The sequence below is a fragment of the Leeuwenhoekiella blandensis MED217 genome, assembly GCF_000152985.1.
In the GTDB taxonomy this organism is placed as follows: Bacteria; Bacteroidota; Bacteroidia; order Flavobacteriales; family Flavobacteriaceae; genus Leeuwenhoekiella; species Leeuwenhoekiella blandensis.
Window position 1 is genome coordinate 769,778 of sequence record NZ_CH672395.1, and the last position, 57,671, is coordinate 827,448.

At 39.7% G+C, this 57,671-nt stretch carries 48 protein-coding genes and 1 tRNA gene (2 of these 49 running past the window's edge); 22 read left to right on the plus strand and 27 right to left on the minus strand.

Annotation, left to right across the window (positions count from 1 at the left end):
• The 5 genes from MED217_RS03290 to MED217_RS03310 all read right to left on the minus strand — a co-directional run.
• Positions 1 to 2,539: the 5' portion of a DNA polymerase III subunit alpha gene (locus tag MED217_RS03290; protein WP_009779056.1), read on the minus strand. Its footprint begins 470 nt before the window's first position; 2,539 of the gene's 3,009 nt are visible here — the first part of the coding sequence; it begins with the start codon at positions 2,537 to 2,539; the stop codon falls past the left edge of the window.
• A 24-nt stretch (positions 2,540 to 2,563) separates the two neighbouring features.
• Positions 2,564 to 3,784 (minus strand): DNA polymerase IV, encoded by a 1,221-nt coding sequence (dinB, locus tag MED217_RS03295; protein ID WP_009779057.1) that lies wholly within the window; start codon positions 3,782 to 3,784, stop codon positions 2,564 to 2,566.
• A gap of 196 nt (positions 3,785 to 3,980) precedes the next feature.
• Positions 3,981 to 4,817, minus strand: coding sequence for an EcsC family protein (locus tag MED217_RS03300; protein WP_009779058.1), 837 nt, complete (start codon positions 4,815 to 4,817; stop codon positions 3,981 to 3,983).
• A 400-nt stretch (positions 4,818 to 5,217) separates the two neighbouring features.
• Positions 5,218 to 5,364, minus strand: a complete 147-nt coding sequence (locus tag MED217_RS19355) for a GIY-YIG nuclease family protein (protein ID WP_273006568.1) — start codon at positions 5,362 to 5,364, stop codon at positions 5,218 to 5,220.
• A gap of 49 nt (positions 5,365 to 5,413) precedes the next feature.
• A tRNA-Phe gene (locus MED217_RS03310) sits at positions 5,414 to 5,486 on the minus strand.
• Between the two features lie 144 nt (positions 5,487 to 5,630).
• Between MED217_RS03310 and MED217_RS03315 the strand changes: the two genes are divergently transcribed.
• The 6 genes from MED217_RS03315 to MED217_RS03345 all read left to right on the plus strand — a co-directional run bounded on the left by MED217_RS03315 (position 5,631) and on the right by MED217_RS03345 (position 13,332).
• Positions 5,631 to 6,362 (plus strand): type III pantothenate kinase, encoded by a 732-nt coding sequence (locus MED217_RS03315; protein ID WP_009779059.1) that lies wholly within the window; start codon positions 5,631 to 5,633, stop codon positions 6,360 to 6,362.
• The gene (locus tag MED217_RS03320) at positions 6,362 to 7,618 is read left to right on the plus strand and encodes a BamG family beta-barrel-assembly machinery protein (RefSeq protein WP_009779060.1); all 1,257 of its coding nucleotides are present in this window, start codon (positions 6,362 to 6,364) and stop codon (positions 7,616 to 7,618) included. The genes MED217_RS03315 and MED217_RS03320 overlap by 1 nt, the downstream gene beginning before the upstream one ends.
• A gap of 34 nt (positions 7,619 to 7,652) precedes the next feature.
• Positions 7,653 to 9,026 (plus strand): tetratricopeptide repeat protein, encoded by a 1,374-nt coding sequence (locus MED217_RS03325; protein WP_009779061.1) that lies wholly within the window; start codon positions 7,653 to 7,655, stop codon positions 9,024 to 9,026.
• Positions 9,026 to 9,616 (plus strand): LPS export ABC transporter periplasmic protein LptC, encoded by a 591-nt coding sequence (lptC, locus tag MED217_RS03330; RefSeq protein ID WP_040532557.1) that lies wholly within the window; start codon positions 9,026 to 9,028, stop codon positions 9,614 to 9,616. The genes MED217_RS03325 and lptC overlap by 1 nt, the downstream gene beginning before the upstream one ends.
• Before the next feature lie 197 nt (positions 9,617 to 9,813).
• Positions 9,814 to 11,100 (plus strand): hemolysin family protein, encoded by a 1,287-nt coding sequence (locus MED217_RS03340; RefSeq protein WP_009779064.1) that lies wholly within the window; start codon positions 9,814 to 9,816, stop codon positions 11,098 to 11,100.
• Positions 11,101 to 11,208: 108 nt separating this feature from the next.
• Complete coding sequence (locus MED217_RS03345) at positions 11,209 to 13,332, plus strand: peptidylprolyl isomerase (protein ID WP_009779065.1); 2,124 nt, start codon at positions 11,209 to 11,211, stop codon at positions 13,330 to 13,332.
• 174 nt (positions 13,333 to 13,506) lie between these two features.
• Here MED217_RS03345 and MED217_RS03350 read toward each other — a convergent pair whose 3' ends face one another.
• Genes MED217_RS03350 through MED217_RS03360 form a run of 3 tightly spaced genes read right to left on the minus strand, consistent with a single transcriptional unit; the run spans position 13,507 to position 16,842 of the window.
• Positions 13,507 to 14,427: a GYDIA family GHMP kinase gene (locus MED217_RS03350; protein ID WP_009779066.1), complete on the minus strand. Its 921-nt coding sequence runs from the start codon at positions 14,425 to 14,427 to the stop codon at positions 13,507 to 13,509.
• 1 nt (position 14,428) lies between these two features.
• Entirely contained in the window at positions 14,429 to 15,517 is a 1,089-nt protein-coding gene (locus tag MED217_RS03355; RefSeq protein WP_009779067.1) for a serine hydrolase domain-containing protein, read from the minus strand.
• The gene (locus tag MED217_RS03360; RefSeq protein WP_009779068.1) at positions 15,514 to 16,842 is read right to left on the minus strand and encodes a hydroxymethylglutaryl-CoA reductase, degradative; all 1,329 of its coding nucleotides are present in this window, start codon (positions 16,840 to 16,842) and stop codon (positions 15,514 to 15,516) included. The genes MED217_RS03355 and MED217_RS03360 overlap by 4 nt, the downstream gene beginning before the upstream one ends.
• A 410-nt stretch (positions 16,843 to 17,252) precedes the next feature.
• Here MED217_RS03360 and MED217_RS03365 point away from each other — a divergent pair, with 410 nt between their 5' ends.
• The 4 genes from MED217_RS03365 to MED217_RS03380 are packed head-to-tail and all read left to right on the plus strand — an operon-like array spanning position 17,253 to position 23,193.
• Positions 17,253 to 19,424: a S9 family peptidase gene (locus MED217_RS03365; RefSeq protein WP_009779069.1), complete on the plus strand. Its 2,172-nt coding sequence runs from the start codon at positions 17,253 to 17,255 to the stop codon at positions 19,422 to 19,424.
• A 6-nt stretch (positions 19,425 to 19,430) separates the two neighbouring features.
• Positions 19,431 to 20,843 carry a peptide MFS transporter gene (locus tag MED217_RS03370; protein WP_009779070.1) on the plus strand — a complete coding sequence of 471 codons (1,413 nt, stop codon included), beginning with the start codon at positions 19,431 to 19,433 and terminating at the stop codon, positions 20,841 to 20,843.
• A gap of 15 nt (positions 20,844 to 20,858) precedes the next feature.
• Positions 20,859 to 22,601 (plus strand): peptide MFS transporter, encoded by a 1,743-nt coding sequence (locus MED217_RS03375; RefSeq protein WP_009779071.1) that lies wholly within the window; start codon positions 20,859 to 20,861, stop codon positions 22,599 to 22,601.
• A gap of 40 nt (positions 22,602 to 22,641) precedes the next feature.
• Complete coding sequence (locus tag MED217_RS03380; RefSeq protein WP_009779072.1) at positions 22,642 to 23,193, plus strand: thioredoxin family protein; 552 nt, start codon at positions 22,642 to 22,644, stop codon at positions 23,191 to 23,193.
• Between the two features lie 7 nt (positions 23,194 to 23,200).
• Here MED217_RS03380 and MED217_RS03385 read toward each other — a convergent pair whose 3' ends face one another.
• From MED217_RS03385 to surE, 4 genes are read right to left on the minus strand one after another with little or no spacing between them, the layout of a single operon-like run.
• The gene (locus tag MED217_RS03385) at positions 23,201 to 25,237 is read right to left on the minus strand and encodes a ComEC/Rec2 family competence protein (protein WP_009779073.1); all 2,037 of its coding nucleotides are present in this window, start codon (positions 25,235 to 25,237) and stop codon (positions 23,201 to 23,203) included.
• 59 nt (positions 25,238 to 25,296) lie between these two features.
• Entirely contained in the window at positions 25,297 to 25,875 is a 579-nt protein-coding gene (locus tag MED217_RS03390; RefSeq protein WP_009779074.1) for a C40 family peptidase, read from the minus strand.
• A 6-nt stretch (positions 25,876 to 25,881) separates the two neighbouring features.
• Positions 25,882 to 27,012, minus strand: a complete 1,131-nt coding sequence (lpxB, locus tag MED217_RS03395) for a lipid-A-disaccharide synthase (protein ID WP_009779076.1) — start codon at positions 27,010 to 27,012, stop codon at positions 25,882 to 25,884.
• A gap of 33 nt (positions 27,013 to 27,045) precedes the next feature.
• Positions 27,046 to 27,828: a 5'/3'-nucleotidase SurE gene (surE, locus tag MED217_RS03400; protein WP_009779077.1), complete on the minus strand. Its 783-nt coding sequence runs from the start codon at positions 27,826 to 27,828 to the stop codon at positions 27,046 to 27,048.
• 142 nt (positions 27,829 to 27,970) lie between these two features.
• Between surE and MED217_RS03405 the strand changes: the two genes are divergently transcribed.
• The 3 genes from MED217_RS03405 to MED217_RS03415 are packed head-to-tail and all read left to right on the plus strand — an operon-like array spanning position 27,971 to position 32,038.
• The gene (locus tag MED217_RS03405) at positions 27,971 to 30,100 is read left to right on the plus strand and encodes a carboxy terminal-processing peptidase (RefSeq protein ID WP_040533197.1); all 2,130 of its coding nucleotides are present in this window, start codon (positions 27,971 to 27,973) and stop codon (positions 30,098 to 30,100) included.
• A 3-nt stretch (positions 30,101 to 30,103) separates the two neighbouring features.
• Positions 30,104 to 31,225 (plus strand): ABC transporter permease, encoded by a 1,122-nt coding sequence (locus tag MED217_RS03410; protein WP_009779079.1) that lies wholly within the window; start codon positions 30,104 to 30,106, stop codon positions 31,223 to 31,225.
• Positions 31,226 to 31,228: 3 nt separating this feature from the next.
• Positions 31,229 to 32,038 (plus strand): DNA/RNA non-specific endonuclease, encoded by an 810-nt coding sequence (locus MED217_RS03415; RefSeq protein WP_009779080.1) that lies wholly within the window; start codon positions 31,229 to 31,231, stop codon positions 32,036 to 32,038.
• On the opposite strand, the gene rodA is transcribed toward MED217_RS03415, so the two are convergent.
• The 6 genes from rodA to purH form a co-directional block, all read right to left on the minus strand.
• The gene (rodA, locus tag MED217_RS03420; RefSeq protein WP_009779081.1) at positions 32,039 to 33,304 is read right to left on the minus strand and encodes a rod shape-determining protein RodA; all 1,266 of its coding nucleotides are present in this window, start codon (positions 33,302 to 33,304) and stop codon (positions 32,039 to 32,041) included.
• On the minus strand, positions 33,304 to 35,220 hold the full coding sequence (gene mrdA / locus MED217_RS03425) for a penicillin-binding protein 2 (protein ID WP_009779082.1): 1,917 nt from the start codon (positions 35,218 to 35,220) through the stop codon (positions 33,304 to 33,306). Before mrdA ends, rodA begins: the two co-directional genes overlap by 1 nt.
• Positions 35,217 to 35,723: a hypothetical protein gene (locus MED217_RS03430; RefSeq protein WP_009779083.1), complete on the minus strand. Its 507-nt coding sequence runs from the start codon at positions 35,721 to 35,723 to the stop codon at positions 35,217 to 35,219. The genes mrdA and MED217_RS03430 overlap by 4 nt, the downstream gene beginning before the upstream one ends.
• Positions 35,713 to 36,537 (minus strand): rod shape-determining protein MreC, encoded by an 825-nt coding sequence (gene mreC / locus MED217_RS03435; RefSeq protein ID WP_009779084.1) that lies wholly within the window; start codon positions 36,535 to 36,537, stop codon positions 35,713 to 35,715. Before mreC ends, MED217_RS03430 begins: the two co-directional genes overlap by 11 nt.
• A gap of 14 nt (positions 36,538 to 36,551) precedes the next feature.
• A complete protein-coding gene (locus MED217_RS03440) occupies positions 36,552 to 37,580 on the minus strand; it encodes a rod shape-determining protein (protein ID WP_009779085.1) in 1,029 nt (342 codons plus the stop codon).
• 71 nt (positions 37,581 to 37,651) lie between these two features.
• Positions 37,652 to 39,178, minus strand: coding sequence for a bifunctional phosphoribosylaminoimidazolecarboxamide formyltransferase/IMP cyclohydrolase (gene purH / locus MED217_RS03445; protein WP_009779086.1), 1,527 nt, complete (start codon positions 39,176 to 39,178; stop codon positions 37,652 to 37,654).
• Between the two features lie 138 nt (positions 39,179 to 39,316).
• Between purH and MED217_RS03450 the strand changes: the two genes are divergently transcribed.
• Positions 39,317 to 40,570 (plus strand): ABC transporter permease, encoded by a 1,254-nt coding sequence (locus MED217_RS03450; RefSeq protein ID WP_009779087.1) that lies wholly within the window; start codon positions 39,317 to 39,319, stop codon positions 40,568 to 40,570.
• 3 nt (positions 40,571 to 40,573) lie between these two features.
• Here MED217_RS03450 and MED217_RS03455 read toward each other — a convergent pair whose 3' ends face one another.
• Positions 40,574 to 41,038, minus strand: a complete 465-nt coding sequence (locus tag MED217_RS03455) for a hypothetical protein (RefSeq protein ID WP_009779088.1) — start codon at positions 41,036 to 41,038, stop codon at positions 40,574 to 40,576.
• A 145-nt stretch (positions 41,039 to 41,183) separates the two neighbouring features.
• Positions 41,184 to 41,642: a GAF domain-containing protein gene (locus MED217_RS03460; protein ID WP_009779089.1), complete on the minus strand. Its 459-nt coding sequence runs from the start codon at positions 41,640 to 41,642 to the stop codon at positions 41,184 to 41,186.
• Between the two features lie 38 nt (positions 41,643 to 41,680).
• Between MED217_RS03460 and xrtF the strand changes: the two genes are divergently transcribed.
• From xrtF to MED217_RS03475, 3 genes are read left to right on the plus strand one after another with little or no spacing between them, the layout of a single operon-like run.
• Complete coding sequence (gene xrtF / locus MED217_RS03465; RefSeq protein WP_009779090.1) at positions 41,681 to 42,223, plus strand: exosortase family protein XrtF; 543 nt, start codon at positions 41,681 to 41,683, stop codon at positions 42,221 to 42,223.
• Positions 42,220 to 42,657, plus strand: a complete 438-nt coding sequence (locus tag MED217_RS03470) for an exosortase F system-associated membrane protein (protein WP_009779091.1) — start codon at positions 42,220 to 42,222, stop codon at positions 42,655 to 42,657. The genes xrtF and MED217_RS03470 overlap by 4 nt, the downstream gene beginning before the upstream one ends.
• Positions 42,658 to 42,696: 39 nt before the next feature.
• Positions 42,697 to 43,236, plus strand: a complete 540-nt coding sequence (locus tag MED217_RS03475; protein ID WP_009779092.1) for a DUF3347 domain-containing protein — start codon at positions 42,697 to 42,699, stop codon at positions 43,234 to 43,236.
• An 84-nt stretch (positions 43,237 to 43,320) separates the two neighbouring features.
• Here the strand turns inward: MED217_RS03475 and groL are convergent, their stop codons facing one another.
• The 7 genes from groL to miaB all read right to left on the minus strand — a co-directional run bounded on the left by groL (position 43,321) and on the right by miaB (position 50,118).
• Complete coding sequence (groL, locus tag MED217_RS03480; RefSeq protein WP_009779093.1) at positions 43,321 to 44,964, minus strand: chaperonin GroEL; 1,644 nt, start codon at positions 44,962 to 44,964, stop codon at positions 43,321 to 43,323.
• A 67-nt stretch (positions 44,965 to 45,031) separates the two neighbouring features.
• Complete coding sequence (locus MED217_RS03485) at positions 45,032 to 45,307, minus strand: co-chaperone GroES (protein WP_009779094.1); 276 nt, start codon at positions 45,305 to 45,307, stop codon at positions 45,032 to 45,034.
• Positions 45,308 to 45,453: 146 nt separating this feature from the next.
• Positions 45,454 to 45,801, minus strand: a complete 348-nt coding sequence (gene secG / locus MED217_RS03490) for a preprotein translocase subunit SecG (RefSeq protein WP_009779095.1) — start codon at positions 45,799 to 45,801, stop codon at positions 45,454 to 45,456.
• A gap of 54 nt (positions 45,802 to 45,855) precedes the next feature.
• Positions 45,856 to 46,800, minus strand: coding sequence for a hypothetical protein (locus MED217_RS03495; protein ID WP_009779096.1), 945 nt, complete (start codon positions 46,798 to 46,800; stop codon positions 45,856 to 45,858).
• Between the two features lie 36 nt (positions 46,801 to 46,836).
• On the minus strand, positions 46,837 to 47,355 hold the full coding sequence (gene lptE, locus MED217_RS03500; RefSeq protein WP_009779097.1) for an LPS assembly lipoprotein LptE: 519 nt from the start codon (positions 47,353 to 47,355) through the stop codon (positions 46,837 to 46,839).
• A 50-nt stretch (positions 47,356 to 47,405) separates the two neighbouring features.
• Positions 47,406 to 48,662 (minus strand): sigma-54 interaction domain-containing protein, encoded by a 1,257-nt coding sequence (locus tag MED217_RS03505; protein ID WP_009779098.1) that lies wholly within the window; start codon positions 48,660 to 48,662, stop codon positions 47,406 to 47,408.
• 10 nt (positions 48,663 to 48,672) lie between these two features.
• A complete protein-coding gene (gene miaB, locus MED217_RS03510; protein ID WP_009779099.1) occupies positions 48,673 to 50,118 on the minus strand; it encodes a tRNA (N6-isopentenyl adenosine(37)-C2)-methylthiotransferase MiaB in 1,446 nt (481 codons plus the stop codon).
• Between the two features lie 265 nt (positions 50,119 to 50,383).
• Between miaB and topA the strand changes: the two genes are divergently transcribed.
• The 5 genes from topA to porM form a co-directional block, all read left to right on the plus strand.
• Entirely contained in the window at positions 50,384 to 52,894 is a 2,511-nt protein-coding gene (topA, locus tag MED217_RS03515; protein WP_009779100.1) for a type I DNA topoisomerase, read from the plus strand.
• A 3-nt stretch (positions 52,895 to 52,897) separates the two neighbouring features.
• Positions 52,898 to 54,064, plus strand: coding sequence for a formimidoylglutamase (locus tag MED217_RS03520; protein WP_009779101.1), 1,167 nt, complete (start codon positions 52,898 to 52,900; stop codon positions 54,062 to 54,064).
• Between the two features lie 107 nt (positions 54,065 to 54,171).
• Positions 54,172 to 55,545: a T9SS ring complex lipoprotein PorK/GldK gene (gene porK / locus MED217_RS03525; RefSeq protein WP_009779102.1), complete on the plus strand. Its 1,374-nt coding sequence runs from the start codon at positions 54,172 to 54,174 to the stop codon at positions 55,543 to 55,545.
• Positions 55,546 to 55,608: 63 nt separating this feature from the next.
• Positions 55,609 to 56,247: a type IX secretion system motor protein PorL/GldL gene (gene porL, locus MED217_RS03530; protein WP_009779103.1), complete on the plus strand. Its 639-nt coding sequence runs from the start codon at positions 55,609 to 55,611 to the stop codon at positions 56,245 to 56,247.
• A 50-nt stretch (positions 56,248 to 56,297) separates the two neighbouring features.
• Positions 56,298 to 57,671, plus strand: partial view of a type IX secretion system motor protein PorM/GldM gene (gene porM, locus MED217_RS03535; protein WP_009779104.1) — the 5' portion only. The gene runs 159 nt beyond the window's last position; 1,374 of the gene's 1,533 nt are visible here — the first part of the coding sequence; the start codon lies at positions 56,298 to 56,300; its stop codon lies beyond the right edge, outside the window.

The window sequence follows — 57,671 nt, forward strand, 5'->3', positions numbered from 1 at the left end:
ATGAAATTTTGAAAAAGCTTTGTTGGGATTCATTTTCAGGGATTGTGTTCTCTTTATAATGAGCTTCCCAAAGCAAACTATGTTTGTCTTTTCCTAGGCTTCTAAGCGCACCTATTCTAATCAAAATTTCTTGTTGCTCTAGGCTTATCGGAACACGCTGGATAAAGTCGTCATACGATGTGTATTTAGAGTGCACTCGATTATTTATAATGCCTAGCATAGTTTTCTTTTCTAAGCCCTCTAAGTGCTGAAGTCCTAGATAAATGGTGTTGCCATAAATACTTGTTTGAATCTCACTTTTATTAATACACGGTGCTTCAATACTGGCACCATGCATTTTTGCCTCATGTATGTAAAATTCAGCTTTATAAAAGCCTCCACCGTTATTTAAAGTAGCAACCATATATTCTAAAGGGAAATAACATTTAAGATAAAGACTCTGATAGCTTTCGACAGCATAGGACGCCGAGTGTCCTTTGGCAAAGGCATAACCTGCAAAACTTTCTATCTGGCGCCAAATTTCATCTACAACATCTTCGGGTTCGCCATTTGCTATGCAGTTGCTTCTAAACTTATCTTTTACATATTGAAACTCTTCTCTAGATCTAAATTTACCGCTCATTCCGCGCCTAAGAACATCTGCCTCGTCTAACGTGAGTTTTGCATAATGATGTGCTACTTTAATTACATCTTCCTGATACACCATTATTCCGTAGGTGTCGGGCATAATTTTCCAAAGTACGGGGTGTGCTTCTTTACGGCGTTCAGAATTTCTATGCCGTAAAATATATTCGCGCATCATTCCGCTTTTAGCAACACCGGGTCTTATTATTGAACTCGCGGCTACTAACGTTTGATAATCATTTACTGCTAATTTTTTCAGGAGCATGCGCATCGCAGGCGATTCAACATAAAAACAGCCTATACATTCTGCACGAGCTATCATCGCATTGATGTTAGGATCTGTAAAAAAAGGTTTTGGGTTGCGTATGTCTAGCAGTTGGGCTTCGGGTTGATTCTGTTTGATAATGCTAACGGCATCTTTGATTTTGCCTAAACCGCGCTGCCCTAAAATATCAAACTTGCATAAGCCTACATCTTCAGCGACGTGCATATCAAACTGAACTGTTGGAAAATTTTTAGGCGGCAAGTGCGTTGCAGAAAAGTAATGAATGGGTTTGTCTGAAATTAAAATTCCGCCGGCATGAATGCTGAGATAATTTGGTTTTTTATGAAAATAAGCAGCATACTTTAAAATAAGCTGTGAAATAGTGTCTAGTTCTGAAGCTTTAAATTTACCGCTACTCAGTTTATCTATTTCGGTTTTAGGAAGACCAAAAACTTTACCTAATTCTCGTACGGCGCCACTGTGTTTAAAAGTAACGTAAGAACCTAGTAGGGCGACTTGGTTGTTTTTTCCGAATTCTTCAAAAATGTAAGCCGTGACATCTTCACGGTCCCAAGTTGAAAAGTCGATATCAAAATCTGGCGGACTGCTTCTGTATTCATTCATAAACCGCTCAAAATAAAGGTCGAGTTCTATAGGGTCAACATCGGTAATGCGCAATAGGTACGCCACAATACTATTGGCACCACTGCCGCGGCCTACATAAAAATAATCTTTGCTGCGAGCGTACTCAATGATTTTCCAATTGATCAAAAAGAATGAAACAAAGTCTTTCTTTTTAATGAGCTTGAGCTCTTTTTCTAACCGGTCTGTGATTTCTGTAGTAATCTCCTCATAACGCTCTTTTAAGCCTTTTTTACATAGCGCTAAAAGTTTATTATAATCGTTTTGCTCACTCCCAAATACGGTTTTTAGGTTTTGATTTTGGCGCTCTTTGGCAAATTTGAAGTTTAAATTGCAACTTTTTAGCACTTCTTGACTGTTTGATACAATCTGCGGGTAATCTTTAAAAAGATTTTCGATTTTTTTTGGCGCAAACATTATCTCATCAGGTAAAGCTTGCTCTTCTTTAGGTAGCTTGCTTAATAAGCAGTTTAAATCAATTGCGCGCAACAACCGATGCGCATTAAAATCTTTTTTAGAATTGAAACTCACCGGAAGCAATAAAACCAGTTTGTCATGATACGTACTGTATTGTGAGAAACGAAGTTTATTCAAATCGTGAATGCCAATACCTATAAACTCATTTTCGGTAAAATGCGTTTTGTCTAATTCAAGTGCACGTTCAAAAGCATAAATGGTAAATGCATTTTCAAAAGCCGGAGCTATCTCAGGAAAATCAATTTTCTTATGTAGATGTTGTGCCAGAAAATTATTCAGTTCAAGATAGCCTTCGTTGTTTTTAGCAAGCGTAACATAACACTGCTCGATTCCGTTTCTAAAATCGATACCCAGAACCGGTTTTATATTTTTTTCTTTCGCTTTGCGTACAAAATTGAGTCCTGCTGAAGTGTTATTAATGTCAGTAAGCGCGATACAATCAAGGTCATAGTGTTCAGCAAGCGCAAGCAACTCTTCTTCAGAAAGAGTGCCATAACGTAAGCTGAAAGTGGAATGGCAATTTAAATACATAAGATGTTTAGGTTTCTATACATGCTACTGGTGTCTGTGCGCTAAAACGATAGGAGGTTGCCCGTTAAACGGATTGCCTTGTCCGCCTATGGTACGCGAGCCTTCGCCCAACGTTGCAGCACGCATAATGCTGCGATCACCATAACGCAGGCGTATCGCATCCATCGCTTTGTAGAGATTAACGGTGCGGTTAGTATTCTCAAAAAGATCTATTTGATAGTGGCCTTCGGTCAAACCACTATAGCGCACGCCAACTAAGCGTATGAGCAGTCTGCGCTGATATAATTTTTCAAAAAGCTCTAAAACCTGTGGAATCAAATTATGATCTGCTGCCGTATATGGGATTTTAAGCTGTTTTGAATAGGTCTGAAAATCTGAATACCTAACTTTTACCGTGATGCAAGAGGTTAGTTTATTACCTGCTCGTAATTGAAAAGCCAGATTTTCTGCCATTGCGCGCAGCGTAGTTTTGAGTTTGACCAAGTCTGTAGTGTCTCTCCCATACGTGCGCTCACTGGAGATCGATTTGCGCTCGTGATATTGTATGATGGGTGTGCGATCTATGCCGTTAGCACGTTCCCAAATTGTTCTGCCGTTTTTACCAAATGCCGAAACCATCATCTCTACAGGCATCTGCTGCACGAGGCCTATTTTTTTTACGCCGAGGTGGCAAAACCTACGAAAGGTTTTTTCTCCCACCATAGGGATTTTTTTTATGGAAAGCGGCTCGAGGAAAATTTTTTCAAAACCGGCGTCTACTTTGAGTTGGCTGTCTGGTTTAGCCTCATTAGTAGCAACTTTTGAAACCGTTTTATTTACTGAAAGTCCAAAAGAAATAGGTAATCCTGTTTCTTTGATAATTTTAGTTCTAAGCTCTTTAGCAAACCTGTAGCAACCAAAAAACCGATCCATCCCGGTGAGATCTGCATAAAACTCATCTACACTTGATTTTTCTAAAACCGGGACCTGTTCTTGTAAAATTTCGGTTACCATTTTAGAGAATTTGGTGTAAACACTCGCGTTACCACGTATGTATGTAGCTTGTGGGCAAAGCTGTCTTGCCATTCTCATCGCCATTCCTGAGTGCACACCAAAAGCACGACACTCGTAGCTTGCGGCGCTTACAACGCCACGATCTCCTGTGCCACCTACAATGACAGGTTTGCCTATAAGGCTGCTGTTTAATCTTCGTTCACAGGAAACGAAAAACGTATCTAGATCAAGGTGTAAAATATTTCGATTCATAATAATTTGGAATTAATACAAAATTATGGAAATATTCCTAATTTTAGCGAATCGAAAAAAATCGGTGTGTTAAAATTTTGAAGAACGTGATTGCTCTTCTATTGGCACCGGCAAAGATTTTAGTATTCTAAAGCTTCTGCGAAATTGAAAATTTGGTTCTAAAAAATGCGTTTTGAGCTTGTCTCGAGGAAGTTTACTATTGCTGTAGTTGCAAGTGCTCGTAGGTTTCTTGAATCAAGTCTTTAGAATATTTGCGCTCTAAACGTATCAACGTAAAATGTGCCGTTGCCATTTTCTGAAAATGCGAGATGAATAATACATTTATCGAAGCGCCTCCCACAGCGCCAATTACAGGAATGGCTTGAGCAGCAAATTTTTCTCCTACTTGTACACTAAAACGAGCAGCCACTTGATTGATGAGACGTGCAATTGGGGCAGCAGTTTGAGAAGTGATAGTTTCTATTATTTTCTTTGTGCCATTTTCGGCGATATAGGCGCTGGCTTGATTCATTGTGGTGTGTAAAGCAGCACGCGTAGCATAATAGCTGGTGTCTAGTTCGTCATCGTATTCAGAAGTTCCGCCAAGGGCAAAAACTTGTAAGCACGCCAATTGGGTTTCAATATTATGAATGTCTTCTCCTTGGCTTCGAGCTATATCCATTATAGAACGCATCATAAACTTAGTAGAAAACAGCAAATCTGCTGTAAAACCTGCTACTCCAAAAAAGCCACTTGTAGCTCCTGAAATTCCGGTAGCCAATTTATAGGTTAAGTTTGAAGAAGGTAAACTTCGTTTTTCTGGTCTTAATGTTTTTAAGTTGGCTTTTACTGCTAGCTGTAGTGCTTTTTGAATAGTGTCGCTTACTTTGTGTTGGATGTTTTCTGGCAAGAGTTCTAGGCCCTGATCAATAGGAGTTCCTATGGTATTTAGTGCACGCATTAAGAACGAAACTTCATCTAGATTTTTACGTGATATTTTGATAAGCGCTAAATCTTCAAGCGAAATTTTATCTGTTTTTACGAGTTGCGTCATAAATCGTGTTCTTAATTGATACTTCTAATTAAAGCCAGAAGGACTATTTCCAAAATTACAAATTAATATAAGTAACCACGTTTGAATAGTGGCGGTTTTGATGGTATAACGCTTTGTGTGTATTTAGTCTTAGCGCTTATGTAATTGAAAGCAATCTTAGGGAGTAAGATTTTAGAAAGGTATTAAAAACAAAAAACCCCGAAACAAAAGTTTCAGGGTTTGTAAGTGGTACCTCCAGCCCCGAGGCTTCGGGGGAACCAGGGTTATCTTTTGTTCAGAATGTTAAACAATAAATTGGGGTTGTCTATTATTTTTTGAATGAATTTCTTACTCTTCATGCGTTTTATAAAGCGTTCGAGAAATAAGGCTTCGGTTCTATCCTTACAGGGAAAAGATAGCATCAGTTTCCAGTCATTTCGGCTTTTGTGTAAGCATTTTTAATTGCGTGGGCGTTGTGTAAAGTAATACGCTCTTCAATATTTGATGTTTCACCTGTATAGAATTTATCTAGACTCTTTGAATATATGATGTATAGATAGTGCTTCATTTTGGTCTAAAACAAAAAACCCCGAAACAAAAGTTTCAGGGTTTGTAAGTGGTACCTCCAGGAATCGAACCAGGGACACACGGATTTTCAGTCCGTTGCTCTACCAACTGAGCTAAGGTACCTCGCTAAAGCGGCTGCAAATATAAAATCAATTTTTAGATTGCACAACAGTTAGATGAAAAAATCTTCTAATAATTTTTAGACCTTTTTGTAATTGTATGATTGCGAGGTCTTAGGTATTTGTATTTTTGCAAAAAAAATAGCTAATGGTAAATCTTGCTGTCGATTTTGGAAATACCCGAGTGAAATATGGAGTATTTCAGGATTCTAAATTGATAGAAACCTGGAGTGGCGATGTAGCAGCAGCAAAAGCACAAATATCAAAACTGCAACAAACCTATGTCATAGACCAGGTGATGATCTGTTCTACGGGCAATTCAAAAGATTTTGTCACGTTTGCAGAAAAAGCAGGTCTTTCAATTGAGGTTTTATCATCAAAAACAAAATTACCGTTCAGCAATGCTTATGAAACTCCAGAAACATTAGGCGTAGACAGGATGGCTTTAGTGGCAGGTGCTCAAAAAATGTACCCCGGGAAGCATGTTTTGGTCATCGATGCCGGTACTTGTGTGACGTATGACTTTAAAGACACTGCAGATGTTTATCAAGGTGGAGCAATATCGCCTGGTTTGGGTATGCGTTTTAGAGCGATGCACGAATTTACAGCCGGATTACCGTTGGTAGACTATCCTGAAATGCCTGAAAATGTTATAGGTAAGAATACAAAAAGTGCCATGCGATCAGGAGCAATCCACGGTATTTTGGCCGAAATAGAAGGGGTAATTAGTTGGTATAAATCAAATTATGAGCCGTTAACGATTATTTTAACAGGAGGAGATGGGCAATTTTTGTCTAGTAGGCTAAAAAATGGCATCTTTGCGAATTCTAATTTTCTCCTGGAAGGACTGAATTATATAATAGAATTTAATAGAGATTAATGATAAAAAGGATATTAGTAGTTGTTTTAATCACCATTACAACTTCTGCATTTGCTCAGGAAGGAAATTCATCACCATACTCATTTTATGGTTTAGGGCTCTCTAACTTTAAAGGGTCTATAGAGAATCAAGCGATGGGAGGTATAAGTATCTTAGGTGATAGTATACATACCAATTTTCAAAACCCGGCAGGTTTTGGAGCATTAAAGCTTACCAATTTTACCATCGCCGGAAGTCATCGCGAGACGAACCTAGAGGCGAGCGGAGAGACCGGTTCTACGACTTCAACCACTATAGATTATTTGTCGCTTTCATTTCCCGTTTCAAAACGTTTGGGTTTTGGCTTTGGATTAATTCCAGAAACCTCTGTTGATTATGAGATTTTTGATGGTGATGATGAGTCGCTGTCGCAATATTCAGGAAGAGGTGGTGTGAACCGTGCTTTTCTAGCAGCCGGTATTGAACTGTTTAAAGGCTTTAGAATAGGGGCTGAAGGAAGCTATAACTTCGGAAATATCAGAAATGAAAACATTCAGGCAGATGCAAATCAGCAGTATAGTGTACGCGAGATCGAACAATCTGATGTAAGCGGATTTACGTATAATCTTGGTGCGCAGTACGAATTGACATTTGCAAAAAAGTATAAAATTTATTCTTCAGCAAGTTTTCAGCCTGAAACCAGCCTTACTTTAGAAAATGAGCGTTCGCTGCAATCTGTGATTTATTCTAGATTGGATAACGCCGTCGTAGGAGTGGTAGATTCTCAGGATTTTCCAGTAGGTGATACGGAGTCAATTATTCCAAATAAATATAGTTTTGGATTAGGAGCCGGGCAAGTAAACAAGTGGTTTGCCGGTGGTCAGGTTGAGTTTGCAGAAACCAGTAACACCTCAAACAGAGGTTTTAATATTGCTAATGCAAGCTATGAAGATTCGTTTAAGTATCGTTTAGGAGGTTATTTTGTTCCTGATTATAATTCGATAACAAGTTACTGGGGTAGAGTTACTTATAGGTTAGGTGCTCGTTACGAAGAATCAGGTTTATTGATAGAAAATCAGTCGATTGATGAGTTTGGCATATCTTTTGGACTTGGATTACCGTTAGGAAGAGGATTCAGTAATGCCAACTTAACTTTTGAGTACGGGCAGCGTGGTACAACCACCGCCGGACTGGTAAAAGAAGATTTTTTCAAAGTTGGTCTTAGTTTATCGCTTAACCCGCTTAGACCGTGGTTTGTTCCTAACAAATACAACTAAAATTCTTAATATTGCTTTTTTAAACCTTACAATGATGAAAACTAAACTGACATTACTTTTTATAGCCCTTGTGGGAGCTGTAAACTTCGTAAGCGCTCAAGCGACTGAAGAATGCATCACCACAATGTCTATATTTTCAGAACACGCAAAAGTTAAAAACTACGATGCGGCTTATGAACCATTTATGAAACTGCGTAAAGACTGTCCTACCACGTCTTACGCTCTTTACCAATATGGAGAGCGCATTCTTCACTATAAAATTGAAAACTCGTCTGGTGCAGAGCAAAAAGCATTTCTTGATGATTTAAAGAAATTATATAAAGAGAAAAAAACACACTTCGCAAGTAAAGCCAAAGAAGGTGATGATATCGCTGATGTTGCGCTTGTGATGAACGAAAATAAAATTGGTACTGCTCAAGAGCAATATGCAATGTTTAATGAAGCTTGGGAGACTGATAAGGAAACTTTCAATAATGCAAAGGGTCTTTATGTATATTTCAACTTGGCTGTAGAATTGCAGGAAGCAGGTGCGATCGAATTGCAAGAAGTATTTGATCTTTATGATGCATTGCAAACAAAAATAACTGATGTTCAAAACAATTATGCAGAGCGTCTTCAGAAGATTTTGGAGAAAAAAGAAGCAGGTACAGCTTTAACTTCTCAGGAAAAACGCGTAGAGCAGGTTTCTGAAGTTAACCTTTCTAACTATTCAAAAATTTCTGCAGGTATCAATCAGAAATTAGGAGCTCTTGCAGATTGTGATCGTTTGATTCCTTTCTATGAGGCAGATTATGAAGCTAAGAAAAATGATGTTGCTTGGGTAAGAGGTGCAGCTGGTCGTCTTGTTGCTAAAGAGTGTACAGATAGTGAATTGTTTGTGACACTTGTAGAGCAGTTAAACACTTTAGAGCCTTCAGCAAAAACTTCTTTCTACTTAGGTCGTCTTGCTGAGCAAAGAGGTGAGGATGCTAAAGCTATCGAGTATTATGAAGAGTCTGCAGAGCGTCAAACAGAGCCTGCTGAAAAAGCTAAAGTATACTATAGACTTGGGGAAAACTTTAGAGAAAAAGGAAGCTACGGTAGAGCTCGTGGTTACTACCAGAAAGCGGTGGCAGCACAGCCTTCTATGGGTATTGTTTACTTGAGAATTGCAGATATGTATGCTAAAAGCGCTAACAGCTGTGGAGACTCTGTTTTCAACAAAAGAGCGATCTACTGGTTAGCAGCAGATATGGCTGAGCGTGCAGGTCGTATAGACCCTTCGCTATCTAGTACAGCACAAAAAACTGCAGCAGCATATAGAGGTCTTGCTCCTGATAGAACAATGATTTTTAATGCAGGTAATGCAGGTCAACGTATTACTTTTAACTGTTGGGTAGGCGGTAGTGTAACCGTACCGAATCTATAGTGCGTATAAAATCAAGACATATAATCTTAAACTTAGTCACAGCATTTGCTGTGACTTTGTTTTTTAGCTGCGGGAATGACACCGGCGAGATTCAAAAGTTCAATCAGCGCTCAGAAGGTCCTTCGGCAGAAGGAGAAGGTGTGCTTTTAAAGTATACCGATTCAGGTAAGGTTGTGGCGACATTAAAAACTCCACTCATTATCGAGTATGGCTTGGTAGATTTTCCTTATGAAGAGTTTCCTCAAGGTGTATCGGTGACGTTTATAGATGATAATCAAAAGGAGAATTATGTCACTTCTGACTATGCGATACGTTATAAACGTACTAATTTGATTGATCTGCGCAAAAATGTGGTGTTGATCACCAGCGACTCTACGCGGCTTGATGCTTCACAATTGTATTGGGATCAAAAAAACAAATGGGTTTTTACAGATAAACCCTATACCATAAAGTTTCCTGACGATTCTTATAATAATGGAGACTTGTTTGACAGCAGTGAAGACTTCAAAAATTTTATATCTTTAGATAATCAAGCCCGTATGTATGTGAGTGAAACTGCTACAGCGGCACCTAATGATAGTATACAATAATGTCAAAATATTTTAAATACTTCGAGTACGCTTACTTATTTTTTGCAGCCCTATTTTTATTTGAGGCTTTCAGAATTTGGGGGACAGAGCGTAATAAAGCCTATGTGTTTCTGTTTTTTGTGGCAGTAGCAATAGGAATGTATTTTTTCAAACGCAGGTTTAGGAAAAAATACGAGCAACGCAACCAGAATTAATTTATGGAGACCGAGATTCTCATAATCATTGTTTCTTTAATTCTTTCGGCGTTCTTTTCTGGGATGGAGATCGCCTATGTTTCTTCAAATAAAATTCATATTGAAATAGAGAAGAAACAAAATGATCTTATAGCAAAAGTACTTACCAAGCTTACTGAAAAGCCTTCCAAATTCATCGCTACCATGCTGGTGGGGAATAATCTGGCGCTTGTGGTTTATGCCTATTATATGGGCGGTTTATTGCAAACCTGGGTTGAAGGCGCAGATTTTGGTTACCCATGGCTGACTAATTTTTTTGTGGAATTCAGCCTGCTTACGCAAACCTTGATTTCTACACTTGTGGTGCTGATTACTGCAGAATTTCTCCCTAAAGTGTTTTTTCAGATTTATGCAAATTCGTTGCTAAAGGTCTTTGCCGTGCCGGCTTATCTTTTTTATGTAGCCTTCAGTTTGATCTCTTCTTTTATTATCTGGATTTCAGATAAAGTGCTGAAGAAATTCTTTAAGACCGAAGGAGACGAGGTGCAATTGGCATTTACCAAAGTTGAACTAGGAAATTATATAACCGAACAAATAGAGTCGGTTGAAACCAATGAAGAGCTGGATTCTGAGATTCAGATCTTTCAAAATGCATTGGAATTTTCAGAAGTAAAATCCAGAGAAGTGATGATTCCGCGCACCGAGATCGTGGCGGTGGAGAAGGAGGAATCATTAGATGCGCTTAATGCGATGTTTACCGAAACCGGTCTTTCAAAAATTTTGATCTTTCAGGATTCTATTGATGATATTGTAGGATATGTGCACTCGTTTGAGCTGTTTAAAAAACCACAGAGTATCACCGATGTTTTGCGACCTGTGATTTTTGTGCCCGAAACTATGCTCGTTAAAGATGTGCTGAACGTCTTGATCAAAAAACGTAAAAGTATTGCCGTAGTTATAGATGAATATGGCGGTACTAGCGGGATGATGACGGTTGAAGATATTGTAGAAGAATTATTTGGGGAGATTGAAGACGAGCATGATAGTGTTGTCTTGATCGAAGAAGAAGTTGCAGAAGGCGTTTATAAATTTTCGGCACGTCTTGAAGTCGATTACATCAATGAAACGTATAAGTTAGAACTTCCTGAAGATGAGAACTATGAAACCTTGGGCGGACTCATTGTTAATCATACCGAAGGTATTCCTGAAGAGAACGACGTCGTCGATATAGAAGGCTATCAATTTCATATTATTCAAACTTCAAATACCAAGATAGAATTGGTGCAGGTGCGCGTTGTAGAAAACGACTAAAATGCGGTACTAATTTCCTTTAACATTACTTTTTATTTTGGCGATTTTAGATTTTATTTTTTCATTTAAAATGGTATTTTCGCCCACTATTTGACAAACACATAAAAAATGGCAGTTTTAAACAAAATTAGACAGCGCTCTGTATTTTTAATTGCGATCATCGCTTTGGCATTATTTGCCTTCGTATTGGCTGATGTATTTAAAAACGGAGGTTTTTCTACAGAAAAGTCTCAGAGAGTTCTAGGATCTGTAAACGATACAGATATTGAGCAACAAGAATTTGCACAATTAGTAGACCAGCAGACAGCGCGTTACGGTAATAATATTACAAATACACAAGCGGTTAATGCAGCTTGGGAGCAAGAAGTGAGTCGTATCATTCTTGACGAGCAGTATGAAGAGTTAGGAATTAGTATCGAGCAAGACCGTATTAATGATTTGCTTAAAGAAGCACTACAAACCGATCCTAATTTTCAGAATGAAAACGGAGTTTTTAGTGAGCAAAAATTAAAAGAATACATCGCGACATTGAAGTCTACAAATCCGCAGATGTATCAGCAGTGGGTTGCTTACGAGCAGCAGCTGGCAAAAAATGAGCAACGTCAAATCTATTTCAGCTTGATTAAAGCAGGTTTAAACACAAGCTTTAAAGAAGGTCAAATGGCTTTTGAAATGGAAAATAACCTGCGTGATCTAGAATACGTGCAAGTGCCTTACACTTCTATTCCTGATGAAGAGGTTTCTGTGTCAAAAGAAGAAATTACTGCATACATCAAAGAACATTCAAATGAATTTCAAACTGAAGCTGCCCGTAACATTCGTTATGTGAAATTCAATGAAGATCCTACTTTAAAAGATGAAGAAGCGGTAAAAGAAAGTCTGACGCAATTACTTGAAAAACGAGTTGAATATACTGCGGCTACAAAAACTAACGATACGGTTGCAGGATTAGCAACAACTACAAATCCTGAAGATTTTGTAAACGAATATTCAGATGAGCGTTATACTGATGCATATTTATTCAAGAACGAATTGCCTTCTGCAGCTGCAGATGAACTTTGGGCTCTTGATGAAGGAGCGGTTTACGGTCCTTACAAAGACGGCGAAACCTTTAAAATTTCAAAAGTTGTTGCGGTAACTCAAATTCCTGATTCCGTTCAATCATCGCACATTTTATTAACCTATCAAGGTCTTGCTAATGCAGGAGCGCAAACACGTACTAAGGCAGAAGCAAAAGCACTTGCTGATAGTCTTGCAGGTGTGATCAAAGCTGCTCCATCTAAATTAGCAGACTTAGCTCCTGAGTTTTCAGCTGATGGAAGCAAAGAAAAAGGTGGTGATTTAGGTTACGCGACAAAAGGTCGTTTTGTAAAACCTTTCAACGATTTCATTTTTGACGGAAAAACCGGAGATGTAGGTGTTGTTGAATCGCGTTTTGGATATCACGTGATCCGCATTACAGATCAAAAGAATGTACAACGTGCGATCAAATTGGCTACGGTAACTAAAGCTGTGGAGCCTTCTCAGGAAACCATCAATAATGTTTTTAATGAGACTACCAAATTTCAAATGGCAGTTACTGAAGATAAAAACGGTTTTGATGATATCGCAAAAGAAGGCGGTTACAATGTACGCCCGGTAAACAACATCAATGCTTTAGATGAAACCTTACCTGGACAAGGAAGCCAGCGTGAAATCATCAGATGGGCATTTGATGAAGAGCGCAAGACTGGAGATGTAGAGCGTTTTAATGTTGAAGGTGGTTATTTAGTAGTACAAGTTACCAAGAAGACCGAAAAAGGTCTGCTTCCTGCAGATGAAGCTTCACCACGTGTGACGCCTGTTTTACGCAATCAAAAGAAAGCAGAACAAATCAAGAAGAACATCAGTGGTTCTGATCTAAGTGCTATTGCAAGTGCAAACAATACTACTGTTCAAACCTCTCCTGGTGTTAACCTTAAAAATCCAACTCTTGCAGGTTCTGGAACCGAGCCTAAAGTTGTAGGTAAGGCTTTTGGTCTTGAAGAAGGAGAAGTTTCTGAGCCTATTGAAGGAAATCGCGGAGTATATGTTGTGAAAGTAACTAAGATCACTCCGGCACGTGAACTAGATAACTACGCTAGTTTTGCTGTGCAGAAACAAAATGCTGACCGTGCTACTGTTAATATGAGAATAATACAAGCGCTTAAGGATGCAGCAGAAATTGAAGATAGAAGATCTAACTTTTACTAGGAGATACCTATTCTTAATAGTATAAAAAAGCGCCGCACATTTGTGCGGCGCTTTTTTTATTGGCATCACCAAAGGGTTAAGTAACCCGAGGCTTGCCTAGAAATTGAAAACTCGTTTCCTAGCAATGCCTCCTGGGCCTGCCCCGAGGTAGTTTACGGGAATATGTTCTAAAGCTTAGCCTTTAAAAATCATTTCTTCAAAAGAAAGAATCGTGGTGTAGCCTTTAGCGCTAAAATATTCTTGAGCATCTGCGCCTCCGGTTGCTAAAATAAAGTCGCCGCCCCATGCGCCAAGGCTCTTGATGCTTCCTTTAAAATCAGGAAATAATTGTTGCTTGACTGTCGGGATATTTAAAACGGAAGCAATAATGCGTTCGTGAGTGTCTATAAGCGCGTTGAAACTAAAAATGCTATCTGTAGTCAATAAAGTTTCTGTAATGCCTGAAATCTTCTGTATAGCCTCTTTTTTACGTTCCTCAGGTTGTTTACGGTAATTGGCGATAGCTTCTCTGCTGTTTTGCTTTTTGTTGAGATACACAAAGAAAAGTTGATCGCTAAACTCCGGATAGAAATTCGTCTGAAAAACTTTAGGAACACCATCTGTGATTTGATACAAGATAGGGCTGTCATTTCCTGCGCAAGCGATATCATAGCCGCTTCCGCCAAAGGTGAGTTCGAGTAACCTATACGGGTCGACTTCCGCCCACTGCGCAAGCATAAAGATTAAGGTCGAAGAGCTGCCCAATCCCCATTTCTGATTAAATTCTAATTGCGTAGTCACCTTTAAATTGGGTTGGTCTTTTAAAAAATCAGGATTGAGTTTTTGAGCGGCCAGTAGTATTTGAAGAAGGCGAACTTCCGGATTTTCTGAATTTGCTGCCTGTGTTTGTTCAAACATCTTATAATTCAGATGAAAAGTGAACCAAACCTCTCCAGATTCTTTGAGGCCTTCCCAGGTGATCCCTGGGGTTGTAGTTTCTGATACTGTGAGCTTTTGTCCTTTTTGGGTTGGAATGGCTAGTGCTAAAGCGCCATCCAGAACGAGATACTCTCCGGTGATTAAAAGTTTTCCGTGGCCATAAAAATGCTGTGGCATATTACTTTATTACAGTTTTGGGATTGTCTGATATGGTTTTTTGAAGCTCATAAAGCGCCTTTACGGCTTCTTGTGAAGCGGTGTTTGCCATAAGTACAACAGCTATTTTTTTCTCAGGAAAGACAACAGTATGGCAATAATAGGTACCTGTGCTGCCGTCGTGATAACTTAATTGTGCGCCGTCTTTAACGATGTTCCCCCAGCCATAAGCATAAGAGGCTTTGCCAAAGTGTAGCGTTTTATAGTCTTCTGATGTTAAGTAGTTGTCAGTGCCCAGAAGTCCGTTTAAATTCAATTGAATAAACTTGGCATAATCTGCACTGTTCATAGAAAGGTCTCCGGCGCTTGACATATAACTGGGTAATTTGTAGGGATGGTTGGGATCGAGCGCAATAAAACTTCCATTTTCTTCAATATGTCCCCAAGGAAACATTTCATTTTCTTTGTTGGGAAAACCTATAAAATAGTCTAGGTCGAGCTCGTTCATAGTCTCATCAAGAAGTTGTTTGAAGGTCTTTCCGGAAGCTTTCTCTAGCATCAACGCAGCAAGTACATAACCTGCATTTGAATACGTTCCGGTTTTTGCCGGTGTTTCAGCTAACACAGCTTTGGAGAATGCATAACGTTTTTCTGAAGTAGTGCCTGCAAGGCTGTTGAATTTCGCCAAAGCGGTACCTGTTGTATACGGTTTGATCCTGGCGTTATGTGAGAGCAAATCACTTAAAGTAATCGCCTCATAAGCTTTGTCGCTTGAAGCTTTGAGTTCCGGGAAAAGTTCAAAAAAGGAAGTATCCCAAGTGATGCTATTATTTTCAGAAAGATGCATTGCGATAAAAGAGGTGATAGCTTTCGAATTTGAACCTAAGTGAAATTTAGCCTCTGGCGTAATACGTTCTTTTTTGGTTGTGCGTACTTTTCCGTTTACGAAAGTGTAGATAGTATCTGGAGTAATCAGATTAACCGAAATTGCAGGGATCTGATGTTCTTGTTGCGCTTTCTTTATTTGTTCTTGAAAAGCCGTTGAGAATTCCTGACCAAAACAAATCAAGCCGTTTGTAAAAAGAAGTAAAATGCCTAGCGCCTTTTTCATGCGTTTTCAGATTTGCGCAAGTCTGCCAAAAAATGATTTACAGCACTGTGACTTACTTTGTGTGTCTTAAAGTAATGAATTGCCATCTTTTTTTCTTCTTCTGAAGCGTCAAATTGATTCAGGATATTCATCAAATGCATTTTCATATGCCCTTTTTGAATTCCGGTCGTCGTCAAAGACTTTACAGCACCAAAGTTTTGTGCAAGGCCAGCCACTGCGATGATTTCCATCAATTGCGGAGCACTCGGATTACCCAGCATTTCAAGATTCAGTTTTACTAAAGGATGCAATTTTGTGAGTCCGCCCACGGTTCCCAATGCCAATGGAATCTCGATCCAAAATTTAAAAATCCCATCTTCAATACTTGCGTGCGTTAAGCTCGAGTAGCTTCCACCTTTGGCCGCATAGGCGTGAGCAGCTGCTTCAATCGCTCTAAAATCGTTGCCGGTAGCGAGGACTACAGCATCAATGCCATTCATAATCCCTTTGTTGTGCGTGACTGCGCGATAGGGTTCAACTTCTGCAATGCGCACGGCTTGCACAAATTTGTTTGCAAATACCTCCGGGTCAATTCCGTCTGCTTCAGAAAGTTCAGAAACCGGGCAGCTTACTTCAGCGCGTACCACGCAACCGGGAACATAATTGCTTAGAATACTCATAACCACGACCATTTCAGCATTTGTGGTTTTAAAAGAATCTTCGGCATTATAAAGGCGTTGCCAGCTTTCAGCGATCTGCTCAAGACAAGTGTTTATAAAATTGGCACCCATTGCATCAAGCGTTTCAAATGTGGCGTGCAGTTGATAGTAATGTTCAAGTGAATCGGTCTTATCTACCAGAATAAGATCGGTCAATCCGCCGCCGCGACTTTTCATCGATTGTGTGTGCGGCTCCAGATCTTCTAGGATTTCATCTTTTACCCGATTAAAAAAGGATAGCAACGCTTTGGTATCTCCGGTATAGGTAAAATGAACCTGGCCTATTTTTTCAGTACCTAAAATCCTTGCTTTAAATCCGCCGCGAGACATCCAGAATTTGGCTGCTTTACTCGCTGCTGCGACTACTGAGCTTTCTTCGATCGCCATAGGGATCGCAAAACTCTTATTGTTGATCACAAAATTGGGCGCGATCCCTAGCGGAAGATAATAGTTGGAGATGGTGTTTTCTATAAACTCATCGTGTAACTGCTGCAATTTTTTATCATCATTCCAATACTGCTTTAATATAGTCGAAGCATTGGGGTTGTCTGCTAAGAAGTTTTCAGTCAACCAATTGATCTTTTCTTCCTTTGTTAAACGAGAAAAACCTTGAACGGTACGAGACATAGTCTTAAAAATATTGATAACGCAAGTCTATATTAGGATCTTGTGTGTTTTATTGGCGCCGCCAAAGGGTGTAATTCCCAGAAGCTTAGCTCGAAATTAAAAATTTGTTTTCAACCACTACCTCGTGAGCGTGCCCCGAGGTAATTTAAAGAAGCAATTTAACCGAAATCTTCATTTTTAATAGGGGATTCTTGAGATTAAAATAAGTTCAGCATTTTTAATCAGATGGTTTTTGTGTAAACGCACTTAAAAAATCATAGTTCAAATCGAAGCCTGTCGTCAAATGGATTGAAGAATTGTAAACGTTAGGGTTCTTTTGCGCAAAACACTGCGTATTTAACAACGAAATTGACGCTTCTTTAGTTAATTTTTAGTAAAATTGGCGGTCTATTTTTTACGAAATAATAACTATGAATATTAGAAAAACTGCCCTTTTGCTATTATTGCTGGTAGCGGGAGTGGTCACTGCACAGCAAAAGAATATCACCCTTGAAGAAATTTACGACGGCACCTTTAGAATGCAATATCTTGACCGACTGCATTCTATGAATAATGGGAAAGAATATGCCGTTCTCAATACAGACCGAAATACAGGAACAAAAACACTTGATGTTTATAGCTATAAAACGGGAGAAAAGGTCAATACCTTGATCAACTCAAGCGAAATTGATGGGCTTGATTATTTTATAGGTTATACCCTAAGTGCAGATGAAAGCAAGGCTTTGTTAAGCACAAAAATGCGTTCGATCTATCGTCGCTCGTCTTTAGGTGTTTATTATGTTTACGATTTGGAGACCAAAGAATTGGTTCAAGTTGCCGAAGAAGCCATTCAAGAGCCAACCTTCTCACCAGATGCTTCAAAAGTGGCTTACGGTCTTGATAATAATATTTACATTAAAGATTTAGCTAGTGGAACAACCACTCAGGTTACTACAGACGGAGCTAAGAATAAAGTGATCAACGGAATCACAGACTGGGTTTATGAAGAAGAATTTGCCTTTGTAAGAGCCTTTGACTGGAATGCAGACGGAGATAAAATCGCGTACATCCGTTTTGATGAAAGCGAAGTTCCTGAATTTTCAATGGATGTCTTCGGAAATGAATTATACCCTTCAAAAGATACATTCAAGTATCCAAAAGCCGGAGAAACCAATGCAACCGTAAGCCTTCATATTTACGATGTGACTTCTGCTGATACAAAAGCGGTAGACTTAAGTGGTTTTCAAAACTATTATATCCCACGTCTGGAGTGGACACCTGAGGCAAATGTGCTTGCAGTGCAAACCACAAACAGAAAACAAAACGACGTCAACTTATTATTTGTTGACGGTACTTCTGGCGAAGCAAAACTCATTCTTTCAGACAAAGATGATGCTTATGTAGACATCACCAATAACCTGACGTTTTTAGAGGATAATGACTTTATCTGGACCAGCGAAAAGGACGGCTGGAATCATATTTATCTTTATGACAAAGACGGGAAGTTAAAGAATCAGGTTACCCAAGGTCCTTGGGAAGTGACCAGTTATTACGGCTATGATCCTAAAAGCAAACGTGTTTTTTACCAGAGTTCAGAAAACGGTTCAATAAATCGCGGTGTGTATTCGGTTAAAGTAAACGGAAAAAGCAAAAAAGCCCTTGCCACTGAAGCCGGAACCAACTCGGCTAATTTCAGTACAGATTTCACGTATTTCATAAAGAGTTTTTCTGATGCTGAAACTCCGTATGTGTTTACCTTGAATGCTGCCGATGATGGTGATTTAGTGCGAAAGATCAAAGACAATCAGGCGCTAAAAGATCAATTTGCCGATTATGTGATTTCAGAAAAAGAATTCTTTACGCTTCCTATAAACGGCGAAGAGCTTAACGCATATATGATCAAACCGAAGGATTTTGATCCTAATAAAAAATATCCGGTGTTTATGACCCAATATTCCGGGCCGGGATCGCAAAGTGTGGCAAACAGCTGGAGTGGTGGAAACGGATATTGGTTTCAAATGCTTGCTCAGGAAGGCTATATCATTGTTTGTGTAGACCCACGCGGAACCGGATTAAAAGGCCGTGACTTTAAGAAAATGACCCAGAAAGAATTGGGTAAATATGAGGTTGAAGATCAAATCGCTGCAGCACAAGCACTAGGACAGCGCGATTATGTAGATGCAGACCGTATTGGGATTTGGGGATGGAGCTACGGAGGTTTTATGGCTTCTAACTGTATTTTTCAAGGCGCAGACACCTTTAAAATGGCGATCGCTGTTGCTCCGGTAACCAGCTGGAGGTTTTATGATTCGATTTATACTGAGCGTTATATGACGACGCCACAGGAAAATGCTTCGGGCTATGATAACAATTCGCCACTTTCTCATGTAGATAAATTAGAAGGAAAGTTTTTATTGGTACACGGTAGCGCAGATGATAACGTGCACGTTCAAAACAGTATGCGTTTGATCGAGGCTTTGGTACAGGCCAATAAACAATTTGACTGGGCGATATATCCTGATAAAAATCACAGTATTTACGGGGGTAACACACGCTTACACTTGTATACTAAAATGACGAATTTTATTAAAGAAAATCTATAAGCACTTATGGCACAATCAGCACAACTTCCTAAACAAAAAGAATTGTTTGGGCATCCGGTAGGACTGTATATTTTATTCTTCACAGAAATGTGGGAGCGTTTTTCCTATTACGGGATGCGCGCGATTTTAGTATTGTATTTGGTTGCAGAAACTGCATCTGGAAACCCTGGTTTGGGATGGACAAATGCCGAAGCACTTTCGCTTTATGGTACCTACACGATGCTTGTTTATGTTTCTTCCATTCCGGGAGGATGGATCGCTGATAAATATTTAGGTCAGAAAAAATCGGTTCTTTACGGTGGAATTCTTCTTGTTGCCGGTCACGGTATCTTAGCAGTTGAACAAATGTGGGCGTTTTACACGGGTCTTGGTTTGATTATCGCCGGAGTTGGGATGTTGAAGCCAAATATCTCTACAATGGTTGGAGGTCTGTATAAGCAAGGAGACATTCGTCGTGATAAAGGATTTACCATTTTTTACATCGGAATCAACCTGGGAGCCTTCATTTCAAGTTTAGTGGTTGGTACTGTTGGTGAAGTTTACGGCTGGCATTATGGTTTTGGTCTCGCAGGAATTGGTATGGCTTTAGGATTATTACAATATATGTTAGGTCAAAAATACCTGAAGCGTGTAGGTAACTTTTTGGGTTCGTCTACAGATCCTGAAGAACTTGCAGCAAGTAAGCGCCCACTAAGTAAAATTGAAAAAGACCGCGTGATTGTTTTATTGGTTTCCTTCTTAATGGTAATCGTTTTTTGGGGAGCTTTTGAGCAAGCGGGTGGTTTGATGAATATCTATGCTTCAGAAAAGACAGATAGAACCCTTTCTTTTGCACTACCATTTATAGGCAATGAGGTGCCGGCATCTTGGTTTCAATCACTAAATGCGATGTTTATTATTTTGCTAGGGACAACGGTAGCAGGTTTTTGGGCAAAGCGTAAACTGAAAGGAAAGACTGCAACGTCATTATTCAAAATGATTATGGGACTCATTATTATGGGATCAGGATTCTTTTTTATGACTGCGGCTTCTGCACAGTTTCAAGCAAACGGAGCGTCAGCAATGTACTGGTTGGTTTTGGCTTATTTATTCCATACGGTAGGAGAACTTTGCTTATCGCCGGTTGCGCTTTCATATATTACTAAACTTGCTCCATTGAAATATGCTTCTATAATGATGGGAGTTTATTTTGCGATGACTGGTTTTGGTAATAAAGTAGCCGGACTTTTAGGAGAGTCTGCTTCAGAGTTAGGAGAGTATACCATTTTTACCGGAATTGCAGTTTTCTGTATTGCTTTTGCTTTGCTGGTTTTACTTTTCAGAAAGAAATTAGAAAAGCTCACTCACGGTGCCGAAGATAACGAGCGCGAGATGTTGGAGCAAGAGGAGTACGAACTAGCAGATCCTGATATCAACTAATAGCAACTAGTTTTTATGGCTACTTCTTCTACAGAACAATTTTTCAAAAATCCGGTGTTGGGTCATCCCGCCGGATTATTTGTTTTATTTTTTACCGAAATGTGGGAGCGCTTTTCGTATTACGGGATGCGCGCACTGCTGGTTTTATTTTTAACGGCATCGCTGTTTGAAGAAGGCTGGGCGTGGCCAAGAGAACACGCGTTGTCGCTCTACGGGACCTATACTTCTATGGTGTATCTAACACCTATTTTGGGCGGTTATATTGCCGACAGAATCATAGGGTATCGAATGGCTGTGGTTGTAGGGGCTTTGTTGATGACTTTGGGGCACGCTTCAATGGCGGTTGACAGTGAGTTTGCATTGTACTTAGGTTTATTTCTTCTCTGTGCAGGGAATGGTTTTTTTAAGCCTACAATGACCTCGATCATTTCTGAAATGTACGCCAATCACGAGCACAAAAAAGATGGCGCATACACCATTTATTATATGGGTGTTAATGCCGGCGCTTTTTTAGGGATTTTATTGTGTGGATATCTCGGTGAGCAATGGGGTTGGCATTGGGGCTTTGGTTTGGCTGGAGTTTTTATGTTTGCCGGAATGCTTCAGTTTTATTTTGCTCAAGGAATATTTGGCGAAGTAGGCAAGAAGCCGGTTAAGATTGAAAGTGGCAAAATTGCCGAAGATCCTTCGGTTAAAAGAAATCCGTTTACGGCAATTGATAAAATTTTTATTGCAGCGAGTGCTTTGATCGGTTTGGTGTGGATTATCAATGACCCCATGTCAAAAATTGCAGGAACCGATGTTTTTGCGTTTGAAGTGGGCAGCCTTTCCGGAAGCAATTTTATGATCCTTCTTGCGCTGTTGGTGTTTCTGGTTTTAGTGATCTCTAGGATTGTACGCTATACCGCTATCGTAAGAGATAGAATGGTCGCGGTATCTATTTTTGCATTTTTCACCATCTTTTTCTGGGCGGCTTTTGAACAAGCCGGTGGCTCGATGACCATTTTTGCAAATGATTATACAGACCGCGTATTAGAAGGAAGCGCTGGAACGATCTTTAGAATCGCAAATACGTTGATTACTATCATTCCGCTGGGCGTGATCACTTGGGTGTTGTACTTATTATTCAAGCAAACGTTCAAGAATTATAAGTGGGCAAATATCATTTTAGGAGCAAGCTTTTTAATAATCTGGGGGCTTGTAATCACTATGCTTTACGAGCAGTACACTGCAGAATCTCCAGAAGTTCCTGCTTCTTGGTTTAGTGTTTTGAACTCCTTGTTCATTATTATTTTTGCGCCGCTCTTTTCTAAGATTTGGGAATCCAAATACAATCCGAGTGTGGCGGTAAAATATGGAATCGGACTCATACTTTTAGGAACTGGTTTTGCAGCCTTGGCATACGGTGCCAGCGATATTCCTCAGGGAGCACAGACCGCCGCTGTAAGTATAATTTGGTTGATTCTTGCCTACTACTTTCATACGATGGGAGAACTTTGTTTGTCGCCGGTGGGGCTTTCTTACGTAAGTAAACTGGTGCCCGGTAGGATGATCGCGATGATGTATGGGGTGTGGTATCTTGCTATCGCTATAGGAAATAAACTCGCTGGTAGTACTGGAGGAATGATCGATCAAGTCACCCAAGAATACAGTTTGTCTACCTTCTTTTTATTGTTCTTTTTAATTCCCGGAGGAGCCGGAGTTTTAATAATTTTGCTTCATCCATTGCTTAAAAAACTAATGCACGGCATTCATTAACTGTGGCCTGCTTTTTGCCCTAAATTATTTAAAAGTAAACATGAAAAAACTAGTTACCCTTATATTTTTTGTATTTGTTGGTTTTGGAGGAAGCCTTCTCGCTCAAGATAAAATCAACTGGATGAGCTTTAATGAAGCTTTAGAAGCACAAGAAAAAGAACCTCGTAAAATCTTTATGGATGTCTATACTGATTGGTGTGGGCCTTGTAAATTACTAGATAAAAACACCTTTCAAAATGCAGATGTTGCAAAGTATGTAAATGAAAACTACTACGCGGTTAAGTTTAATGCTGAAGGGACGGAGTCTATAGATTATCAGGATTTTGTGTATACCAATCCCAATTACGATCCTAACAGAGAAGGTAGAAATAGCCAACATTTATTTGCACACGCGATGAAGATCAACGCGTACCCCAGTGTTGTCTTTTTTGATGAGGAAGGCAATCTTATTCAACCTTTGCCGGGCTACAAAACCCCACAACAATTAGAGATTTTTCTAAAAATGATAGAAAGTGATGACTATTTAGAAATCACGACCGCTGAAGCCTGGCAAGAATATCAATCTAATTTTGAAAGTACGTTTAAGAGTTAAAATGCAATTACTCTATCTTATAAAATCCCTTTTCATACGTGTTGTGAAAAGGGATTTTCTTTTTGAGACAAGTCGATTCCCAGCGATCAACATAACTTTTATAATTGCTCCCGTCTGCGATGATCCTAGTATTTGGGAACCGCTTGAGCACGCGCTCCAAATTGATCTTAGGAGATTGACTGAGTACAATATAATCGGGTTTAAAAGCTTTCAGATCATAAACGCCTAAGCTGTCAATTCTTAAAATATAGCTTTCGTTTACTTTAAAAATCGGTTTTAGTTCTTCGTGATACATTTCCGCTATGCGTTGTTCAGATTTAAAATTTGCGATGAGGTTTTCTGGTACTTGCTGATTTTTCTCGGTGTAGAATGTATAATCGAGATCAGCACTACGATACGTAAATAAACTGGTTTTATATAAATGATGGATGTAAAGTGCGGGTGTTGCTTGATTGTATTCGATAAGCGCCAAGCTTAAAGGAAATGCTATAAGAACTGTTAGCGAACCCACTAGGTTTATGAAGTTTTTCTTTTGAGCAAGTTGAACCATAAAGAATAACAGCAAGTAACTCAAAATCACCAACGGAATAGAAAAATAGATATTTTTAAAAAGTAATGCGTCAAATTGAGCAAGCGTACTTACAAATTGGTTTAGGGTATTGAGCAAGGTATTGTAAAAGCTTGCGATAAATTCTGGGAGTATTCCGGCTGCTGCAAGCATGAGAAGGATCAAACCATAAATAAGTAAAAAGCCTAAGGCCGGAAGGACTACAATGTTGGCTATAAGAAATAAGCCGGGGAATTGATGAAAATAATACAAACTTAAGGGAAGCACGCCCAGCTGTGCTGATATACTTACTGCAATGAGTTGCCAGTAATATCTAAGAATTTTGTTCTTGGGATTCCAAAGCGGTTCTAATTTGGGGTATAGCCACATTATGGCAAATACAGCCGCATAACTCAGTTGAAACCCCACTTCATATATCAAACTTGGATTGATTACCAATAAGATCACTGCGGAAGTAAGAAGTGCATTAAATCCGGCCTGCCGCTGATGAAGTAAAGTCCCTAATTGTATGAATGTAAACATCGTAGCTGCACGCAAAACCGAAGGAGAAAGTCCGGTGATAAACGCAAAAATCCAAATGACAGCAATGATGAGCAATGTGCGCAACAGGCGCGCATATCGATAATTTCCAATGGGTTTGAGTAAGAACTGCAGCACAAGCATCAAAATACCCACGTGTAATCCAGAAACTGCTAGAATATGCATAACTCCGGCATTTGCATAATCATCGCGAAGTGTGGTGGAAAGCTCCTGACGTTGCCCAAGCAACAAAGCGTTGAGAACTGCCTTAGCATCTTTGCTAAAGGCAAATTCGTTTAAATCGGTATTGAGTTTAGTCCGTAATGCATCTGCATAACCGCTTAAGCTGTTTGGACCGCGCTTTATTAGGTAAACTTCTGGGGTTGATGTGGTGATCTGGTGATAGATGCCTGCTTTTCTCAAATATTCTTGATAATCAAATTGGAAAGGATTTCGCGGAGGGATAATTTCAGCTAAAGCAGTTTTTACAAGAATTTGATCGTCTACATGCAAACTTAAAAGCGGGGAGGCGCTATCTTTTTCAATATTCAAAATAAGCTTTCCCGAAGTCGTTTTTGTGTCAATTTGTGTGACCGTAACCACAAATCGAGCAGCATAGAAGGCGGGCCGGAGTTTTTCTTCAATTCGTAGGTAGAAATTGTTTTCAGGTTTTTGATTCTGTATCCTATGGGTATAATGGCTTTTCTGATTCTTGGGATCGCTAAGGCTGAATAAAAGATTTCCGAGGGAAACAAAAAGAAAAAATACCGCTAGTGCGCTGATTGTACTTTGCGTCTGTTTGAGTTTCAGTATAAAATGAAGAGTTGTAGCAAATAAAAATAATGCACAGAATACGTATACACTCTCAGAAAGTGTGATATGGAATAGTGGCGTAATCACAATTCCCAGAATTAAAGCGGGAAGTGCGATCAAAAAAGTTGGGTTGATGCCTTTCATAGGTTTCGGCAGCAAGAAACAGGTTAGTATTTTGCAATACTAGTCAAAAAATCAATGAGTTACATAATTCTTCGAGCTTCTTTAAACGCGTTGTTCCAATAACCTTCATTGAGCGAAGAAACGATTACCCCTTGAGAGGTAGAAGAGTGAATGAAAAGAATTTGACCGGGTAGCACATCGACAACGATCCCAACATGATTGATTTGTTTACTGCGTCTTCCGGTAATGAAGAACAATAAATCGCCGGGAATCACATCGTTGGTTTTTATGCGTTTACCTTCTTCAGCAATATGGCGGCTTACGCGCGGAATGCTAATGCCTTCTTCAAGAAACGCGGTGTAGACAAGTCCGCTGCAATCCATTCCCTTCGGTGTGGTTCCGCCATATTTATACGGAGTGCCTTCGTATTGACGCGCATTTTTAATGATGTTAAACCGAATTTGATTTTCTTCACTAGGTTTGATTTCAGACAAATACATAAGCTCTCGCGTAGAAGGGCTGGACGTAGCGATAGGTTTTTTTTCTGGAGCTGTGTATCGTGTGCTTTCGGTAGAGGCTTTAGCGCGTGCAGCTTTTTTACTGCCGCCACAACTTATTAAAACGAAACTTGCCACAATGCAGAAAATTATTCTTGTCATAAAAATTTAAACCGGTGTTGAGGTTGATTGTATAGCGTTAACAATAAGTTTTGCTGTGTTGGCACTTGCTCCTACACCGCCTAACTTTTGCTCTAATTTATAATATTCATCAAAAAGCGCCTTTCTTTTTTCTTCTTCTAAAATTTCGGTTAATGCTTTTTTTAGCGTTTTGGTATTGAATTCGGTTTGAATAAGTTCCTTTACCACCTCTTTATCCATTATAAGATTTACGAGTGAAATGTAATCTAGATTGATAACGCGTTTAGCAATCTCATAAGAGATTCTTCCGCCTTTGTAACAAACCACTTCCGGAACTTTAAACAGCGCCGTTTCCAACGTAGCTGTTCCCGAAGTGACCAAGGCTGCGTGTGCTACATCAAGCAAGTTGTACGTTTGATTCATAACGATATGAATCCTGTTCTTTTTTAGGAATGGCTCGTAAAACTCCAAATCCTGACTTGGTGCACCCGCTATTACAAATTGATGATCTGGAAAGTCTGAGGTAATGCTCAACATAATTTCAAGCATTTTTTGAATTTCCTGCTTTCGGCTACCAGGCAATAAGGCGATTATAGGGCGGTCATCAAGTTGGTGTTCTTTTCTAAAATTTTCTGGAACAACCGGAGTGCGCGCGCTGATCTCATCAATTAACGGATGCCCAACAAAATGAACCGGGAAGTTATGTTTCTCCTCATAAAATGCTTTCTCAAACGGAAGAATCACATACATCTCGTCAACATCTTTTTTGATGGCCTTGATACGGCCTTCTTTCCAGGCCCAGATCTGAGGTGAGATGTAATAATGATTTTTATAGCCCTCTTGGCGTGCCCATTTAGCGATGCGCATATTAAAGCCGGGATAATCTATATAGATGATCACATCAGGAGCAAAGCGAGCAATATCTTTCTTGCAAAAAGCGAGGTTTTTTGTGATGGTGCGCAGATTCATTAGAACTTCGAGAAAGCCCATAAATGCCAGGTCACGGTAGTGTTTTACCAGTGTGCCACCAACTTTTTTCATGAGATCGCCGCCCCAAAATCTAAAATCTGCTTGAGGATCTTCAGCTACGATCGCCTTCATCAAATTTGCAGCGTGTAAATCGCCGCTGGCTTCTCCTGCTATGATGTAATACTTCACAACTTACTTGGTTTGTTTTCGTAGAACGAAAAGTTAAGCATTAAATTTCCAGCCATTGAGTTTTTCTATAAAATGATGTGCAGTAAGGTCAAACTGAACCGGAACTACCGAAACATAACCGTTGGCCAACGCCCACTCATCGGTATCTTCCCCTTTATCTTCATTAACAAATTCACCACTTAACCAGTAGTAATCTCTACCCATAGGATTGGTGCGCTTGTCAAAATCCTCTACCCACTGTGCATTGGCTTGACGTCCCACTTTAATGCCACGTATTTCGCTGGCCTTAAGTTTTGGGATGTTCACATTGAGTACCACGCCTTTCGGAAGTCCGTTTTGCAATACTTCTTGGGTGATCTTTTTTACATAGGTCTCGCAATGCGAAAAATCAGCATCTATAGAATAATCGAGAAGAGAGAACCCAATAGCGGGAATTCCTTCTACACCAGCTTCAACAGCTGCGCTCATGGTTCCACTATAAATCACATTTATTGAAGAGTTAGAACCGTGATTGATGCCGCTTACACAAATGTCGGGTTTACGCTGCATGATTTCCTGAACTGCAATTTTTACGCAGTCTGCCGGTGTTCCTGAGCAGCGATACTCTTTATGGGCATCCGCTTGAAATTCTTTTATAGGGTCGCAATAAATCGTGTCATTAACGGTTATAGCATGGCCCATGCCGCTCTGCGGACTGTCTGGCGCTACAACGACCACGTCTCCAAGCTCTTGCATTATGCTTATTAACGTGCGTATGCCGGGAGCGGTGATGCCATCGTCATTCGTGACGAGTATTAGCGGTTTTTGTTTCTCCATTTGGTTTTGCTTTCTGGCGCTAAAATACTAAATTACCAAGCCATTGCTGGGCTTAACGTTTAACAAATTGTTAGCTGAAAAAATGAGCCGTGGCACGGTTTTTAATGTAGATTGCTAGTAAAAGATGAAAATGCAACGTATTATGATAAAAAATGTAAAGGTTCTAGTTTTGGCCTTACTTTTAGCTGCAGCCTCTTGCAGTTTTACCACAAGTGATGAAGATCCCGGAAAAGATAAAGTCCTAGTAAGCTTGATCTCTTATGTTCTTGAAAAAGGACATTATGATGCAAAAGAATTCAATGATGCTTTTTCTGAAGAAGTATTTGATGATTTTGTGACTTCATTAGATCCGCTTAAACGCTATTTTTTAAAGAGTGATATCAAAGAGTTTGAAGCATACAAGACACAGATTGATGATCAAATTCGCAATGAAGATATTAGCTTTTTCGATTTAGCATACACGCGTTTACGAGAGCGTATGGAAGAGTCAAAGGCAATTTATGCAGAGGTTTTAGAAACGCCATTTGACTATTCAAAACAGGAGAGTATAGATACCGATTATGAAAATTTGGATTATGCTAAAAATCAGAAGGAATTAAAAGAGCGTTGGGCAAACCAAATGAAATTCAACACGATCGGGACGTACTACGATCGTCTTGAAGAAGAAGCTAAAAAGGTTGAAGATTCAGTAGGATACACAGCGCTTTCTAATGCAGAGATCGAAGAAGAAACCAGAGCTACTACAAAGCAATCCCTTAAAGAATATTTTGAATTTGCAGAGGAATTAGATCGCGAAGATTACTTTTCAGTTTATATCAATGCTATTGTAGAAGAGTTTGATCCGCACACGACTTATTTTGCCCCGGTTGATAAAGATCGTTTTGATATGCAAATGAGCGGACAGTTTCAAGGAATTGGTGCTCGTCTTCAAAAGAAAAGTAATGAGATCAGTATTACAGAAATCATTTCTGGCGGACCTGCCTGGAGAGGTGAAGAGCTAGAGGAAGGAGATGTCATTCTAAAAGTAAAACAAGCAGATGAAGATGTTGCTACAAGCGTTGTAGGAATGCGTTTAGATGATGCTGTTGAATTGATCAAAGGCCCTAAAGGAACTGTTGTTACTTTAAACGTGAAAAAGAAAGACGGTTCTATTAAAAACGTGGCGATCACTCGTGACGTTGTAGAACTTGAAGAGACGTATGCAAAAACCACGACGGTTGATAAAGATGATAGAACATATGGGGTAATTAACTTGCCTAAGTTTTATTTTGATATGCAAAATGCAGAGCAACGCAACGCAGCTACCGATGTTAAAAAAGAAATCATTCGTCTTAAAGAACAAGATGTAGATGGTCTTGTAATTGATTTGCGTAACAATGGAGGAGGTTCACTTTCTACGGTTGTTGATATCGCAGGTTTATTCATTAAAGAAGGCCCTATCGTACAGGTGAAGTCCAATGGTGCTGACAGCGAAATCTTGAAAGATAAAGATCCTGATATTTTATGGGATAAGCCGCTTGTGATTATGGTGAATGAAATTTCAGCATCTGCGAGTGAGATTCTTGCAGCTGCAATGCAAGATTATAAGAGAGCAGTGATCATAGGTAGTAAACAAACTTATGGTAAGGGAACAGTGCAGAATGTATATGATTTAAATCGCTGGTTGCGTCAAAATGATCTTGGAGATATGGGAGCTTTAAAAATCACCACCCAAAAGTTCTACAGAATTAATGGTGGTTCAACACAATTGGAAGGTGTAAAAAGTGATGTGGTGGTTCCAGACCGTTTCAGCTATATTGATATTGGTGAGAAAGATCTAGATAACCCGTTGCCTTGGGATAAAATTGCTGCTGCAGATTATGAAGTTTGGGACGGTTATATTGACTATGATCAAACCATTAGCAATAGTAACGAGCGTATGGCAAAGAATAAGCAACTACAGCTTATTGAAGAAAACGCAAAATGGATCAAAAGTAAGCAAGATGATTCTGTTTGGCCATTAAATATTGATGCTTACGCAGCCAAGATGGAACAAAATGAAGCCGAAGCAAAACGCTTTGACGACCTGCGTAATTATGAGTCTGGCCTTACTTTTAAGTCCTTGCCTTATGAAATTAAGAAATTTGAAAACGACACTGTTTTAAAGCAAAAACGTGAGCGTTGGCACGAAGATCTGGCTAAAGATGTTTATATGGATGAGGCCATAAACGTGTTAGAAGATCTTAAAGTAAATAATATTAGAAGAGGTAAATTGGCTGACGTTAGGGATTAACCTATGGCAGAACATTCAAGCTCATTAACTCATTTAGCGCTCCAGAAATTCAAACGAAATTTCTGGGGCGTTTTGAGTTTTATATATATTGTACTCTGTGGTCTCGTAGCGCTCTTTGCGTACCTCATCGCCCCGGATGATTCTCGTAATGCCAATCAAATGCATTTGGCAATTCATTCTAAAAAACCGGGATTTACCGTAAAAATGCTTACAGTTCCCGGTCCGGAACAAAGTGATCAAAGTACCTGGAGTTCATTTTTTACGGGAACAGTTAACACCGATACCGAAATCCCCATTTTAGATTTTAAATTACTCAAGGAGGAGATTGAGTATACGCCCTATTCTGAAGATGAAGAACTTCAGCTTACTAAAGCCATTTCGATCAAGGAGTTTCCTAAGTTGTCTAATCCTTCTAAAAGTACCTTTGAAGAACTCTATGTAAACGAAAGAACGTTCCTGCTAGGAACCGACAAATACGGAAGAGACTTGCTGAGCAGAATGCTTATAGGTACGCGTATTTCGTTTAGTATAGGTTTTGTAGCGGTATTGATCTCTTTATTGATTGGCGTGTTTTTGGGTGCTGTTGCCGGATATTACGGCGGTAAAGTAGATACGTTTATTATGTGGGTGATCAATGTGACGTGGTCGATCCCAACACTGTTGCTGGTGATTGCAATTACTTTGGCTTTAGGAAAAGGGTTCTGGCAGGTTTTTATTGCCGTCGGACTCACAATGTGGGTTGAGGTTGCGCGTGTCGTGAGAGGGCAGGTTTTGAGCGTTAAAGAGGCGCAGTATGTGACTGCAGCAAGAGCTTTAGGTTACGGGAATATGCGTATTCTTTTTCGACATATTATTCCAAATATATTGGCACCTGTGATTGTGATTAGCGCTGCCAATTTTGCCAGTGCAATTCTAATCGAAAGCGGGCTGAGCTTTTTAGGAATAGGTGCACAACCACCTATTCCTAGCTGGGGAGCGATGATCAAAGATCATTATTCTTATATCATTTTAGGAAAAGCCTACCTGGCGATAATTCCCGGGTTAGCGATTATGAGTCTGGTGATGGCGTTTATGCTTATGGGAAATGCATTACGTGATGCGCTGGATGTAAAAGGAGTACAATAAACTATGCGAAGAAAATATACCTATCCACTTTTGATGATGGTGGCTATCACGTTGATTTATTTAACGAATGATTATTTAGATCAAAAGGAAAAGGAAGCTCAGGTTTCAGCAGGAGCTGAAGTTAAGTCCACTTCATTGAGTTTTCTACTTCCTGAAGCATCACCGGAGACGCTCGTGCATCATCAATATTTCAGTCTTGCCTATAACGAAGAAGCAGAGCAGGCGTCGTGGGTCGCTTATACGTTAGACTATTCACAGTTAACCAGTAGTAAAGCCTTGAGTCGGCCTTATTTTATGGTAGACGATGCAGTAAAAACGGGAGCAGCAGATTGGCGAAATTATAAGAATAGTGGCTATGATCGCGGACATTTGTGTCCGGCCGCAGATCGAAGCTTCAGTACGCAGGCGTACAATGAAACTTTTTTAACGAGTAATATTAGTCCGCAGTTGAATGCGTTCAATGCTGGTGTGTGGAACCGTCTAGAGCATCAGGTACGAGAATGGGCCTCGATCTATACTAAAGTTACTGTGGTAACAGGAGGCGTTTTTGAAAACAACTTAGGGAAAATAGGAGAGGAAGAGGTAGTCGTGCCCGGAGCATTTTATAAATTAATCCTTCGGAAAAATGAACTGGGGTATTCCTGCTTGGCATTTTTGATTCCGCATAGCGAAAGTGATGCACCGCTTCAGCAATTTGTAGTAGCTGTTGATCAGGTAGAGCAAGTTACCGGTATTGATTTCTTTCCGCAGTTAGAAGATTCCATAGAGCAGAAAATTGAAGCTGAAAAACCGCTAGCTAATTGGGTGTTTTAATTACCACTCATTTACACGATTGCTATCGAGCTTAATAAAAATAAACAGCAAAATCGTAAAGCCCCAAAGTCCCGAGCCACCATAACTGAAGAAGGGAAGTGGAATACCTACCGTGGGAAAAACTCCGGTAACCATACCGATGTTAACCAAAAAGTGGATGAATAAAATACCCGCAATGCTGTAACCGTAAATACGACTGAATTGATTCTTTTGCCGCTCAGAAAGAATAATAATGCGGAGCATAAGTGCTACAAATAAAAAGATGACAAGCGTACTTCCTAAAAAGCCCCATTCTTCTCCTACGGTGCTAAAAATATAGTCTGTGTGTTGCTCGGGTACAAAGTTTCCTTTGGTCTGAGTTCCTTTTAAAAAACCTTTCCCTGTGAGTCCGCCATTACCAATTGCGATTTCTGATTGATAGGTATTGTAGCCAATACTTTTCATATCAACATCTTTACCCAAAACAACATTAAATCGATCACGATGGCGCTGCTCAAAGACATTTTGAAAGATATAGTTGACTGAAAAAACAAACAGAATCGCGACAACCGGAAGCATATAAAAGTAGCGTTTCCCGAATCGCTTTTTGCGATTTTTAATAAGCAGAATAAGTGCGATCAATACGATCGCTGCAATAATATATAACGGTCCAAATGCGAGGGTTAAGACAAAAAGTGCAATGGTGATCGAGCCGATGATTAAATAAATACCGGAAAGTCCTTCGCGATATAGCGGAAAGAAAAAAGCCGCATAAACAAGGGCGCTTCCTGGGTCAGGCTGTGGAACAATACAAATTGCCGGAAGTGCAATGATTATAAAAGCTCTAAACTGATGGGTGAACGATTTTACATCGGTTTGTATGTCGCTGAGGTATTTGGCTAAAGCAAGTGCTGTAGCGGCTTTTGCAAACTCACTAGGCTGTAAGCCGAAGCTTCCAAAAGAATACCAACTTGTTGCGCCGCTTATGTTTTTTCCGAAGACAAAAAGCCCCAAAAGTGATAAAATGGAAACCACATAAATGAGGCTGGCAAAGCGCTCAAAGAATTTAGCCTCCAGCGATAGTATGAAAATGATGAGCAGCAAACTCAAGCCGATGAAAAGCAATTGCTTGGTGTATAAATTGCTCAAATCAAAAAAATCTGCAACACCGGAAGGATCTATAGATGCAGAATAAATATTCACCCACCCAATGCCTACAAGCGCCATATAGATCAAGATCAACAGCCAGTCAAAATTACCGCGTGCATTGCGTGAGGTGCTTCGCATTAGCTTTTAAGCTTTTCTTCGATTTGACCACTTATTTTTTTACCATCATTAATTGGGAATGGCTTGCCACTTAATGGTTTTGCATATTCCTCTTCGAGGCTATGTGAAAGAATCCAGTCTTCAAGATCTGTACGGGTAATTTCGCCTTTAATGTGTTTTTCAATCATTAAGCTGGCAATTTTACCTCCGTATCTTCCGCCCCAATAACCGTTTTCGACAAAGACTGCAATGGCGATCTTGGGATTGTCTTTTGGAGCAAAAGCCACAAAAATAGAGTGATCTGTTAATTGTTGACGTTTACCGTCTATTTTGGTGTAGTTTTCAGCAGTTCCTGTTTTTCCGCAGATCTCAATTCCCGGTATTTGAACGCCGGCAGCGGTACCGTAATTATAAGCGCCAAACATTCCTTCAACCACCGGTTCAAAGTTAGCCGGGTCTATAGTCGTCTTGTTTTTAGTTCGATATTTCTCCGGAATCGCATCTGTTTCTCCTTCAATACCCTTCACGATATGCGGTGTGTAAAACCAGCCTCTATTCGCGATGGTAGCCGTAACATTGGCTAATTGAATCGGAGTCAAGATGATTTCGCCTTGTCCTATCGAGTTGGAAATGGTTGCAGTACTAAACCATTTGTATTTTGGGTACTGATAAGCTCTATTGTAATAGTCGCTATCAGGTATATGGCCAGGTTTGCCGGTAGGCAAGTCGGTGCCCATATATTGTCCAAGTCCAAAACTAGCCAGGTGATCGTGCCAAGTATCCATTCCTTCTTGAGGAGTGTCATATTTTTCAATGACGCGGCGATAAACGTTAGCAAAATAAGCATTGCAAGAGTTTGCAATCCCGGGAACCATACTCAACGGACTGGGGTGACTATGGCAACCCAGCTTACGTCCTCTAGAGCCGTAGTAATAGCCCATATGACATGAAAAACTTTCTTCCTCATCAACAACACCTTCTTGTAAAGCGATAAGAGCATTAAGAGTTTTGAACGGTGATCCCGGTGGATATTGTGCTTGCAAACCACGATCAAAAAGTGGCTTTGAAATCGAATCGTAATAGAGCTCGGTAAAGTTGCGTGAACGCTCACGACCAACTAAGAGCGAAGGGTCAAAATTCGGCGCGCTTACTAAAGCGAGAATTTCTCCGGTGGAAGGTTCGAGAGCGACAATTCCACCGCGTTTATTAACCATGAGTTCTTCCCCGTATTTCTGAAGTTCTGCATCAATGGTAAGCGTAAGATCTTTTCCCGGTGTGGGAAGCGTATCTAAAGTTCCATTTTTGTAGGCGCCAATATCACGGTTAAAACGATCTTTTTGAATGTATTTTACACCTTTGACTCCACGTAAAACTTCTTCATACTGTCGTTCTACACCGGTACGTCCCTTTAAATCTCCAGATTGATAATAAGGATTATCTTCAATGTCAGCACGGTTAACTTCAGCGATATATCCCAAAAAGTTAGCGCCATAATCTACCTGATAGTCACGTAGCGAACGTTTTTGAATATAAAAGCCTTCGTATTTACGCATTTTTTCCTGTAAGTATGCATATTCAGATTTTGTAAGCTGCGGGATAACAATCGAAGGCAATCGTGGAGAATATACTCTTGCCTTATTCAGTCTTTTGACCAGGGCCTCTTTAGTCATCTTTAGCAGACTGCAAAATTCTGTGGTGTCAAAGGGCTTGACCTCGCGCGGAATGACCATTACGTCATACGACGGTTGGTTGCTTACCAGAAGTTCGCCATTGCGATCATAAATATGACCGCGCTGTGGGTAATCGTAAATCCTCTTAATGGCGTTGTTTGCAGACAAGCCTGCGTAGGAAGTATCTAGAATTTGGAGATAGAACAGGCGTCCCGTAAATAAAATACCGGAAATTAAAACAATAGAAAAAAGCAAAATTTTTCTCATCTACGTTTTACGCTAAAAAGGGTTATAAAAATTAAACAGAGAAGCACAGTAAAGGCTCCACTAAACAACGTCTTTTTAAGTATATAGATTATGTCTGAAAAGTTAAAACTTTCGAGTAAAAATAATAGTAAATGATGCGTGAAAACCAGAATGGTGATAAAAAGCAAACGCTGCCCAAAACCAGCTTTAACTACCTTCACAGCATTATATTCATAAGCCAGGCCAAAAATCGACTGCAGAATCCAAGGGCGTATGTAGGCGATGGTAACGCAGCTTGCGGCGTGCATCCCACCGCTGTTGCAAAACATATCTACTGTAAGACCAAGCAAAAAACTGGTAAAGAGAAGTAGAGCTCTGTTGTCACCAATAGGAAACAATACGATAAACAACACGTAGGGGTATGGGTTGATGTATCCCAGAAAGTTGATGTTGTTGAAAATGGCAATTTGAATAAGTACTAAAAAAACAAATCGCAGGATGTTATGTGTGATGCTATTGTTCATCTGCTGTTTGTTGCTCTAGCGTTTGTATTTCTTCTCGGTCAAGGTTTTCAATAACATACACATAACCAATATTTGTCATATCATTAAAAAGCTCTACTTTGATGCTGTAAAAATTTTCACTGGGATCAAGCTCAAAAGACTTGATCGTGCCAATGCCAATACCTTCTGGGAAAATGGTAGACTTTCCGCCGGTGACTATGGTATCGCCCTTTTGTACAGGTGCTTTTGATTGTACATCAATAAGGTCTACTATGTTCGGGTCACCACCACGCCATACTAAAATCCCAAAATGATTACTTTTTTTAAGTTTTGCGTTTATTTGAGAATTGCTGTTAAGAATACTTATAACCGTAGCATAGTTTGTGGAAGTACGGTCTACAATCCCCACGATTCCTTTGCTGGTTATAACCCCAAGATCTTGCTTTAGACCGTCTTTGCTTCCGGCGCGTAAGGTGAGAAAGTTGTCTTTAAAGGTGTAATTGTTGTTGATGGTTTTTGCAGTGATAAACCGAAAGCGTTTATGAAACGTAGCCGTATCAATTTTCTGCGAAATGCTATCGCGAGTGTTTAATAGTTTGGTGCGTAACCTGTTGTTTTCTTCAACCAGCTGCGCATTGTGTACTTTTAAATCGAAATATGCTGTGATGTTATCTAGACCACTATAAATTCCTCCGCTTAAAAAGTTAGCGGAATTGACAAACTTACTGCGATGATACGAGTGCGACTGAATCGTAAAAACCAGTGAAATAAACAGCAAAAGCACATAGAGCAGAAAGTTTCTGTACTTTATGAAAAAATTGACGATTTGCTGCATGAATCACGATGCTATTATTTGATGAGTACGCTTTTGAACTTATTAAGGTTTTTAAGCGTGATCCCTGTACCACGCACTACAGCGCGCAATGGATCTTCAGCAATATACACCGGCAAGTCAGTTTTTTGAGATAAACGCTTGTCCAGACCACGTAGCATACTACCACCACCGGCAAGATAAATCCCGGTATTGTAAATATCGGCAGCAAGTTCTGGTGGCGTTTGAGAAAGCGTTTCCATCACTGCATCTTCAATACGTAAAATGGACTTATCTAAAGCTTTAGCGATCTCTCTGAAAGAGATTTGAACCTGTTTCGGTTTACCGGTAAGCAAATCACGTCCTTGAACGCTCATATCCTCTGGTGGAACCTCTAAATCTTCGGTAGCGGCTCCTATTTGAATCTTTATCTTTTCCGCACTGCGCTCTCCAACATACAAGTTGTGTTGCGTGCGCATATAATAAATGATATCATTGGTAAAGACATCACCTGCGATTTTAACCGATTTATCACATACAATTCCTCCTAAAGCGATTACAGCGATTTCTGTGGTACCACCACCTATGTCGACGATCATATTTCCTTTAGGCTGCATGATGTCTACTCCGATACCAATTGCAGCGGCCATGGGTTCGTGAATAAGGTAAACCTCTTTACCGTTAACACGCTCGGCACTTTCTTTTACCGCACGCATTTCTACCTCTGTAATTCCTGACGGAATACACACCACCATTCTTAGCGCGGGAGCAAACATACGTTTCTTAAGCGCCGGGATTTCTTTGATGAACATACTCATCATTTGTTCACTAGCGTCAAAATCTGCAATTACCCCATCTTTAAGCGGACGTATGGTTTTGATGTTTTCGTGTGTTTTTCCCTGCATCATTGCAGCATCTTTACCGGCAGCAATGATTTTATTGCTCATACGGTCACGGGCAACAATAGACGGACTGTCAACCACAACTTTGTCATTGTGAATAATAAGTGTGTTTGCGGTACCAAGATCTATCGCTATTTCTTCGGTAAGAAAATCAAAAAAGCCCATATGCGCTGCTGGAGATTAGGGTGAGTATGCTAAAAGGTTAAATATTAAATCTAGTTAAAAAATATGACTTTTTAATGTTTAAAATGTCTGGTACCGGTCATTACCATTGCCAGATCATTTTCATTACAATAATCGATGCTCAGCTGATCTTTGATAGAACCACCCGGCTGAATTACCGCAGTAATCCCGGCTTTGTCTGCGAGCTCAACACAATCCGGAAATGGGAAAAATGCGTCACTTGCCATCACAGCACCTTTAAGGTCAAAGCCAAAAGAAACCGCTTTGTCCACAGCTTGACGTAAAGCATCAACACGTGAGGTTTGACCGGTTCCGCTGGCGCAAAGTTGCTTACCTTTTGCAAATACAATCGTATTTGATTTGGTGTGTTTACAAATCTTAGAAGCAAAGATTAAATCACTTAACTCTTCTTCTGTAGGTTTATTGTTTGTAACGGTAGAAAGATCTTCAAGGCTATCGGTTTTGGCATCCTTATCCTGAACCAAAATACCGTTCAAGCAACTGCGTACCTGATCATTAGGAAGCGCTATTGGCTTTTGAATTAAAAGCACACGATTTTTCTTTCCTTTTAAAATTTCAAGTGCTTCTTCAGAATAGCTTGGAGCAATAACTACCTCACAAAATAATTTGTGAATCTCTTCAGCAGTAGCTTTATCAATTTCTTTATTTGCGATCAAAATTCCACCGAAAGCAGAAACAGGATCTCCCGCTAAAGCATCTACATAAGCTTGATGTAAGGTATCACGTTGCGCAAGACCACAAGCATTATTATGTTTTAAGATCGCAAAAGTGGGCGCTTCATTTTGAAATTCTGCCATTAAATTGACCGCAGCATCTACATCAAGCAGGTTGTTGTACGATAATTCTTTACCGTGAAGTTGATCAAACATCGCATCAAAATCCCCAAAGAAAGTTCCTTTTTGATGTGGGTTTTCTCCGTAGCGTAAAGACTTTCCTTGCGTGTAGCTGGCTTTGTAAACTACCTCTTCTTCATTAAAGTAGTTGAAAATAGCAGTGTCATAATGTGATGAAACATTGAATGCTTTTGCAGCAAAACGTTTACGATCTGCTAGCGTGGTCGTTCCTTCATTAGCGCTGATGAGCTCTAGAACTTCTTCATAATCATCAACCGAAGAAACGCAAAGCGTATCCTTAAAGTTCTTAGCAGCGGCACGAATTAATGAAATTCCGCCGATATCAATCTTTTCAACAATATCTTGTTCTGAAGCTCCTGAAGCAACTGTTTTTTCAAAAGGATACAAGTCAACGATCACAATATCAAGTTGCGGGATATCATATTCTTTCATTTCTGCAACGTCACTCTCATTGTCCTGACGGTTCAAAATTCCACCAAAAACTTTTGGATGAAGTGTTTTTACTCTTCCTCCTAGAATCGAAGGATAGGAAGTTACATCTTCAACGGGTACCACCGGCACCCCTAGATCTTTGATAAATTTCTCGGTGCCTCCCGTAGAATAAAGGGTTATACCTAGTTCGTCAAACTTTTTAATTAGTGGCTCTAGGCCTTCTTTACTAAAAACAGAAATCAGCGCGGCTTTTGCCTTAATGGGAGTACTCATGAAGAAATATTTAATTTGGGTGCAAAAGTATGAATTTGTGTACTAAAATTGGTTGCTAATTTTCGTAATTTCTTAGTATAATTTTGTAACACATTCTAGGCTTTTGCGTCATACTTGTATTCAAATTAAAACGCCTTTATGCTCATCTATCTTAGGGTATTAAAAGAAAGTCTTGCTTTTGCAATTAATGCGTTGCGCAATAACAAGTTGCGTACCTTGTTGTCATTGCTGGGCGTTACCATTGGTATTTTTTCAATTATCGGTGTTCTGGCCGCTGTAGATTCACTTAAACAAGAGATTAAGGGAAGCTTATCTTCATTAGATAACAATACGATCATTTTGATGCGCTTTTCATTTGGTCCTACCGATATTCCTCAGTGGAAACGGGAGCAGTTTCCAGATGTGACCTATGAGGAATATCAATACATCAAGCGGAATGTGCCGGATGTGGAGGCGGCGTCGTTCAGTTTGAATGTAGGCGCAGAATCTATAAAATATGATGATAAACTGGTGACAGGAGTGAATATCGCTCCGGTGACCGACGGTTATTATAATATTGAAGCACTAAAATTGGCTGAAGGAAGATTTTTTAATGAATCAGAATCCAACAGTGGTTCTAATGTTTTGGTTTTAGGAAGTGAAATTGCAGACGGACTTTTTGGTAGTTTTGATCCTATAGGCAAGCAGGTGCGTTTACTTGGACAACGCTTTACTGTGATTGGGGTGTTGGAAAAGGAGGGAAGCAGTTTTATTGGTCCGTCAAAAGATGGAGTTGCAGTGCTTCCGGTTAATGTGGTGCGCCGTATTTATGGAAGTAACAACAAATCGGCTTTTCCGCAAATTACGATCAAGCCAAAAGATGGTGTTGATATCGCAGAGTTTAATGCTATTTTAGAACAGCGTTTACGTCAATTAAGAGGCTTGCGTCCTGAGGAAACCAATACTTTCTTTATTAATCAATTGTCAGGTCTTACCGATTTTATAGATAATATTACAGGAACTATGTCAACCATCGGCGGTTTTATTGGTCTGTTTTCTTTGCTCGTGGGAGGCTTTGGTATTGCAAATATTATGTTTGTGAGCGTGAAAGAACGCACCAATTTAATAGGGATTCAAAAAGCGCTTGGAGCTAAAAACCGCTTTATTTTACTTCAGTTTTTATTTGAATCGGTTATTCTGGCTACCATTGGTGGATTGATAGGTCTCACGCTCGTGTGGATCATTGCACAGGTAATGTCACAATTTACAGGGGATTTTGAGTTTGTGCTTTCAGCAACCAACGTTATTTTTGGTCTTAGCAGCTCTATAATAATCGGGCTAATCGCCGGTATCGTTCCTGCATTTATGGCTTCACGACTTGATCCTGTAGAAGCGATACGAACCGGAATGTAAGCGCTATAGGTCTAAAAACACTTTGTAGCTGAAAAGCGCTTCGTTAACCACTTCGATAGTAGTATCACCAAAAGAGATGTTTTCTATTAGGGTGTTGGGGCAGCAAACGTTTGTTGCAGTGTCAGGTTCTGAATAAAAACTTACCTCAAAAAGCAATTCTTCATTCGTAGAAATTTGATACGTAATTTGTGAAGGTCCGTCAACGTAGCTGGCTAGAGGAATATTGAGTATATCCTGGTAAAGCATCAATGGCACTTCATCGCTAGTCTCAATAATTGTGATGGTCAGCTCTTCTTCGGTTAGAGTTCCATTCTCAAAAAGATTTTCTCCGCTTGAGGCTGAGATGAGTTCTAGATTTAAATCATTAATTGCGCAATCCACCAAGCTGCAGTCGGGTAGATTTTGGTCATCATTGTTGTTGCAGCTGAGCACTGAAAGGCTTAGGGCCAGTAAAATAAAAAATCTCATAATAGGTTGTTTATTGGCGCCACCAAAGGCTTAGTACTACTGAGTTTGTCTTGAAATTATACATTTGTTTCTAACAAATGTCTCGAGGACTCGCCCTGAGGTAGTCTACTATGAGATGTGTATTTTTAAAAAAGGTTGCGTAAAACTAGTCTAAGATTTGAGCAACTTGCTCATTTACCCATTCTAAAAAGCGCTCGTCTGCCTCGGTAAAAGGATCTGGAGTGTTAGAGTCGATGTCGATCTGACCAATATTCTCACCATTAATAAAAAGCGGAACCACAATTTCAGCCTTTACAGTAATACTACACGCAATGTAGTTGTCTTGCGCAGCAACATCAGGAACAACAAAGTTTTGATTAGAAACCGCTACTTGACCACAAATTCCTTTGCCAAAAGGGATGATGGTGTGGTCTGTTGGAGCGCCTGCATACGAACTCAATTTCAATTCGTTTTTATCTCCATTTTTAAAGTAAAAACCAACCCAGTCATAGTATGCTACATTGTCTTTAAGTAAAGAACATACTTCTTCTAAGCGGTGCTCAACCGAAAGCGCACTGCTTTCTAAAATTTTTGATACTTGAGGTTTTAGGGTTTCAAGAGCCATTTTTCTCGTATTTTAGGGCGGTCTAAACCGTTGTAAAATTGATTCAGTTAATTCGCAAATATAAGTCGGTAATCTTATTTATCCTTACATTTTTAGGAGTGTATGTGGTGCTGAGTATGATTTATGGTTTTTACCTGCGTACAGCGGCTTCAGAAACATATTATCCCGAGTACATAACGCATCAGGTTGCGGTTCAGAGCGAGTGGTTGGTTAACTTTTTGGGATATGATGCTACAATAGAACCTCATCCCGATGAAGCATCGATGAAGCTGAGTGTAGAAAATGTATTTGTTTCCCGCATCGTTGAAGGTTGCAATGCAATTAGCGTCATCATTTTGTTTATAGCTTTTGTGGTTGCCTTTTTTCAGGGCTGGCGCGCTACTCTGTTGTTTGTGTTGGGCGGAAGTCTGTTGATTTATTTGATCAATATTGTTCGTATCGCCATTTTAAGTATCGGTTTTTATTGGTATCCCGAGCATAAAATGATCTTGCATGATATCGTCTTTCCCGGGATTATTTATGGTTTAGTGATCGTTCTTTGGTTGCTTTGGGTTCGAAATTTTAAAAAGCAACGGCTTTGAAAAAGATCCTATCTGCAATCCTTGTTTTGTTGTTGGTACTTGGTTTGGTGAGTGTGCGCTACTGGGAAACCACTTTGTTTTACGATCCGTTACTGGTGTTTTTTGAGGGAGCATATTTAAACGCTACACGTTTGCCGAAGCTTGATTTTTTCAGTTTACTGCTGAATATTTCTTTGCGTTATTGGCTCAATTCGGCATTGTCTATCCTCACGTTAGTTGTGCTTTTTCCCAGAAAAGGAATCTTTAAAATCAGCTTACTTTTATACGTTGCACTATTCGTATTGCTTATCATAGGATTTAGTGTGATCGTGATGACATACGATCAACACCTGAGTATGTTGTTGTTTTATGTACGACGCTTTTTAATTCAGCCTATATTTTTACTGGTTTTGGTGCCTGCTTTTTACTATCACCATGTTCTGAGCAAAGCTTAGGTTGTATATTTACCCTGTAATTTGTCAAATTGATTTAAAATGAAAAAAATAGTTTTAAGCGCTCTAGTATTGGCCTTCTTGGCTTGTGGTGAGCAAAAATCAAAACAAGAAACGGTAACGGTTAATCAGGAAGCTACAGAGCAAACTAAAGCAGAATACCCTTCAGCAGCACGTGAAGCTGAATTTGAGAATGCTGAAATCGCTCAAATTTATGATGACTACAATTTACTGAAAACAGCACTGGTGAATACCAATCCGCAAAAAGCACAGGCTGCTGCCAGTACCTTACACGAATCGATGCAGGCTAGTGAATTGGAACTTGGTTTTACCGAAGCGGTGCAGAAGATCTCAAGTGAAGAAGATGTAAATGTTCAACGTGAATACTTTGAAGCGGTGACGGCCGGAGTAAAGGCTTTAGTTGAAGAGTATATAACTTCAGGAACCTTATATTATCAATATTGTCCAATGGCCTTTGAAGGTAAAGGTGCCTATTGGATTTCTAATGAGAAAGAGGTTTTTAACCCGTATTTTGGTGATGTTATGCTACACTGTGGAACCGTAGATGCTGAAATTAACTAAGAAAAAAGTAGAGTTATAAAAAAATCCCTTCGGAATACTCTGAAGGGATTTTTGCTTTATAAGGTTTGCCTGTTCGGCATGTACTTACATCATACCTGGCATACCGCCGCCCATTCCGCCTGGCATTGCAGCACCGCCGCCGCCATTCTCTTCAGGAATATCGGTTAATGCACATTCGGTAGTTAAGATCATTCCAGAAACTGATGCTGCATTTTCTAATGCTACACGCGTTACTTTCTTAGGATCAATGATACCTTCAGCAAGCATATTTACATAACGATCTGTTTTAGCGTCGTATCCGTAATCTTCATCGCCTTCAATTACTTTAGCGATTACTACAGATCCTTCACCACCAGCGTTTGCAACAATCGTGCGTAATGGAGATTCGATTGCTTTTGCTACGATTTTTACACCGGTAGCTTCATCAGCATTTAGAGATTCTAAGCTTTCTAAAACGCGCTTAGCACGTACTAAAGCTACACCACCACCAGCTACGATACCTTCTTCTACAGCTGCACGTGTTGCGTGAAGTGCATCGTCTACGCGGTCTTTCTTTTCTTTCATTTCAACTTCAGAAGCAGCACCAACATAAAGTACAGCTACACCACCTGCTAATTTAGCAAGACGCTCTTGAAGTTTTTCTTTATCATAGTCGCTGGTTGTAGTTTCAATTTGCGCTTTGATTTGATTTACGCGCGCTTTGATATCATCGCTGCTACCAGAACCATTTACGATTGTAGTGTTGTCTTTATCGATAGTTACATTCTCTGCAGTACCTAACATATCGATAGTTGCGTTATCTAATGAGAAGCCACGCTCTTCGCTGATTACAGTACCGCCAGTTAAGATCGCAATATCTTCTAGCATCGCTTTACGACGATCGCCAAAACCAGGAGCTTTTACCGCTGCGATTTTAAGCGCGCCTCTTAGTTTGTTTACTACTAAAGTAGCTAGTGCTTCACCGTCTACATCTTCTGCGATGATCAACAAAGGCTTACCAGATTGAGCAACTGGCTCAAGAACTGGTAATAAATCTTTCATTGAAGAAATTTTCTTGTCGAATAACAAGATGTATGGATTCTCCAATTCTGTTTGCATTTTCTCGCTATCTGTAACGAAGTATGGAGATAAATATCCGCGGTCAAACTGCATACCTTCAACAACGTCAACGTAAGTTTCGGTACCTTTTGCTTCTTCAACAGTGATCACGCCTTCTTTACCAACTTTACCAAATGCTTCAGCGATAAGTTCGCCAATTACATCATCGTTGTTAGCTGAGATTGCTGCAACTTGTTTAATTTTTTCTGAAGAGCTTCCTACTTCTTTAGTTTGCTTTTCAAGATCTTTTGTGATCGCTTCAACTGCTTTGTCAATCCCGCGTTTTAAATCCATTGGGTTTGCGCCTGCAGCAACGTTTTTAAGACCTTCCTGTACTATTGCCTGAGCAAGTACAGTTGCAGTGGTAGTACCGTCACCGGCAAGATCATTGGTTTTAGAAGCAACTTCTTTTACCATTTGAGCTCCCATATTTTCAAGAGCATCTTGCAATTCGATCTCTTTTGCTACCGAAACACCATCTTTAGTTACTTGTGGTCCACCAAAAGATTTGCTAATGATCACATTACGACCTTTAGGTCCTAGCGTTACTTTTACTGCGTTTGCGAGCGCGTCTACACCGCGCTTGATGCCATCTCTTGCAGAGATGTCAAAGGTTATATCTTTTGCCATTTTTTGAGTTTTTAAATTTTCGCGGCTGCGAAAAATAGCGTGTTGTTATTAAAGTTAAATAGAAGAATTATAAGATTGTGCCTAAAATATCCTCAACTTTCAATATGAGATATTCAATGCCATCCTGATTATACGGAGTGCCAGAGAATTTGCCATAAACTACCATATCTCCTTCTTTAAAAGAAGCTTGATCTTCTTTAGCATCCCCAACAGCAACAACTTTACCTTGTTGAGGTTTTTCTTTTGCTGTGTCAGGAATATAGAGTCCTGAAGCTGTCTTGGTTTCAGCGGCCTTAGGCTCAATTAAAACCATTCCCTGGTTGGGTTTAAAATTTACTCCCATTTTTAATATAAATTTTTAGTTAACAATTTTCTTAGTTGTGCTGCTGTATAGTCAGAAATTATGCCATCAAAATTTCACTGACAAAACGGCAAAAAAAAGACCGCTATATTGCGGTCTTTTTAAATTGTATATGTCTAAACTGTCATTTAGTTTGTAGTGCTGTCTGCAGCCGGAGCCATATCAGCCGGTGCTGCATCTTGAACAGGCATAATGTTTTCTACATCTTCACCGTCAATCAATTTAGATTCGGTGTTTGCAGAGCGTCCGCCAAAAATAGTCACATTAGAGATCAAAATTAGGATCAATAATGCAGTAGCTAAGCCCCAAGTACTTTTGTCTAAGAAATCGCCGGTCTTTTTAACACCACCAATTTGCTGAGAACCGCCTCCTCCAAAAGAAGAAGAAAGACCACCACCTTTTGGGTTTTGAACCATAATTACAACAATAAGTAAGAAGGCTACAATTACGATTAAAACTAAAAATATAAAAAACATAGTTTTGACTTTATAATATGCGGTTTGAAGCTATGGCTTTTGCCGCTAAGTTGTTTATTTATTTTCTTGCAATTTTTCTATTGCCCGAATTTGGTCTGCAAAGAAACCACTTTTTTCCGGATATTTCAAACTTAAAATTCTATAAGCTTGTTTGGCTTTTGAAAAGTTTTTTTGCTCTACATAAACACGAGCCAAAGTCTCCGTCATTAGGCTATCACTGGGTTGAAAGCGATCTTCTAAATTGGGCTTTTTGAAATTGCTGTCAGGAGTGCTCACTTTTATCTTAGGATTACTCTCAATAAATTTATCGATGAGCTCTAATCTGCGAGCGCGTTCGGGATCCTGATCTACCTCAATAGAAGGGATCGTAGTTTCTAATTCTAGAGGCGTTTCAGAAGCTGTTTCTTCAATTATAGTATTTTCTGAAGACGCCTCGGTTTTATCAGAAGCAGAAGCTGAAATTGTTTCTTTCACTTCTTTTGAACGATCGATTTTATTAAAAGCCGTTAGCTTGAGCCATTCGCTAAAGGAATGCGTTTCCGCTTTATTGAAATCTAGCGGTTTGCCTAGTTGGAGCTGTTCTTCAGGTTGTGTTTCTTCAGATGCTTCTTTGCGAACGAAAAACTCCGGGTCCAAAACGCGATTGGCCTTTTGTAGTTCTTCGGCTTCCATTTCAGAAGAAACATCTACAAACTCGTGAACCGGCATATTGCGCAAGTGATCTTCCTGAGCTTTTATCTGAGCGCTTATCGCGGTCTGATTGAAAATTTCAGAAGTGATAAAATCAAAAAGAACGGTGCGGTCTTGGGTGTGTGCAGCTGTTTTTTTGAGATAGGTGTTGTACAGAAAACTATCTTCATTCTTTAAACCTTTGAGGTGCAAAGCGCGCGCAGCCTGAAAAAACGGAAACTCCTCAACAACAGTTCTGAGCTGCGTTGTTTCCTCTGAAGTTATCTTGTCAGGGTGTTCTAAAAGATATGTGAGTGTTTCTGTATTCATATACTCGATCTACGAGAATTTAGTGTACTCTTAAGCTTACCAGTTTGCCAGTGATTCTTGAAAAATATCCTGAGTAATGCGCTCAAATATTTCTTCGATAGCTCCATCAAGTACTGCACCTACCGGTTGTGCGGTGCCGGGAATATCTACAAAAAATGAAAAGCGTTTCTCAAAATCCTGACTTCCGTCTTCGACAGATTTATTGGTGAATCTACAAAGGATCACAATGGTTAATCGGGTTTGCGCGGCGACATTGTCTGAAGTTGCTGTTTGTGGAGCAAAATAGTAATCAATGATTTCACCTTCATAAATCAGATCTGCGCTCTCTGCTGTAGTCGCCAGGTTTAAGCTGGTCTGGTTTTGTACAAGATCTGAAAGTGCAAAAGAGAAATCACGGTCGATACCCGGCTCAACGATAGGAGCGTTATTTTGAAAATAGCGCACATAAAACGATTCTGCATTACCAATATCTACACCGGTAAAAGAGTAGGTGATGCCGCAGCTGTTAAAGCATAGGAGGCTTAAAAAAAGAAATGCGACTTGTAGTTTTTTCATAAAAGTTGAACTTCGTTATGGTGCTATAACGCGCGATGTTGTGAAATCGTTTATAGATCGTATTGTTTGATTTTGCGATACAGCGTACGCTCGCTGATCCCAAGTTCTTTTGCCGCAGCTTTGCGTTTGCCGTTATGGCGCTCCAAAGATTTTTCGATCAGTTCGAGTTCTTTTTCTTGAAGTGAAAGGGTTTCTTCTTCCTCTACATCTTCAGCAAAGTGATATTTGTCTTTCATTGGCGCACTTACCACCGATTCTTCAGGAAGCTGAAGCACTTCGGTAATATCTTCGGCGCTTTCATAAGCATCGGTGTCGTCTTCGCTATAAATCTTTTTGATCAACGATTTGTTCTCCTCTTGAACGGTGGCGTTGTTTCCGTTCTCCATCAATTCAAGCGTAAGTTTTTTAAGATCGTTCAAGTCGCTTTTCATATCAAAAAGCACTTTGTAAAGAATCTCGCGCTCGCTGCTAAAATCGCTTTCACTCTTTTTGTTTTGTCCTACAACAGCAGGAAGATTAGCCCCTGTATCAGGTAAATAAGCTCTTAATTTTTCTGCAGAAATACTTCTGTTTTGTTCTAATACCGAAATTTGCTCGGCAACATTACGTAGCTGTCTAATATTTCCTGACCAGCGATACTTCAGTAAATTTTGAACAGCATCTTCTTCTAACCGAATCGTTGGCATCTTGTATTTTGTAGCAAAATCTGAAGCGAATTTTCTAAATAGAAGATGAATATCGTTTTTACGATCGCGCAACGGAGGCAGGTTAATTTCTACTGTGCTCAATCTATAATAAAGGTCTTCTCTAAAACGCTCGTTTTTTATTGCTTCAAACATCTTTACGTTGGTGGCCGCAACGATGCGTACATCTGTCTTTTGGGTTTTAGACGAACCTACTTTTAGAAACTCGCCGTTTTCTAAAACGCGTAATAGGCGTACTTGTGTAGGTAAAGGCAATTCGCCTACTTCGTCTAAAAAGATGGTTCCGCCGTCTGCTTCTTCAAAATAACCGCTACGCGTAGATGTTGCGCCGGTAAAAGCACCTTTCTCGTGACCAAAAAGTTCACTATCAATCGTTCCTTCAGGAATCGCACCACAGTTTACGGCTATATATTTATTGTGCTTGCGGTGAGATAACGAGTGAATAATGCGCGGAATACTTTCTTTTCCTACACCGCTTTCACCGGTTACTAAAACCGAAATATCGGTAGGAGCAACTTGAATTGCTTTTTCAATCGATCTGTTGAGTTTTGGGTCATCTCCAATAATCCCAAAACGCTGTTTAATTGCGTGAACTGATTCCATTTAAAATCGATTAATTATTTTCTGAATATCCAACAGCTTTGCCTAAAAGTGTGGTGCTGGTGCAATCTAAAATTTCAACATTTACAAAATCACCAACTTTATAGTGTTCTTTTGGGAACACCACTACGGTGTTTTGAGAATTACGGCCAGCCCATTCTGCGTCACTCTTTTTTGAGGCTTTCTCGATAAGCACTTCGACGGTCTTGCCTACTTGTTTTTGGGTGTTATATAAAGAGTGCTCTTGTTGCAACGCGATCACTTCAGCAAGACGGCGTTTTTTTACATCTAATGGAATGTCGTCTTCAAGTTTACGTGCGGCTAAAGTTCCCGGGCGTTCACTATATGCAAACATAAAACCGAAGTCATATTTTACATATTCCATCAAACTTAAGGTGTCTTGATGATCTTCTTCAGTTTCTGTAGGGAAACCGGTGATCATATCTTGAGAAATAGCACAATCTGGCATAATCTCACGAATGTTGTCGATAAGCTCAAAATATTCTTGACGGGTATGCAGGCGGTTCATTTCCTTTAAAATACGATCGCTACCACTTTGAACCGGTAGGTGAATGTATTTACAGATATTAGGATATTTTGCCATAGTTCTAATCACATCAAGCGTCATATCTTGAGGGTTAGAAGTAGAGAAACGTATGCGCATTTTGGGTTGAGCTTCTGCAACAAGACTTAATAAGCCGGCAAAATTCACTGCTGTGGCTTTTGCCATATCGCTGGCTTTTTCAAAATCTTTTTTAAGACCACCGCCGTACCAAAGGTAACTGTCAACATTTTGCCCAAGAAGCGTAACTTCTTTAAAGCCTTTTGCTGCAAGATCATTCACTTCTTCAACAATACTCTGAGGATCTCTACTGCGTTCGCGACCGCGTGTAAAAGGAACTACGCAAAACGTACACATATTATCACAACCTCTGGTGATGCTCACAAAGGCGGTCACCCCGTTGCTTTGGAGGCGTACCGGTGCGATATCTCCATACGTCTCTTCTTTAGAAAGAATAACATTTATCGCATCGCGACCTTCTTCAACTTCGCCTAGTAGATTAGGTAAATCTTTATAAGCGTCTGGTCCTACAACCAGGTCAACGATTTTTTCTTCCTCTAAGAATTTGCTTTTTAAACGCTCAGCCATACAGCCTAAGACACCAACTTTCATCGTTGGGTTGTCCTTTTTTACGGCGTTGTATTTTTCTAAGCGTTTGCGCACCGTTTGCTCGGCTTTATCTCGAATCGAACAGGTGTTAACCAGAACCAAATCTGCATCTTCAAGTTGCTGCGTGGTGTTGTAGCCTTCCTTAGCCAAAATAGAAGCGACGATCTCACTGTCGCTAAAATTCATTTGGCAACCGTAACTTTCAATAAATAATTTTTTGCTGTTAGCGGCTTGAGGTTCTAGAACCAGTGCTTCACCTTGTTTGTTTTCGTCAATGATCTTCTCCATAATACGTACTGCTACCTAAAAATAGTGGGCAAAGATACGATTAACAAAAGTTGTGACAAAGTGTCATTTGGTTGAAATTGAAAAAAGAAAAATTACAATTTTGAGGTGTTTATCGGTGTGGTATGCGCTGCCTTATTTATAGGTATACGTGTGATTTCAATACCGAATAATAAAATTTCTACTACTTTTGCCAATCTAAAGTCAGAAAAAATGTAGACTTGTGCAGTCTTTATCGTTTTAATGACAAATTTTTGAAAAGAGCATTATGGCAAAAAATCTGGTAATTGTTGAGTCACCTGCAAAGGCAAAAACTATAGAAAAGTTTCTTGGTAAGGAATTTAAGGTAGAAAGTAGTTTTGGTCATATTGCAGATTTGCCAACAAAAGAACTCGGAGTTGATGTAGATGGTGATTTTTCGCCAAAGTATACGGTAAATAAGGATAAGAAATCGGTTGTAAAAAAGCTGAAGGATTTAGCAAACAAAGCAGAGACCGTTTGGCTGGCGAGTGATGAGGACCGGGAAGGAGAAGCGATCGCCTGGCACCTTGCTGAAGAGTTGAAACTTGATAAAGATAAGACCAAACGTATCGTCTTTTCAGAAATTACCAAAAAAGCCATTCTACGAGCGATCGAAAATCCTCGTGATATAGATTATAACTTGGTCAACGCGCAACAGGCACGTCGTGTTCTGGATCGTTTAGTAGGTTATGAGATTTCTCCGGTTCTTTGGAGAAAAGTAAAAGGCGGACTCAGTGCGGGTAGAGTGCAGTCGGTTTCTGTGCGTCTTATAGTAGAGCGTGAGCGAGAAATTCAAGCCTTCAATACCGAAGACTATTTTAGAGTAGATGCAGAATTTGCAAATGCCGATGGTAAAACGCTAAAAGCAAAACTTCCGAAGAATTTAGATACTAAAAAAGAGGCAGAAGATTTTCTTCAGGCAAATTCGGATGCTACCTTTACGGTAGAAGCACTAACCACTAAGCCGGCTAAGAAGAATCCGGCACCGCCGTTTACGACTTCAACCTTACAGCAGGAAGCAGCGCGTAAATTATATTTTTCGGTAAGTAAGACCATGAATATGGCGCAACGTTTATATGAAGCGGGTCTTATAACGTATATGAGAACCGATAGTGTAAACCTTTCTCAGGATGCTAAACAAGGTGCGGCAAACGAGATTGTTTCTGCTTACGGCGAAAAATACCATAAAGAGCGTAATTATAAAGGAAAGAGTAAAGGAGCGCAAGAAGCTCACGAAGCGATACGCCCAACAGATTTTAGTCGTCATACCGTAAATATGGAGCGCGATCAAGCGCGTTTGTACGAATTGATCTGGAAACGAGCAATCGCTTCGCAAATGAGTGAAGCTAAATTAGAACGTACAAATGTTCAAATCGCTTCTTCAAACCATCCTTCTAATTTTACAGCAAACGGAGAGGTGATCAAGTTTGATGGTTTCTTAAAAGTATATCTTGAAGGAACTGATGATGAAGATCAAGAAGAAAGCGGAATTCTTCCTCCGTTAAAAGAAGGAGAGACGCTTAATAATCTTTGGATCACGGCGACAGAACGTTTTACAAGAGCGCCTTACCGTTATACGGAAGCTTCTCTGGTTAAAAAATTAGAAGAGCTCGGTATTGGTAGACCGTCTACCTACGCGCCTACAATTACCACGATTCAGAATAGAAAATATATAGAGAAAGGGAATGTTGAAGGAACTGAGCGTGAGTATGATCTATTAACGCTCAAAAAAGGTCAGATCAAAGCCAAAAAGCTTACCGAAAAAGTAGGTTCAGATAAAGGGAAGTTGGTTCCTACTGATGTTGGGATGGTTGTAAATGACTTTTTGGTGAATCATTTTGAGAACATTCTTGATTACAATTTTACAGCTAAAGTTGAGGAGAATTTTGACGAGATCGCTGAAGGGAATGAGGAGTGGACCAAAATGATGAAGGACTTTTATAAAGACTTTCATCCTCACGTAAAAGATGTTGCTGAGAATGCCGAACGTGAAGTTGGAGAGCGTGTTTTGGGTACCGATCCTAAAACCGGAAAGCCGGTGAGTGTACGCTTAGGTAAATACGGTGCGATGGTGCAAATAGGTTCTGTTGAAGACGAAGAAAAGCCGCAATTTGCCGGATTACTTCCAGATCAGCAATTAGAAAGTATCACCTTTGAGGAGGCGATGGATTTGTTTAAGCTTCCTAAAGATTTAGGTGAGTTTGAAGGCGAACCTGTTCAGGTAAATAATGGACGTTTTGGTCCTTATGTGAAATTTGGTAAAACCTATGTTTCGCTTCCAAAAGGAAGAGATCCGTTGGAGGTTGAGTATGATGAGGCGGTAAAATATATCAAGGAAAAGCAAAAAGCTGATGCGCCAATTTATCATTACGAAGATAAGCCGGTTCAAAAAGGTGTAGGGCGTTTTGGTCCTTATATAAAATGGAACAGTATGTTTATCAATGTCAATAAAAAGTATGACTTTGATAATTTGTCTGATGAAGATATTGTTCAGCTTATTGAAGATAAAAAGCAGAAAGAAAAAGATAAAGTTATTCACGACTTTAAAGAAGAAGGAATTCGTGTTGAAAAGGCACGTTGGGGGCGCTCTAATATTATAAAAGGTAAGGTGAAGATCGAATTGCCTAAAACTGTTGATGCTCAAAAACTAACACTAGAAGAGGTTAAGGATATTTTAGAAAAGCAAGGGCCAAAACCTAAAAAGAAAGCGACCAAGAAAAAGACTACGCGTAAAAAATCAACAGCTAAAAAGAAGTAATGCATGGCTTTTGAAAACTTGATCCCAATTTCAGATGCTGTTGTGGCTCATGCAGCTTTATTCAATGAGCAAAGTCTTTTTAATCAAATTAAATTGCATACCCGGCAAAATGGAATGCCTGAACTTCAGGAGCTTCAAATTGCTATTATAGGTGTGCGCGAAAATCGGGGCGCAAGCGAGCAGGAAGATGCTTTGATTGATTTCGCTCCTATACGTAAAGCTTTATATCGATTATTTCCTGGCAATTGGCATACGCTTATTGGTGATTTAGGTGATTTAGAGCCTGGTGCGTCGCTTTCAGATACGTTTTATGCGCTTCAAGATATCGTGGGGCAGTTAGTCAAACATAATGTCATCCCTCTTATTATAGGCGGGAGTCAGGATTTGACCTACGCGTTGTATCGTGCTTTTGATAATCTGGATCAGATGGTCAATTTGGTGAATGTAGACAGCTGCTTTGATTTGGGTGATAGCAGTTTGCCAATGACGCATAAATCGTTTGTAGGTAAGATCATCGTAGATCAGCCTTACAACCTGTTTAACTATTCTAATGTAGGTTTTCAGACGTATTACAACAGTCAGGAAGAAATCGATTTGATGGAAAAGCTTTATTTTGACGCTTTTCGTCTGGGTAATACCGTCTCCAATTTAAGCAGTGTAGAGCCGGTAATGCGCGATGCAGATGTGGTGAGTTTTGACCTCTCATCAATGCAAAGTGAAGTGCTTGGGTATATGCATCCTGAGCACGTGAATGGTTTTACAGGACGAGAAGCTTGTGCAATTGCACGTTATGCTGGTCTTAGTGATCGCGTGAGTGTTTTTGGGATATTTGAGTATTTACTATCGGGAAAAACAGAGACTGCATCGGCTCTTGTGGCACAATTAATATGGTATTTTATTGAAGGTGTAAATTACAGGATAGAAGAATCTTTAGCAGACCGAGGAACAGCATTTTTGCATTATAATGTGCCGGTTGAAGATGAGGTTTTAAGCTTTTATAAGAGTACAAAATCAGAACGCTGGTGGATAGAGATTCCTTTCTTAGAGGGAGTTAATAATAAATTAAAGCGACATACGTTATTACCTTGCACGCAAGAAGATTATGAGAATGCTTGTAATCAGGAGATTCCCGAGCGTTGGTATAAGGCAAAACGAAAGAACGAAGTTTAACAAATAAAAAATTCTGGGTTTGAATGTTATTTTTATCAAAAAATTGCTTTTTAGCTTTTTTATAGATAGGTTTACTGTCTCAAATCTAGATTTAACCTAATCTACTTATGAAGAAGTTTATTGCATTTATTGCGATGGTAAGCTTATTGGTGAGTTGTGGTCGTAACGACCGTGGCGAGCTTGTTGGAGTGAAAGGCAAAAAATGGAATCCTGAAAAACCCTACGGAATGACTTTAGTTTCTGGTGGGGCTTTTATCATGGGTAAAAGTGATGATGATATCGCCGCCATCAAAGATGCGCCAACTAAAACGGTTACTGTACGTTCTTTTTATATGGACGAAACCGAAATTACCAACTCAGAATACCGTCAATTTGTTAAATGGGTACGTGACTCAGTAATTCGTGCACGTCTTGCCATAGAAGCTGACCTTATGGGAGAAACTCCAGGGTCTGGTGGGATTGGTGAGTTTGCGTTTCAGGATTATGATCCTGATGATATGACTCCTTATGAGCAATATATGTACGATAACTACTATAGTCTAAGTGATGATTATAGTGATCGTAAGTTGAATTGGGATGTCGATCTTTTTGAAGATCCTATGGATTATCCTGACGAATACTACGTTTCTGTAATGGATACGATGTACATTCCATTAGAAGAAGCTTATAACGGTCAGCGTACGGTTGATGTGGAGAAGCTTGTGTTCAAATACAAGTATCTCGATATGGAAGCAGCCGCTCGCGAGAAAAATGGTTCGCGTAGAGATTTTATTAGAACTGAAGAGACTAAGATTTATCCTGATACCACGGTATGGATTAAAGATTTTGCTTATTCGTACAATGAGCCGATGCATAATGATTACTTCTGGCATAGTGCTTACGACGATTATCCTGTTGTGGGGGTGAGCTGGCAGCAGGCAAAGGCATTCTGTCAATGGCGTACAGACAACAAAAACTCATATAAAAAGCAAAGAGGTCAAGAGCTTGTGAACCGTTTTAGACTTCCTAGTGAAGCCGAGTGGGAATATGCTGCGCGTGGTGGTTTAGAAGGAGCAACCTATCCTTGGGGTGGCCCTTATACCAAAAATGATCGTGGTTGTTTTATGGCAAACTTTAAGCCTTTGCGTGGTGATTATGCTGCAGATCAGGCGCTTTATACCGTTGAGGCCGATTCTTATGAGCCTAATGATTATGATTTATACAATATGGCGGGTAATGTTTCAGAATGGGTAGGTTCATCATATGATCCTAATGCTTATGAATACATTTCTACAATGAACCCTAACGTAAGTGACAGTAAGAACGAGCGTAAGGTTGTTCGTGGTGGCTCTTGGAAAGATGTGGCATACCTTATTCAAGTAAGTACCCGTGATTATGAATATGCAGATTCTGCACGTAGTTATATTGGTTTTAGAACCGTACAAGACTACTTAGGAGTAGAACAGGACGTCAATATGAGAAATGGTCCATCTCGTCGTTAACCTCTAATATATTTCCCCAAATATATCTTAACCTAATTTCACTAAACAAAAAATCTATTTAAAATGGCAAAAAAAGGAAAACTTTCAGTGACTAACATGATTTACGGTCTAGGAGCGGCAGTAGTAATTGTAGGTGCACTATTTAAAATTCAACACTGGCCTTTTGGTTCAGAAATTCTTACCCTAGGAATGGTTGTTGAAGCTTTGGTTTTCGGTTATTCAGCATTTGAGAGACCATCACAAGAATTAGATTGGTCTTTGGTTTATCCTGAGCTTGCAGGTGATAGCCCGGCGGTTGTAAAGCCTAAAAAACAAGAAGAGCTTACCGAAACAAAAGGTTTGCTTTCAGAAAAATTAGATGCGATGCTTAAAGATGCGCGTATTGACTCTGAGTTGATGACAAGTTTAAGTACAAGCATTAGAAGCTTTGAAGGGGCGGCAAAAGGAATGGCGCCTACTGCAGAAGCAATGAACTCAACTAAAAAGTACAGCCAAGAGATGTCTCTTGCAGCTGCACAATTAGAATCTCTAAACAGTCTTTACAAAGTGCAGGTTGAAGCTGCAGGGCGTCAGGCTGAGGTTAACAAGGAGGTTGCTGATAATGCCGGAAAGCTTAAAGAGCAAATGGAGAGTCTGGCAACAAATCTTTCTTCTCTTAATGGTGTTTATGGCGGAATGCTTTCTGCAATGAATAAGCGCTAACTGAATTCTTTTAAACTAAATATTAAATAATTCAGTAGAAAAAATACATTATGGCAGGAGGAACACAGTCGCCAAGACAGAAAATGATCAATCTCATGTACCTTGTATTTATCGCAATGATCGCGATGACTACAGACAAAGAGATTTTAAATGCTTTTAAAATATTTGACGTAAAATTCACCAGTTCTAATACACGTTTAGAACAAGAGAATGAATTGGCAATGGCCGGCTTAGAAGAGAAGGCTGTTGAGCAACCGGCAAAATATGAGCCTTTGCTGAGTAAGGCAGAGCGTGTAAAGCAAGTTTCAGATGACTTTTACAGTTATTTAGGAAACATTAAAGACACTTTAACCGAAGGTGTCGACACCAGCAGTTATGCAAATCTTGATAAAACGGCAGTTCTTGATGAACGCTGGTTTACAGGAGATCGTTATACAAAGAAAGGAGAGGCTTTCTTAGCTAAAATTGACGAGTATAAGGCAGAGATGAAAGACGCACTTGGGCCAGAATTTAGCCAAGTGAATGCAATTATTGAAAGAACCTTTGCAGTAGAGCCGCAAACCAACAAAGACGGTAAAGAGATCGCTTGGTTGCGTTATAACTTTGAAGGTTATCCATTAGCAGCATCCATCACACGTTTTACACAAATGCAAAATGATGTGCGTACGGCTGAGTCAGAAGTGTACTCATCTTTATTACAAGGGCAGTTGAGTAAGGATGTGTCTTTAAGTAACTATCAAGCTATTGTTATTCCAGACAAAACAGCTTTCTTTTCAGGAGAAAATTTTAAAGGAAAAGTTGTTTTAGGACGTTTTGATAACTCGCTTAATTTTGACAAAGTAATCATAAACGGAACTGAGGTAGATAACTTGCAAGCTGGTCAGGTAGTATTAGATTTTCCGGCAGGAAATGTTGGTACGCGTAAGATTAGTGGTGAGCTTGTTTATACTGAAGAAGGAGAGCCAAAATCAATTCCTATCAACAGTGAATACGCAGTAATCAACAAACCAAACTCAGCAACTATTTCTGCAGATAAAATGAATGTGGTGTACCGTGGAGTTGCAAACCCTATGACCATTAGTTTTGCGGGAGTTGCAGATAACAATGTTACTGCAAGTGCTCCGGGTCTTTCTAGAGCTTCAGGAAGTAGCTATGTTATGAATCCAGGGCAAGGGCGTGAAGTAACCATTAATGTTTCAGGAACTTTGGCTGACGGAACTAAAGTGAGCGACTCAAAGCAATTCCGTATTAAAGATATTCCAAGTCCAATCGGAGCTGTTCGTGGAGAAGATGGAATACTAAAAATGCAACGTAATTCGTTAGAGATATCAGAAGTAAGTGCAAAATTGCCTGACTTTGATTTTGAATTGAATCTGCGAGTAACCGGATTTAAATTCAACGTGCCGGGACAGCCTACCGTTCAA

Coding starts and splice junctions, on each gene's coding strand:
- dinB (WP_009779057.1), bottom strand. CDS start 3,784: ATGAATCGAAATATTTTACACCTTGATCTAGATACGTTTTTCGTTTCC.
- MED217_RS03300 (WP_009779058.1), bottom strand. CDS start 4,817: ATGACGCAACTCGTAAAAACAGATAAAATTTCGCTTGAAGATTTAGCG.
- MED217_RS19355 (WP_273006568.1), bottom strand. CDS start 5,364: ATGAAGCACTATCTATACATCATATATTCAAAGAGTCTAGATAAATTC.
- MED217_RS03315 (WP_009779059.1), top strand. CDS start 5,631: ATGGTAAATCTTGCTGTCGATTTTGGAAATACCCGAGTGAAATATGGA.
- MED217_RS03320 (WP_009779060.1), top strand. CDS start 6,362: ATGATAAAAAGGATATTAGTAGTTGTTTTAATCACCATTACAACTTCT.
- MED217_RS03325 (WP_009779061.1), top strand. CDS start 7,653: ATGAAAACTAAACTGACATTACTTTTTATAGCCCTTGTGGGAGCTGTA.
- MED217_RS03340 (WP_009779064.1), top strand. CDS start 9,814: ATGGAGACCGAGATTCTCATAATCATTGTTTCTTTAATTCTTTCGGCG.
- MED217_RS03345 (WP_009779065.1), top strand. CDS start 11,209: ATGGCAGTTTTAAACAAAATTAGACAGCGCTCTGTATTTTTAATTGCG.
- MED217_RS03350 (WP_009779066.1), bottom strand. CDS start 14,427: ATGCCACAGCATTTTTATGGCCACGGAAAACTTTTAATCACCGGAGAG.
- MED217_RS03355 (WP_009779067.1), bottom strand. CDS start 15,517: ATGAAAAAGGCGCTAGGCATTTTACTTCTTTTTACAAACGGCTTGATT.
- MED217_RS03360 (WP_009779068.1), bottom strand. CDS start 16,842: ATGTCTCGTACCGTTCAAGGTTTTTCTCGTTTAACAAAGGAAGAAAAG.
- MED217_RS03365 (WP_009779069.1), top strand. CDS start 17,253: ATGAATATTAGAAAAACTGCCCTTTTGCTATTATTGCTGGTAGCGGGA.
- MED217_RS03370 (WP_009779070.1), top strand. CDS start 19,431: ATGGCACAATCAGCACAACTTCCTAAACAAAAAGAATTGTTTGGGCAT.
- MED217_RS03375 (WP_009779071.1), top strand. CDS start 20,859: ATGGCTACTTCTTCTACAGAACAATTTTTCAAAAATCCGGTGTTGGGT.
- MED217_RS03380 (WP_009779072.1), top strand. CDS start 22,642: ATGAAAAAACTAGTTACCCTTATATTTTTTGTATTTGTTGGTTTTGGA.
- MED217_RS03385 (WP_009779073.1), bottom strand. CDS start 25,237: ATGAAAGGCATCAACCCAACTTTTTTGATCGCACTTCCCGCTTTAATT.
- MED217_RS03390 (WP_009779074.1), bottom strand. CDS start 25,875: ATGACAAGAATAATTTTCTGCATTGTGGCAAGTTTCGTTTTAATAAGT.
- surE (WP_009779077.1), bottom strand. CDS start 27,828: ATGGAGAAACAAAAACCGCTAATACTCGTCACGAATGACGATGGCATC.
- MED217_RS03405 (WP_040533197.1), top strand. CDS start 27,971: ATGATAAAAAATGTAAAGGTTCTAGTTTTGGCCTTACTTTTAGCTGCA.
- MED217_RS03410 (WP_009779079.1), top strand. CDS start 30,104: ATGGCAGAACATTCAAGCTCATTAACTCATTTAGCGCTCCAGAAATTC.
- MED217_RS03415 (WP_009779080.1), top strand. CDS start 31,229: ATGCGAAGAAAATATACCTATCCACTTTTGATGATGGTGGCTATCACG.
- rodA (WP_009779081.1), bottom strand. CDS start 33,304: ATGCGAAGCACCTCACGCAATGCACGCGGTAATTTTGACTGGCTGTTG.
- mrdA (WP_009779082.1), bottom strand. CDS start 35,220: ATGAGAAAAATTTTGCTTTTTTCTATTGTTTTAATTTCCGGTATTTTA.
- MED217_RS03430 (WP_009779083.1), bottom strand. CDS start 35,723: ATGAACAATAGCATCACACATAACATCCTGCGATTTGTTTTTTTAGTA.
- mreC (WP_009779084.1), bottom strand. CDS start 36,537: ATGCAGCAAATCGTCAATTTTTTCATAAAGTACAGAAACTTTCTGCTC.
- MED217_RS03440 (WP_009779085.1), bottom strand. CDS start 37,580: ATGGGCTTTTTTGATTTTCTTACCGAAGAAATAGCGATAGATCTTGGT.
- purH (WP_009779086.1), bottom strand. CDS start 39,178: ATGAGTACTCCCATTAAGGCAAAAGCCGCGCTGATTTCTGTTTTTAGT.
- MED217_RS03450 (WP_009779087.1), top strand. CDS start 39,317: ATGCTCATCTATCTTAGGGTATTAAAAGAAAGTCTTGCTTTTGCAATT.
- MED217_RS03455 (WP_009779088.1), bottom strand. CDS start 41,038: ATGAGATTTTTTATTTTACTGGCCCTAAGCCTTTCAGTGCTCAGCTGC.
- MED217_RS03460 (WP_009779089.1), bottom strand. CDS start 41,642: ATGGCTCTTGAAACCCTAAAACCTCAAGTATCAAAAATTTTAGAAAGC.
- MED217_RS03475 (WP_009779092.1), top strand. CDS start 42,697: ATGAAAAAAATAGTTTTAAGCGCTCTAGTATTGGCCTTCTTGGCTTGT.
- groL (WP_009779093.1), bottom strand. CDS start 44,964: ATGGCAAAAGATATAACCTTTGACATCTCTGCAAGAGATGGCATCAAG.
- MED217_RS03485 (WP_009779094.1), bottom strand. CDS start 45,307: ATGGGAGTAAATTTTAAACCCAACCAGGGAATGGTTTTAATTGAGCCT.
- secG (WP_009779095.1), bottom strand. CDS start 45,801: ATGTTTTTTATATTTTTAGTTTTAATCGTAATTGTAGCCTTCTTACTT.
- MED217_RS03495 (WP_009779096.1), bottom strand. CDS start 46,800: ATGAATACAGAAACACTCACATATCTTTTAGAACACCCTGACAAGATA.
- lptE (WP_009779097.1), bottom strand. CDS start 47,355: ATGAAAAAACTACAAGTCGCATTTCTTTTTTTAAGCCTCCTATGCTTT.
- MED217_RS03505 (WP_009779098.1), bottom strand. CDS start 48,662: ATGGAATCAGTTCACGCAATTAAACAGCGTTTTGGGATTATTGGAGAT.
- miaB (WP_009779099.1), bottom strand. CDS start 50,118: ATGGAGAAGATCATTGACGAAAACAAACAAGGTGAAGCACTGGTTCTA.
- topA (WP_009779100.1), top strand. CDS start 50,384: ATGGCAAAAAATCTGGTAATTGTTGAGTCACCTGCAAAGGCAAAAACT.
- MED217_RS03520 (WP_009779101.1), top strand. CDS start 52,898: ATGGCTTTTGAAAACTTGATCCCAATTTCAGATGCTGTTGTGGCTCAT.
- porK (WP_009779102.1), top strand. CDS start 54,172: ATGAAGAAGTTTATTGCATTTATTGCGATGGTAAGCTTATTGGTGAGT.
- porL (WP_009779103.1), top strand. CDS start 55,609: ATGGCAAAAAAAGGAAAACTTTCAGTGACTAACATGATTTACGGTCTA.